Below are 57,671 nucleotides of genomic sequence, written 5' to 3' on the forward strand. Positions count from 1 at the left end.
TTGCAATTTGAAACCTAATTATAGTTTACTAGGTCGTGAATTAGGCTATGATAGACGCACCATAAAATCTCATTATGAAAATGGAACGCCTGATCCACATCGTCATAAACCATCTATGATTGATAAATTTCATGACGTAATACAGACTTTATTATCTGATGATACACCCCAACAATTTTATTATAAGCGTGTCTTGTGGCAATACTTGGTAGATAACCATGGACTCACAGCTGCTTACTCTACATTTCGCGGTTATATTTTAAAGATACCAGTATTTCAATCCTATTTTGATAGAAAACATACATCGCCTAGTATGCAGCATACGATTCGTTTTGAAACCGCACCAGCTGAACAGGCTCAAGTTGATTGGAAAGAGAATATTAAATTCCTATTGCATGATGGCACACACATAACTTTTAATATATTGTTGATGACATTAGGCTATTCTCGATACAAATTAGCAAAGGTCACTTTCGATAGAACTACTGAAACACTACAAGATACATTGGTAGAATTCTTTGAACAATTACAAGGTGTTCCGCATGTACTATTAACAGATAATATGAAAACCGTGATGGTACAACCGAGGCTAGCTGGAACTAAAGGACAGCTTCATACCAAAGCAGAACAATTTTCAAGTGACTTTGGCTTTACATTTAAGCCGTGTATGGCGCGCCGTCCACAAACGAAAGGCAAAGTAGAAAGCCAAATGAAAATTCTAGATGAAATTCATGCGTACCAAGGAAAATTAACAATACAAGAAGTGGAAGAACAGATTCAAAAAATTATTTTACGTAGTAATCTAGCGATTTCTCAAGCTACAAGACAAATACCGTCTGCACTGCTTGAAAAAGAAAAGGAATCTCTTACCCCACTTCCAACAAAAGTGATAAGAGATTCCTACCGCATAGATCACCCAAAAGCTAAGGTTTCAGCAAGTAATCTCATTAGCTTTCGTGGTAGCCACTATTCTGTACCGCCAGGATATGTGGCCAAATCTATGACCTTAAAGACCATAGATAAGATGCTATACATATATGATAGCACAGAATTGATTGCACAGCACCCATTAAGTGATAAGAAGATTAACTATTTGCCTTCTCATTATGAGGCACAATTGCAGAAAACAATTCCTTATCTAAGTTCTGAAGATGTGAAAGCTAAAGCAAAATCTAATTTGGAGATAGGGTTATAGGACAAAAAGTGTGTGTGACTAATCCCAATAAGTTGGAAAATCTGTAGACATATGTAGCTCATTCCAAACAGGAGCATCACCCCATTGAGGAATTGAACGATCTATTTGGCAATAATCAGATAACCGTTTGTAGATAGCAGCAATCGATTCATCTGTAGGCATACAATTTAATATAGCTGAAATAGAAAGCGGTCTTGGTGAGTGCATATAGCACCACCAATAGACCGCTTTTAGTCTTCTTTCAAGTGAAAGGCCTCTATGAGCCCGTAACATACTTCTTAGTTGAGCATTTACTCCACCTTCAATACGATTATTTGTTGTAGGTATTGTAATATCAATACATTCCAAAAAAGTAAATAAAGTTTGTTGCCTAATCAGACGCCATAATGATGATTCAGCCTTAAGCAAACGCTCATGTGTAGAGCGTTTGTTTCCGAATTCATCAATCGTCATTTCTCGTAAAAAATCAGAATATGTCATTCGCCACGCCGAAAGTTTATTAATCCATATAAAAGCTTGATCCATTGTTTTCACATTAAATAAATCTTTAGCAAGAGTATAAAGATTCTTTCCTGCTAACGTTTTAGGTCTACTTGTCGTATATCGTCTAACCTGACAAAAAATGTGAAACAGGCATCTTTGGTGACTGCTATGAGGCCAAACTTTACGTAATGCTTTAGGCAAACCATTAGCACCATCAGACACAACGACTTTAGGTTCGGCAATCCGTTCCATTAAACACTGCCAAGCTCTAGCATGCTCATAACGACAGACATACCATCCTAGAACATGAGTATCATTGCAACAAATCAACACACATAAATTCCTAGCTAAGTAAATTCCATCAAGATATACCACATCATGTACTTCTTCCACTTTTGGTGGCAATGGCCATATGGACCAAAATTTAGCGGTTTTACGCCTAAATGTACGACCTTTACCTGGCATATCAGCTTGAATATCGGTGCTGAATAACCAATTCAAAAATAGGTTTAACTCTTTACTTAAATTATTAATTTTAACGGTAAATGCCACCTTACAATGTTTGCAAAACCAACGCTGAGAACCAGATTTTAAAACACCATGTTTAATACATGTTTCATTACAATCAGGACATTTTATTTGTCGCATAAACTCTTCCTCCATATTTGTTTATATATAGGAAGATATAACCTCATTTTAATCAGTAATTACAAGGGTTAATTGATGTTTTTACCCACACTTTTTGTCCACCCTCAAACTTCTCCAGAAAAAGATTAAACCCTTATAACACTAGTAAATATCTAGTGTTATAAGGGTTTTCACACACACTTTTTGTCCTATAAGCCAAAAGATAGGAGCTATCTATGACACTACAGACTAATTACCAACGCTTACAAGATAATCTAGCATATCTAAAACTAAAACAATGCATGTTACACCTAGATGAAACAATTGAATTAGCTAATACACAGAGCTTATCTCATATTGAGTGGTTATTGAAGCTGAGTGATTACGAAGTTGATATTAAACGACAAAACGTAATTAACCATATGGTGAAAATTAGTAATTTTCCTCATTTGAAAACACTAGCTGATTTTGAATTTTCATTTCAACCACAAATTAACGAAATGCAAATTAAGGATTTAGCATCATTAGGATTCATGGAACAAGCTGAAAACATTGTATTTCTTGGCTCTAGCGGAGTTGGGAAAACACATTTAGCTACATCACTAGGTATTGAAAGCTCTCGTAACAGACGAAGCACCTATTTTATTAAATGCCATGATTTAATTCAAAACCTTAAGAGTGCAAAAGATGAAGGACGATTAGAAACTCGGCTCAAGCATTATGCACGCTACCAATTACTCATCATTGATGAAATTGGCTATTTACCGTTACAACCAGGTGATGCTAACTTACTATTTCAAATTATTGATAGACGATACGAAAAAAAAAGTACCATCGTAACGTCTAACATTAATTTTGATGAGTGGGCTACCATTTTGCATGATGAGCGAGTAGCTAATGCTATTGTTGATCGATTACTTCACCATGCACATGTGATTAGCATAACTGGAGATTCATACCGGTTACGAAACCATATGCAACAGAAGGAATAACTGTACATTGTACATCGTCAAAATTGTACATTCTTATATTGACATTTACATTTACCATCTTTTCATTTACCACATTATTGGGACTCATAGTTAAAGCTTTATTAAAGGCTGTCATCCCAGCTCTATTAGCAAGCTATATCTTTAACTTTTATTGTAATCGCACCTATCCTACAATCAGTGTAACATTCCAAGACACTTTCAAACAATTCATGTACGCTGTAGGAGTATTTGCGGTCCTTACACTAGTACAAAATATTATATTTGTACCATTTATGATGAGTTTGTATACTAATACACTCCCATCCGGTCTTGCTAGAGCAATTATATTCATCTTGAATATGTGCACTTATGGATGGACCGCATTTACATTATTAAAACTATGTATAGCAGAATATAATATGTCTGTACGAGATACTGCAACAACCTTAGTGGTTAGTATCGTTCCACTCATCGTAATCAACTATATCATAAAAAATATATTCTAGTTCTATGTTAACAAAATTATAATGAATAACTCGAATGGGCACCAATAATTAAATTGGTGCCCGTTTAGTTATTTTCACTAATCGCATATTTTATTTACTTAGATATTGACGGAGTGTTTGATTTTCTAATGGTCCCAACTGTAATGCCTTCCGATTCTTAATTGCATTAATAGCTAATGCTTCAAAGGTATCTTTATCAAAATCAGTTATCCATTTCAGATTAATACACCTCTATTCCAATAATTAAATAACTATCAATATAACTCAGCCAAGAGAATAATGGCAAATAACCATAATACAACACCATATGTCGTATTTGTTTTTACCTTATCAAGACTCACCTTTCCATTATGAAGTAATTTACCCGTTGTACTATAAGGAATCATAGGTCCTGGAACTAACACGGTAATATAAAACTCTAGACTGTGAGTCGTATATTCTGCACCATTTAATAGATACTTAACATCATATCCATAAATAACTGTAAAATTAGGAAGTTCTTTAATAATTCTAGGTGTAACTGATAAAATCTCTACCGGAATACCTTTTCGACGACACCAAAAACGAAATGCAATAAAATATGTACCAAAAATCATGAGAACGATTGCTACACAAAACTGCCATGGATTAACAAACATTATTTCTTATCCTTTCTAAAGTTGGTTTTGATATCCTAAAAATTTAACCACAGTTCGATTTACAGACATATGTGCACCAGTTTCAATACCAATAACATGTAAAGTATAACCACCTGGGGTCGGTGTTATATTATATGACCTCAAAAGATTACAATCTCCCGATACTGATGAGCCAGAAACCTCTTGAATAATTATATTAGGATCAACTACTCTATATCCATTAGAATCTGGTAATAAGAAAGCATTAGTTAATTGCTTCATCCATACAGAAAATGATGTAAAGAAGTTATTAAACTCAGATTATAGGACAAAACGTGTTGTTATTGATACTGTTAATGATATCACCCCAACATTTATTATAGAACCTCCATTTAGTACGAACTAATCTCTGATAGTCAAACATTATACGATTTCCATTAATAACTAAGTTATAGTTGACTGACTCCAATTTTATATTCCCATAAGGAAAAGGTCTATTAAAGATAAAATAGTAAAGATTTTATTTTCCCTCAGACTATATAAATTAACAGCTTAAAGATTTAATCAAATACGTTTAATCATTCAAGGTCTATATAGCTAAATTTAGACTGTATTAGATTCTCTTCGTCCTTCTTTGTGGAAATTATAAAATCAACAGCAATCAAATCAATACACATTACAGGCATAACTATTTTAGCTTTAACACCATTTAGTACTGGACTTACCCTTTTCTTATTATGAGTCATAGTTCCATCTGTTTTAACAACACATGGTTCGACACTAATATCTTGAATATCATATTCATGATTACGATATTCATGAAATTTCATTGATTCATTCTTAAATAAAATGTCACTTTTAATATTAACCTCTATACAGTTAATAAATCTAATTTCACAGGATTCTGACAATAATATGACTGTATTACCAAAATCTTTAATATCTAATGAATATGGCATTTCATCCCATAAATCTAATATATCAATTCTTTTTTGAAGTTCCATCATTTTTATCCTCCTCTCTGTATAAGTATTCTCTGTCTTAGTATCAATTTCTTTATCATCTACAGTTAGTATACCATCTGAAATTGCAGATTGAGTAGTCGAGCTTGCTTTACCTATAGATTCTACGCCTAAGTTTGAAGTAGACCAATATTATTATAAATCTTATCATAGCCTACTTCTCCAGCAAAAATACCTACTTGATGAGTTATGCGTTTCCATTGGCTATCAATGCGTCCTACGCTAGCACTAATACTACCTGTTGGATCCTTGAAATTAGATTTAGAGGAAACGGAGAACACTAAGTCCAATAAAATTAAGTAATAGTATGATAATGCAAAAAAGGCACCTCTTCGAGGTGCCTTCTTATCAAATATAAGTAAAAGGAAAATCTATTAAATTATTAATCTAAATCATAGAACCCAGATGGTTTATCACTCAAATTTACAATGATGTTTTTCATTTGTGTGTAGTGCTCAAGGATAACCTTGTGTGTTTCCCGGCCTATACCAGATTGTTTGTATCCACCGAATGGTGCGCCTGCTGGGATGGAGTTATATGTATTAACCCACATACGACCTGTTTCGATGGCTCGGGCTACGCGGATTGCACGGTTAAGATTTTGTGTAAATACGCCACCACCAAGACCGTATAAGCTATCATTAGCTTGTTCAATTACTTCGTCTTCGCTATGGAATTTAATCACTACTGCCACCGGACCAAAGATTTCTTCACGAGCTACGCGCATATCATTTGTAGCATCCACGATGAGTGTCGGTCTTACGAAGCAACCTTTGCCAAGTTCGCCATCTGTAATACGTTCACCACCAGCTACAACACGAGCGCCTTCTTCCTTAGCAAGTTCTATATAGCTAAGTACTTTCTTAACTTGTGCTTCGTAAATCAAGGAACCTAGTTGTGTAGATTCATCCCAAGGCAATCCAACTTTTACCTTATCAAATAATTTAGAAAGTTCAGCTACAAATTTATCATAAATTGTATCTTGTACGAAGATACGGGAACCGGCGCAACATACTTGACCTTGATTGAATAGGATACCGAGCATTGCCCCATCAAGAGCTTGTTTCCAGTTCGCATCTTCAAAGAAAATATTCGCCGATTTACCACCTAATTCCAATGTAGCAGGAATCAAGCGTTCAGATGCCGCTTTATATACATCAAGACCTACTTCTGTAGAGCCTGTGAAAGCAAGTTTGCTGAAGCCTGGATGATCAAGGATATATTGGCCAGATTTAGAACCTTTACCCGTTACAATATTTACAACACCTGGAGGTAAGATATCTTGCAAAATGCTACCTAGTTCTAACAAACTAAGGGATGTATGGCTAGAAGGTTTGATAATAACTGTACAACCTGCTGCAAGAGCTGGTGCCAGTTTCCAAGCAGCCATTAGGAAAGGGAAGTTCCAAGGTACTACTTGACCTACTACGCCAATCGGTTCACGAATAATAAGACTTAATGTATTTTCATCAAATACTTGTGCCGAACCTTCTTCTGCGCGAAGTACGCCGGCGAAGTAACGGAAATGGTCTGCACCAAGTGGAATATCCACGTTTAATGTTTCACGGATTGGTTTACCATTGTCATAGGTCTCAACTTGTGCCAAATGTTCTTTGTGAGCATCAATGGCATCTGCAATCTTTAATAAATAATCTGCCCGATCGACTTGAGAAACTGTTTTCCACGTTTTAAAAGCCTCTGTTGCAGCTGCTACAGCTTTATCAACATCCGCCTGCGTAGCTTCTGCACAAACAGCAAGTTGCTCGCCATTAGCAGGGTTATATACATTAAATTCAGCACCATCAGATGCAGGTACCCATTCATTATTGATTAAAAGGCCATATCTTTCTTTAATATGTAAACTCATAGTACTTCCTCCTTTAATGGATAACGACTATTAATTATCTTCTATGAGTTCATCATACACCCAATATCTAATTATTTCAATCTATTTTATAATTTTCGATATAACGATTTTATAATATTCTCAATAGTTTTATTCTATATCAAAATCGATATACTTATCACTATTTATGATAACAGAGTACACAAAAAAGGAGTCCTCTATTACCTAAAGGACTCCTTTTAATCATGTTCAATTTTGACATGTATAATTTTTTACGAATTACCCTAACAAAATTAGGCCTTTTTCTTGTCTTTATTTCTCAATGACTTGACGGATAATCCGATACGATTTCGTTTTACATCAACAGAGATGATCTCAGCTTCAATAATATCGCCTACAGCAAGTACATCAGAAGGATGTTGTTTCGCCGTGCATAGTTCGCTACGATGTAATAAACCATTCGTTTTTAAACCAAAATCAATAAAGGCACCAAAGTCTACTACATTATGCACCGTACCTTTAACAACTGTACCAACTTTAATATCCTCAAGGCTAACCACATGCTTACGCGTCAGAGGTGCTGGTAAATCCTCACGAGGGTCACGACCTGGTTTAGCAAGAGCTGCAATGATATCTCGCACAGTAGGAATACCCGCATCAAGCTTATGCGCCATCTTATCTACATCAACCAATGGTAATTTAACCTGTAATGCTTCAAGTTGGGATTTATCTTGTAAATCCTTTAATGTAAAACCTAATTCACCAATAATACGTTCTGCCAACTCATAAGACTCAGGGTGAACAGATGTATTATCCAATGGATTCTTAGCACCATTTAATCGCAAGAAACCAGCACACTGAGTAAATGCTGCAGGACCTAAGCGAGGAACCTTTAATAGTTGCTTACGACTAGTAAATCCACCATTTTCTTGACGGAATGCTACAATATTTTTTGCTACCGTACCAGAAATGCCTGCAATATGCTGCAAAATCGCCGGAGATGCCGTATTAAGCTCTACCCCAACATGGTTAACTACAGATTCAACTACTTGGTCTAATGTATGAGTTAATTGCTTTTGATTTACATCATGTTGGTATTGACCAACCCCAATAGATTTAGGATCGATTTTAACAGACTCTGCCAATGGATCTTGTACACGACGAGCGATGGATACGGCGCCGCGAATCGTTACGTCTAAATCTGGCAATTCATCAATAGCCAATTTTGATGCAGAATATACAGATGCACCCGCCTCATTAGTAATGATGTAGTGGCAATCTAATTTTTCCTCTTCAATCATCTTAGACGCAAATTGTTCTGTTTCATACGAGGCAGTACCGTTACCAATGGACAATAAGGTAACATTGAATTTGCGAATCTTTTCCGCTAATTTCTTTTGTGCTTCTTGTTTTAGCTTTTCGCTATTCGTTAAATAGTAAGCACCATAATCGAGTACATTCCCTTGCGCATCGATAATAGCCATCTTACAACCTGTACGATACCCTGGGTCGAGGCCCATAATAACATGGCCGGCCAATGGCGGTTGTAACAATAAATTTTTAAGATTTACACCAAATACCTTAATTGCTTGCTCATCTGCAGATTCGGTTAATTCATTGCGAATATCCCGTTCAAGAGCAGGAAACATCAAGCGTTTATACGCATCTGCTACGGCGCTAGCTTTCACATCACTAAAAATAGATTGTTCATTTTTAGTAATACCACGCACCATGTATTGAATATAAGATTCATCGGGTACGGTTAGGGCCAATTTAAGAGCCCCTAATTTTTCGCCTCGATTAACCGCTAAGATACGATGGGACGGCATCTGACGAACCGGTTCAGCATACTCATTATATTGAAGGAATTGGTCCTTGTGTTCATTATCTTCCACGAGTTCTGCTTGGATAAAACCTTCCTTCCACATACGCTTACGAAGAGTAGCGCGAAAATCTGCACTGTCGCTGACAATTTCTGCAACGATGTCCGACGCACCTTGAATGGCGTCCTCCGGTGTAGGCACCTCTTCAGAAATATACTCTCTTGCGATATCTAGAGGATTACCAGTTGTAACCGTATCATTCAAAATCATATCTGCTAAAGGCTCTAGTCCGCGTTCACGGGCAATCATGGCCCGTGTCCGTTTCTTAGGTCGATATGGTAAATACAAATCCTCTAATTCTTGTAATTTTACAGCTTTCATCAAAGATGCCATCAATTCATCGGTCATCTTTTCTTGTTCCGTAATAGCATTGATGATTTCTTGACGCCGTGCTTCTAAATTGCGCAAATATTTAATGCGTTCCTCGATAGTTCGCAGTTGTTCATCTTGTAATTCGCCTGTTACTTCTTTTCTGTAACGAGCGATGAATGGCACCGTGTTACCTTCATCTAAGAGAGTAACCGCTGATTCTACTTGACCAGGCTTAACACCCAATTCCTTTGCAATAATGGCAAACATTGATTCCATTAGTTATGTCCTTTTCTTTCATATGTTACAAATCGATGAGGATATTTATTTTTATCATCTGCCGTCCCCTCTACAACGGAGGTAATTGTGAAAGCTGACGCATCAAATGCAGGAAAATGAGCATCTCCTTCAAATTCATGGTCAACCTCCGTAATGTGCATTACATCTACATACGGTAAAAAAGCTTCGTAGATTTGTGCGCCCCCAATAACATAGGCCACATCCATCTCTTTAGCAGCCTCTACAACAGCTTCGGGTGAAGAAAATACACGTACCCCTTCCGGTGCATTAAAACCTTTATTTTTTGTAATCACCCAATGTTCCCGATCAGGCAATAAAAAGGGCAAGCTTTCAAAGGTCTTACGTCCCATAATAATAACGTGGCCCGTCGTTTTTTCCTTGAAAAATTTCAAATCATTGGGCAAATGCCAAATCAGAGAATTATCCTTGCCGATAACGCGATGATGTGCCACCGCTACGATAAGTGCTAACATAGTATCCCCCTATACGGCTACAGTCATAGCCAATTTGCCTAAATGTTCATACCCTTCTAACACGATATCATCCGGTGTGAAATCATAAAAGTCAGTAATCTCTGAATTTACACGAATTTTTGGAGCTGGCAACGCTTGATCTCGACGAGACAATTGCTCGCGCAATGCATCCACATGATTTTCGTAAATATGTGCATTATTAATAACATGGGTAAACTTACCAGGCTTCAAACCAGTCACTTGAGCAATCATACATAAGAGTGCTGCATATTGAGCCGTATTAAATGGAACACCAAGCCCCATATCACCACTGCGTTGGATGAGCATGCAGTTTAAATAGCCATTGCCTACATCCCACAATGTTTCATACGCACAAGGTTGCAAAGCCATATCAGGCAAATCCTCAATATTCCATAATGTAACAATCATGCGGCGACTATCTGGATCCTCTTTTATAGTTTTGATGAGATTATCCAATTGTTTGTATTTAGCAATTTGATAACCATAGGCCTTACCAATAGTCCCATCTTCGCGCATCCATTCATCCCATACATGGACATTCATATCTTGTAATTTACGCACATCATTAGACTGCATTTGCCAAATCCATAACAATTCTTTCACGGCTGTTTTGAAAGCCACAAATTTTGTAGTTAAAATTGGAAATTCCTCTTGTAAATCAAACTGCATAATTTGTTGTGGCAATTTATATGTGGCTATGCCTGTTCTATTTTGACCATATATGCCATGATCTAATATATTTTCAATAATATTGAGATATTGTGTATCTGCTAAGCTCATAGTTCCCCCTAATCATATTAGAAATCACTCAATATAGCGTTATAGAAACGCCAATTTGTTACCCCTTATATTGTGAAATGGCCTCTAAAAATGAAAGTCCATATTTCTTTAATTTTGCTTCCCCTACGCCCTTTATATTGCCAAATTCGCCTAATGTTTTAGGCCGTATATTGGCTAAATCGATAAGCACCGTGTCAGGGAATATAATATACGGCGGCACACTAAGTTGCGATGCCAATTGTTTGCGATGTTGACGTAAATGTTCAAATAGCCCACCAGAACCAGAACGGGGTACTTCGGAGCGAGAGATAGAGGCTGATTTTTTCGTTTTACGAGATGGCACGATAACCTCTTGCCTAATTTCTTCTACCTCTTTATGTCCTGCTAGAACCTCTTCTGCACCGGCGGTAACGGATAAGACCGGATATTTTCCCATAGAACTCCGCAAGTATCCAGAGGCCACAAATTGTTGTATGAGGCCCTTAATCTCCTTATCCCCTACATCCGATAAATACCCAAATACAGATAAGGCATCAAGACCTGCCCTCGTAATGCGATCAGTCCGTTCTCCGCGCACGATGGACGAAATCATAGAGGCACCATACCGCTCCTCGGTGGCGATAATGGCACGGAATATGGCCTTTGCCTCTTTCGTGACATTAACACGTTCCCCTTTTGTATTACAGGAACTACAGTTACTGCATTCGAGCCACGGAACGATTTCACCAAAATAGGCGAGCATATATTTTCTTAGGCAAGTACTACAAAAACAGTAATCAATCATGGACTGCAGTTTTCTAAGTTCTACCTGCTCACGCTGTGGTTCTAAATGACCTTGTTCAATCAAATACTTATGAACGCGCACATCTTGCCCACTATAGAGCAGAATACATTCTGCCGGTGCGCCGTCGCGTCCAGCACGGCCCGCCTCTTGATAATAGGACTCCATATTACGCGGCATTTGGTAATGCAACACATACCGCACATTACTCTTATCGATGCCCATGCCAAATGCGTTGGTAGCTACCATAACTTGTAATTGGTCGAAGGCGTATTTATTTTGCATATCTTTGCGCATCTCATCGGATAATCCGGCATGGTAATATCCAGTTTGGATTCCGGCACGCGTCAAATTATCGTAGACTCGTTCTACATCCTTGCGCGTAGAGCAATAGATGATACCATTTTCATGACTATGCCGCCGCACATAATCGACTACATAATCCATGCGCTTTGGTGTGCGCACGACGGAAAACGATAAATTCGGCCTATCAAATCCCGTAACATATACATTCGCATGATCGAGACCTAATAATGTTTTAATATCATTCTCTACGGCCTTCGTAGCCGTCGCTGTGAAAGCCCCCACCACGGGACGTTTAGGTAAACTGGCCAGCCAATCGCCTATCAAGCGATAGGAAGGTCTAAAATCATGACCCCACTGAGAGATACAATGCGCCTCATCGACAATAACTTGAGAAATTGGCATGGAGCGTAACACATTGCAGAAAAAATTAGAACCTAATCGCTCTGGTGCAATATATAATAATTTAATATTCCCACTACGTACATGGTACATGGTCTTATTAAATTCTGTTTGCGTTAATGTACTATTGATTAAGGCAGCCGGTATATTTTGATCCACCAAGCCATCAACTTGGTCTTTCATCAAAGATATTAAGGGCGAGAATACGACGGTAAGCCCCGATTTACAAAGAGCTGGAATTTGAAAGCATATCGATTTACCTGCCCCAGTAGGCATGATGGCCACTACATCCTCGTTCTTTAATAAAGACTCTACAGGAGCCTCCTGAGCGGGCCGAAAGGATGTATACCCAAAGTAGGTTTGCAGTAGTTGTAACGCTCTATCACGAGAATTAATAGCCTCCATCGGTATACCTCCTTTCCTATGTGTACAAAATTAACAATGTTATATGCCATATCAAAATGAAATATCGTGTCTATTTATTGTATCATTTTTTGAGGTGTTTTTTGAATTATTTTCATATAATACTGTTTAGTAATTTTAACAATATCATCAATATTTACCAATAAATTATATGATTTACATATCCTATAGAATGGCAATTTATGATACAATAATTAGTATATATTTTAACGTGGTGAACAACCCTAAGGAGGTTTTATATAGGCATGACACACAACAACATAATGATCATAATCGCCTTTGCCTTGTATTTAGGACTGATGATGTACATCGGGGTCTACTATTATCGCAAATCGAACAGTATTGGTGACTATATATTGGGCGGTAGACAGCTAGGACCGTGGATTACGGCACTCAGTGCCGAAGCCTCCGACATGAGTGGTTGGATGCTTATGGGGGTACCGGGCTTGGCCTATACTACGGGTATTTCCGGTGTATGGATTGCCGTAGGACTTACCTTGGGCACCTGGGCCAACTGGCGATTCGTATCCCGTAGATTGCGTAACCATACGGAGGTAGCTAGCGACAGCCTAACATTACCGGATTATTTAAAAAATCGGTTCCACGATCAATCCCATTCGGTAGCTGTTATTTCCGCATTATTTATATTAATCTTCTTCCTCATCTACACATCCTCTGGATTTGTGGCAGGAGGCAAATTATTCAATACCATCTTCGGTTTAGACTATACGGTCTCCCTCTTTATTACGGCGGGCATTGTAGTATTTTATACCTTCCTCGGAGGTTTCCTTGCCGTATCTTGGACGGACTGTATTCAAGGGGCGTTGATGTTCTTCGCCATCTTAGCTGTACCTATTACGGCGGCTATGTACTTAGGTGGTCCTATTGATACGATGCAACTCATCCAAAGTGAATTTCCTCAAGGATTAAACCTCTGGGGTGATACGAATGATATGTTTGCTCTTGTCATCGGCATCATCTCTTCCCTTGGTTGGGGGCTTGGCTACTTCGGTCAGCCACATATCTTAGTTCGCTTCATGGCGATTTCCGATGCGAAGGAACTAAAAAAATCTACAAATATTGCTATGGTTTGGGTTATTCTTTCCTTATTAGCAGCTATTTTCGTAGGCCTCATCGGTCATGTATATATGTTACCAGAAAAATTAGTTGGTACAGATGCAGAGACGATATTCCTCGTTATGACGGAACGTTTATTTTCGCCATTTATGGCTGGCCTTATCTGGTCTGCTGTACTTGCAGCTATCATGAGTACTGCATCCGCTCAACTATTAGTAACAGCCTCTGCTATTGCTAATGATTTTTACGCTAATATCATTCACAAAACGGCAACCGACAAAGAACTCGTGCTTGTAAGCCGTATTGTTGTATTGTTGGTTGCGGCCATATCCATTTTCTTAGCATTAAATCCAGATAGCCTCATCCTTACGATGGTTGCCTATGCTTGGGCTGGTTTTGGTGCCGCGTTTGGCCCTGCTATCATCTTCTCCCTATTCTGGAAACGCATGACGCGCCGCGGTTGTATTGCGGGCATCGTTGTGGGTGGTCTTACAGTCCTAATTTGGAAACAATTTGCATTCTTTGGACTTTACGAAATTGTACCAGGATTTTTATTCTCATCCATTGCAATTTACCTTGTCAGCATTTTAGACAAATTACCACCAAGACCAGTATTAAAAGATTATAAAGAAGCAGAAAAATTGCATATTCTCTAAGAATGCACAAAAGGAGCTATTGATTTCTCAATAGCTCCTTTTTCGTAATAAAGGGCTGTTATACTTACAGCCCTTCTTCTTATACATATTGTGATAATCCATCACGAATAGCTTCACGCACATCGAACACTAATGATGCTGGTGATAATACTTTCACGCTTTGCATATATTGTAGTGCCCAATATTTGAAAGCCTCCCGATTAACATGAACACGACACTCCACCTTTTGAGGGGTCTCGTTTAAAAATGTTACATTTCCATCAAACCAATCGAGAATTTGGTTAACGATACTTCGTTTTGCTTCAAACACTACCGTTACTGATTCACCACCAAACATATAGATATGTTCTTTCATGTATCTATCTACATCAAAGGTATTTTGATTGTGATAGCCTTGGATTTCACGCAATGGCTTACGGCGAATATCCAATAACTTAATGTTGCCAATTCGATCTACACGTAGTGTAGACATATCATCATGGTTATCATGGTTACCTACCAAGTAGTAGAGTCCTCGACTAGATACTAATTGGTAGGGGTTAAAAATATAATTTCGCTCATTACCTGCATAATCAAGATTAGGATATAATTTATTATCTGTACTAGGCTGATAATAGACTAACGAAATTTTTCTCCCTTCCGTCACCGCTTTTTCAATGAGATCAATATTTAGGAATAGGTCCTGACTTCTCACAAGAGAATCAGGAGTACTCTTAATTTGTTTTCCATGGGATTTAAAATAACAGCCTCCCAAGGCAGATACCTTATCAATCAAATCTTTACGCTGATTTACACTAATATGACGTGATGCTAATAGGCCATCGATTAACAAATGTAACTCAGCCTCTTCAAAGGGATGAATCATATAAAAATTGGTGCGACGAATCGAACCATCTGTACCTAGTGCAGATTCTTCACATTCAATATTAAAATTACCAGATTCATATAAATCATTTAGATGACGCCCTAAGGTTTTACGATCTACCGTCAATTCATATTTCTTCGCTAAGATGCTACGAATTTCCTCTTGAGATAATGTATGATTTGCATCTGTTTCATCTCGTAGGATTTCTAGTATATATACTAGTACTGCCTTTTTAGATGCCATGGAAAAACTCCTTTTACAATATACTTATACTAACTAACAACAAAATATGGCCTACTATGACCATATTATTATATGTACACAAAATCACTCATACAAAGTATATCATAAAAGTCATGTTTACTTCATGTATTTTTCATTCATTTCTTCATCTTTCCTATATCTTTTATGCAACTTAACATAACAAAATGTAATATTTATAAAATAAAAAGAAAATATTGAACATAAAAATAAAGGCTAATTCTATATATTGAGAATTAGCCTTTATCTATACCTTATCGCACATTATTATCGTGCTACACGGGAAAGAACCTTATTTAATTTTATTTTCTAAATAGCCTAATGTTTCCATACGTTTCGTCAACTCAGCATAGAATGCCTCAGCCATAGCCGTTTGATTCTTTGCCTGACCAGCTTGCGCACCACCAAAGATATTCTTCTTAATCGCGTTAACGATAGTAGATTTTGCCTTTGGTTTATTAAGGATTTCCATAAACATCAAATCTTCATCGGATAGATTTTCTACGGCTTCATTTTCAGAGGTAGCCCCATACATGATGTCTGTGCCAGATTCAACTAAAGCTTTCACAAACTTAGTAAATCTAGCAGGCACAAAGGATTGGCCCTCCATATAGTAAGCTTTAGGATGTGGATGTTTCAAGAAACGTAAGCCACCGCGTACAATATGTTCTGCCATCGCAACATATAACGCATTAACAGCGGCTTCTAGGCTTTCATCATCGCCCTTAGCAGCATCATTAGCAGCTTTCACAATAGCTAAAGCCTCGATCATATTAAACTGACCACCATCCTTAATAATGGACTGGAATGTATCGCGCACGATATCATTTTCAAACATGGACAATGCTTCTTCATTGAAGAGAATTGTATAGGTAAAGCTGTTAATAATGGTTCGCATAGGTACGGAATTTACAAGTTCAGGAGTTCCCATGTCGTAAGTTACAGATTCTGCGTGCTTAGCTTTACATATAATAGATTTTCTAAAGGTCGTATCTAGCATAAAATCTAAATACTGCTCTTGAGCTACATGGTCATTAGGTGCGAGTTTATCTAGTGTATCCGCAATATCAGCATCAAAGCTACGCACCATAGATAAAGTTAAATCAGCATCACATAGGTATGCCAAATTATGCGCTCCTAAATGGTCATTAAATTGATAGAAATATACAGGATCATTATTAGGCTCTAAATGATCGTGACCAACATAGTATTCATCTTTTTGCATAACAGAACGAAGAGCACCTAAGAATTTACTGTTTCGTTCCTTTAGATTGTCATATTTTAAAATTTGACTACCTACGATGCTGCCAATTGTTTTGCCATGCAGAACCTTTTCCTTGTGATTAAACTGAGTTTTATCACGGTTGCTGAACATCATCAATTGACGTACTTCTTCCATCGTATGCCAACCAGGATATGTGTTATACGACACATAGGCAATGCCATCCTCTGCTAAATGTTCATTGATAAGGCGCAACAACGCCTCTTTGACACCGTCATCAACCCAAGAATATACACCATGAGCAATAATATAATCAAATGTACCTATTTCACTACCAATAGATGCGATGTCTGATTGAATAAGAGATACATTGGTTAAACCTGCATTAGCGATGACTTCATTGCCCTTTTCTACTTGTTCTTGTGAAAGCTCAATACCTACGAAGGTAGCATCTGGATTAAATAATGCTTGAGAAATAATATTGCCACCATAGGTTGCGCCTAGCTCTAACACTCTAGCAGTTTTTGGGTTAGGTGCTGAAATGCCCACTAGAGCCGCATAAGCTTCGAGAGTGGCTGGTGTAGTATATGGGAATGGCATTGATTTATAGCCTAATTCACTATAAATGGTTTGTTGTACGTCATTTGTATTCGCAGTCATAATATCCTCTATCATTAAAAACATATATTGTATAAACAATACATGAATAATACACATATATACTATCTATTATACCAAAATCATGCGTACTATACACCTATTCATAAGGATGATAGATGCAAAAGAGGCATCCTCATTGAGGATGCCTCTTGTATATGCAGTTTAGAGAAATTAATTATTTAACTTCGTCAAAACCTTTTTGTAAGCGAACATAGCTTAAGCGACGTTCTTTAGCGTCTTCTTCACATTTAGCGAATAATTCTTCTGCAGCGTCAGGAGCAGCTTTCGCCAAGGAAGCGTAACGAACTTCACCTTTAAGGAAGTTTTGGAATTCGTCGTAGTTGCCTTCTTTGGAATCCAAGGAGAATGGGTTTTTACCTTCAGCTTTAAGTTGAGGGTTGTATCTGTAAAGATCCCAGTAACCACAAGCAACTGCTTTGCGTTGTTCTTCTTGAGCTTTACCCATACCAGCTTTGATACCATGGTTGATACATGGGCTGTAAGCGATGATCAAGGAAGGACCTGGATAAGCTTCAGCTTCTGTAACAGCTTTCATCAATTGGTTTTTGTCTGCACCCATAGCAACTTGTGCTACGTATACATAACCATAAGACATAGCCATCATGCCAAGGTCTTTCTTCTTAGTACGTTTACCAGATGCAGCGAATTGAGCTACAGCAGCTTCATGAGTAGATTTGGAGGATTGACCACCAGTGTTGGAGTATACTTCAGTATCGAATACCCAGATGTTGATGTCTTCGCCAGAAGCTAATACATGGTCAACACCGCCGAAACCGATATCGTAAGCCCAACCGTCACCACCGAAGATCCAGTGAGAACGTTTGATTAAGAATTGTTTCTTTTCAAGGATTTCTTTCAATTCTGGAGTTGTAGCACCTTCAGCTTCGATTGCTGCTACCAAACGTGCGGAACGTTGACGAGTAGCTGCGCCAAGGTTAGCGAATTCAATCCATTGTTCCAATGCTTCTTTCAATTCGCCAGATGCTGTTTCAACAGCTTTCTTAGCTACTTCAAGCAATTGTTCACGGATTTTCTTAACGCCGATGTACATACCATAGCCGTATTCAGCATTATCTTCGAACAAGGAGTTTGCCCAGGAAGGACCTTGACCTTGTTGGTTAGTTGTGTATGGAGAAGCTGGCATGGAAGCACCCCAAATGGAGGAACAACCAGTAGCATTCGCAATCATCATACGATCGCCGAACAATTGAGTTAACAATTTAGCGTATGGAGTTTCACCACAACCTGCACAAGCACCAGAGAATTCGAACAATGGTTGTTCAAATTGGGAACCTTTAACAGTTTCCTTCTTCATAGGGTTTTCTTTTACAGGAAGGTTAACAGCGTAGTTCCAAGCTTCAGCTTGTTCGATTTCGGAATCGATAGAAGTCATTACGATAGCTTTGCCTTTAGGAGCTGGACAGATATCAACACAGTTACCGCAACCCAAGCAATCTAATGGGGATACTGCGATACGGAATTGAAGGTCTTTAGCGCCCAATGCAGGGATTGTATCGAAATGTTCTGGAGCTGCAGCCACTTCTTCTTCAGTTGCCAAGATTGGACGAATTGTAGCATGTGGACATACGAAGGAACATTGGTTACATTGAATACAGTTTTCTGGCATCCATTTTGGAACGAACAATGCAGGACCGCGTTTTTCGAATTTAGCAGTACCAGCAGGTAATGTACCATCTTCGTAACCAGCGAATGTGGATACAGGAAGATCATAACCAGCTTGTGCATTGATTGGTTGTGCAATGTTTTGAACGAAAGATGGGCAGGATTCACAGCCTGGTTTAGCTTTGTGACCACCTTCATCAACAGCGTTTTTCCAGTCAGCTGGAACGTCTACTTTTACAAGAGCACCAACGCCTTGGTCGATAGCAGCGTTGTTCATGTCAACGATGTTTTGACCTTTTTTACCATAGGAAGTAACTACGGATTCTTTCAAGTATTTGATAGCGTCATCTACAGGGATGATTTCAGTCAATTTGAAGAATGCAGCTTGAGTTACCATGTTGATACGACCGCCTAAGCCGATTTCAGCAGCGATTTTCGCAGCATTGATGATGTAGAAGTTCAATTCTTTTTCTGCGATTTGACGACGTAATTTAGCAGGTAAATGTTCGTTCAATTCTTCTGGGGACCAAGTACAGTTCAATAAGAATGTACCGCCTTTTTTGATACCGCGAAGTAAGTCGTATTCATGTACGTAGGATTGACGGTGACATGCTACGAATTGAGGTTCAGTAATCAAGTAAGGTAAGTTGATTGGGTTAGTACCAAAACGAAGGTGAGACATTGTTACGCCACCAGATTTTTTGGAGTCGTAATCGAAGTATGCTTGTGCATACAAGTCAGTGTGGTCACCGATGATTTTGATAGCGGATTTGTTCGCACCTACAGTACCGTCAGAACCGAAGCCCCAGAATTTACATTCAGTCAAACCAGGAGTTTCAACTTCTACGCCTTCAGCACGATCTAAGGACAAGAATGTAACATCATCATTGATACCCAATGTGAAGAATTTCTTGCCATTGTCAGCAGCTAAGTTATCGAATACAGCAACGATGTCTGCAGGGATAACGTCTTTGGAGCTCAAACCATAACGGCCAGCGATAACTTTGATGTTACGGCCACCATCAACTACAGCAGCTTGAACGTCTAAGAACAATGGTTCAGCTAAAGCGCCTGGTTCTTTTGTACGGTCAAGAACAGCGATGCGTTCTACAGTTTGAGGAAGAGCTTTCAACAAACGATCTGTTGCGAATGGACGGAACAAGTGAACGTTGATGAAACCAACTTTGCGACCCAATTTATTTAAGTAATTTACAGTGGATTCTACTACTTGTGCGGAGGAACCCATAGTAACGATTACGTCAGTTGCATCAGGAGCACCTACGTAGTTGAACAATTGGTAGTTAGTACCAGCCAATTTGTTGATTTCGTTCATGTAGTATTCTACAACGTCAGGAACGTTCAAGTAGAATTTATTGGATGCTTCACGATGTTGGAAGTAAACGTCAGGGTTTTCTGCAGTACCACGAGTTACAGGAGCATCTGGGTTCAAAGCGTTTTTACGGAATGCTTGAACTGCTTCCATATCTACTAATGGTTTTAATTCTTCATAGTCCCAGATTTGAATTTTTTGAATTTCATGGGATGTACGGAAACCGTCAAAGAAGTTGATGAACGGTACACGAGTTTTAATAGCTGTTAAGTGAGCTACTGCAGACAAGTCCATTACTTCTTGTACGGAGGATTCTGCAAGCATAGCGCAGCCAGCTGCACGAGCAGCCATTACGTCTTGGTGGTCACCGAAGATAGCCAATGCATGTGCAGCTAATGCACGAGCAGCTACTTGGAATACGCCTGGAAGTAATTCGCCTGCTACTTTGTATAAGTTAGGAAGCATCAATAACAAACCTTGGGAAGATGTGAAAGTTGTTGTTAATGCACCAGCTTGCAAGGAACCGTGAACAGCAGCAGCAGCGCCTGCTTCAGATTGCATTTCTACAACTTGAACAGTGTTACCGAAGATGTTTTTACGACCAGATGCAGCCCATTCGTCAATGTGTTCTGGCATTGGAGAAGATGGAGTGATTGGGTAAATCGCAGCAACTTCTGTAAAACCATAAGAAACGTGAGCAGCCGCTTGGTTGCCGTCCATAGTTTTAAATTTACGACTCATGTGATTATTGCCTCCTTAAGCATTTAGCAAAAATAGAACACTTGCTTAATCTATCATTATGTTTAGGAATAACAACCATTACAAACTTGCGTACATGAAAAAATAATGCAATAATATATATGTTATATATATTTATGGCATTATGTAGTACAAACTATTTTGTAGTGGGCACAACCATAATTCCTAATATCATAACTTGATATAGCCCTATAAACTCATTATAACGTGGTGGGCTATATCAACGCAATACATACAGCGCTTGGCGCCTTGCCAATATCGCTATTCATGCTTTACTTAAAGTAATAGCTAATTGCGTTTCAGTAATAATTATTCTCATTTATCAAAATCAATTTTTAAATTAGGTTTGTAATATCTTTTATATATTAGGGGGTTAGTTATGGATTTCCACCATTTAAAATACTTCGTAGAAGTGGCTGATCAAAAGAGTTTTAGTAAAGCAGCAAGAAACTTACACATCTCACAATCCGCGATTAGCCGTACAATTAAAGCCTTAGAAGACGAACTTGGTGTTGTTCTCTTCATGCGTAATGCTAAATCCGTAGAACTCACTGATGGAGGTACCATCTTTTTAACACATGCTAAACGTGTTGTATTTATGTTTGAACATTTAAAAACAGATTTTGAAAACGAGTTTCGTTTGGAGCAAGGTTCCATCCGAATTGGTATCCCACCTATTACCGATGCACCAATCTTTGCACAGCTTTTAGGTGAATTTAAAAAGGTATATCCACAAATCGATTTAGAATTATATGAACAAGGTTCTAAGAAGGTCGAAATCAGTGTACAAGAAGGTTTGATTGATATCGGTATCATCTGTACGAAACCAAATCCTAAGGAATTTGAATCCTTCTATCTCACATCTGACCCATTATCCGTTATCGTTCCTAAAACTAGCCCACTTGCGAAGGAACCAGAAATTCGATTGGATATGCTTTCAGATGAATCCTTCGTACTTCACAAAGATGATTTCAATTTACATGATGAAATTATTAAAGCTTGTAAACATACAGGGTTCCAACCTCATATCGTATTTGAAACAAGCCAACGTGACCTCATGTTACAAACAGTAAGTGCAGATCTTGCTATCGCCTTATTACCATCTCGCCTCTGCCCTGAGGTTGGCGAGAATACAGAGGTTGGGTCCAAGGTTGTGGTACGACCTCTCGTTCCAGAAATCATCCATACCTTATATGTAATCTGGAAGAAAGGTCATTACCTCTCCCACGCTTCTCGCTTGTGGTTAGACTTTGTAAACTCCAAATTGCCATTACCTGGTCTACAATTGGAGGCTCATAAATAATGAACAAACCATCTGGGCTCGCAACTAAATTGCGGGCCCTTTTGAAAGCTAAGGAAACGCCCATGTGGGCAGTTATCATAGTTCTCATCATCGTCATCATCATTCAGCAAGTTCAAATATCGGAACTACAATGGCGCGTCGATGAAGATCACGACGGTTCAACTGTAGATAGTGTAGCGGGACGCCTATATATTTTAGAAGGCATGGCTAATAAACACAGCGATCAAATCGAGGAACTACAGAAATATATCCGCCAATTACAAAATGATGGTGCTAGATATGATTGGGAACTAAAACAACTGGAATGGTTACATCCAGAACTCAAGGTTATCTCTCCTGATGGAGATCCTAATCCGTTAAAATCCACAGACCTTAACCTAGATATGAATCCTGGCAAAGTACCAGATGTAAAAAAATAAAACAAAGAGCTATATCAAACATATCCCCTTACAATGAGTGAGTATATGAATGATATAGCTCTTTTTATATTAATATAATATGGTGTGTTATCTAGTCATCCTTATGTTCCATAGATTTTGGCAATGTTAATACCAAAAGGCCTGCTAAGAACATGCATGCACCCATCACATAATAACCCATGGTAAAGCTACCTGTGTGGCCATTGATGAAACCGAGCATATATGGGCCAACCCAGCCACCCATATTACCAGATGAGTTGATGAGCCCCATCGCACCTGCTGCAGCAGCGCCAGATAGGAATGTAGTCGGCATTGTCCACCATACGCCCATGCCGCCATATACGCCTACAGCCGTTAAACAGATGAATAACAAGCTAATTTCAGGTGATGGACTATGTGGGGTAGCAATAAAACCTATGGTACCAACAAATAATGTGGTCGCCACATGCCAACGTTTTTCATTTCGTTTCTCTGAGGAATAGCCACAGAAAACTTGTACCAATAAGGCGGCACTCATTGGAATAGCAATCGACCACGCTACAACACTTGGTGGCCAGCCGGATAAGCTTTTAAGCACTTGTGGCATCCAGAAACTGAATCCCCAGAACCCAATAACCCACAAGAAATAAATCAATGCTAATCGCAATACCTTTGGATCTTTCAAGGCTTGCCAAATTGTGTATTTCTTTACGGATTGTTTTTCAGCTTCTTCCTTAGCAAGCTCTTCTTTGATATATGCTTTCTCCGCAGCAGTTACCCAAGCAGCCTCTTCTGGTTTTTCTTTCATCCAGAATGCAAAAATGAAAGCAAACACAACGGCTGGTATTGCTTCTACAATAAACAATGTGCGCCATCCGTGTAAACCAAAGAAGGTCGTATCGAGCAATACACCTGCTAATGGACCACCGATAATATTAGAGAACAATAGAGATGTAAGCATTAAGGAAATTGCTTTTGCCCGCTCTCTCGGTAAAAACCAATTAGGTATTAATAAGGAATAAATAACTGGATATAATGACGCTTCACATAAACCTAACAGGAATCGATATAAGAAGAACTCCCACTCTGTCGTCATTGTTGTCATTAGGACACACACAATGCCCCAACTAAACATAATACGCGCCACCCAATGCATGGCATTGAATCTTGACGCTAACAGTGAAGCCGGCACTTCAAATAAAACATAGCCAATAAAGAAAATACCTGCGCCCATACCGAATACTTCTGGCGTTAACCATGGTAAATTTTCCTTCATGGTCAAACCTGCATAAGCGATATTCACGCGGTCTAAAAAGGCAATAATAGAAACAATAAATAATGGTAGGATTACATGCAACATGCGCCGCCGTGTAAAATCCTTAAAATCAATAGCCCCACTTCGAGACTCTGGTAGAGATGATGAGTTCATATGAATCCTTTCTACTTACTATATGATACTTACCATAATATATTAAAAAAAACAAATGTCCTCTGTCAATGATATTGTATAGAATATAGAGATAATAAATTTGAATATGTAGCATACAAAAAGCACCTTATAGCTGCTATATAGAATCTCCTCTGAGATTTATAGTAGTATATAAGGTGCTTTCACATACAGTATTCGTAAATTAACGTCTGTTACCAAAGATGCGTAACAAGGATAAGAACAAGTTAATGAAATCGAGATACAAGCTAAGTGCACCAGCAATTTCAATACGATCTAAAATCGTTTCATCTTCAGATAGTGCCAATTGAGTCACGCTGTTTTTAATCATGTTCATATCAACAGCCGTAAAGATGGAAAATACCACGACCCCAACGTAGCCAAGAATCAAACTAATTGTGCTATAGCTAATGGAGCTAAGATATGGAATCGAAAAATATGATGCTGCCATAAACACGAGACTTACGATAATCATGCCAAAGATAGCAGCTACTAAGTACGGCGTTAATCCAGCTAAATTCTTCTTAGTCGTAAGACCTACAATAGAAAAGGCAACGAAGAATGCCAACGCCCCTATCAATGCAGGTACAGTAGCTTCCATGATGCCATACGCTAACGAAACAAGTGATAAGGTTACGCCATTCAATGCACTATAGATGAAGAACATCGCATATAAAGACATAACATTGGCCTTATACGTGCGCATGCTAAACAAGAATACAACAGCTACTTCTACAATCAATAAAATATTGAAATTGCTAGCTGCAAAGCGCGCCCAAGATGGGTTCATTAGCGTCGCAATACCAATACCCAATGTGGTCAATAAACCAACAACCATCCATAAAATAGAGCCCTTTAACCGTTGAGATACAATACTTTCTACCAATGCTACATCATTAGCATTTGGCGTTTGTGTCATATATGGATTCATAAGAACCTCCTTGCTATTTGTAGTTTATATAGTTTGTTATCTATCTATATATTATACTAAAAATTCTTATTCAACGCCATAAAAACACATTGTATAAAACCAAATCATAAAGAATTTGAGTCCTTCTACCTCACTAGTGACCCACTTTCTGTTATCGCTCCTAAAAAAACACTTTATAGTATGAATATATCTCTATCACAAGATAAGAAAATACTATAAAGTACTTTCATATTAATTAGTAGTAACAGGATCATAATCAGACGGCACCGGAGCAACGATACTCACAAAGACAATATCTTCCGTTCCAGTATTTTTTGCACCATGACATTCACCCTTTTTAGATACTATAACTTGTCCCTTTGTAAAAGGCACCTCGGTATCCGGCGTTGGATAAAACACCCCTGTCCCTTGCAATATAACCCATATATCATCAGAATTATGATGATAATGCTTTGGTAAGGTTTGACCAGGTTTAATAACCCAAACTGAACCACCTGTGGAATCAGTTTGATAAAATGGCGTCCTAACAGCTTTCTCCAAACTCTCAACTTTCACAAGTTCCATATCAAAAATACGTTGATTACTCATAATGTTCACACCTTTCATCGATTAACAACTAACGAGTGCCCGATGCATATTCGCCCATATTTACATCAAGCACTGCTCTCACCGGTTGAACTAGGGAATCCTCATACGGCAATGTCCATTGCACTTTTGAATCCAATTCCCCATTCTCTAGGCCGCTAATAGTATCACCATCACCAACAGGATTATCATTTTCTAAAATAAAATACAACATATTATATGCATGAATAACTACATCATCAGGATTCATGCCATGAAAGTGATACTGCACATCAGGCAAGATAAAGCTAAATATAACATACCATTCATTTATAGTATATCAAATGATTACTAGTACCACAAGTATTATATAATCCATATTTCATAACAACTTAAAAGATATAACTGTTATAAATATAGCCCGATGATGGTATTCGAACCATGTTCAGCCGTAAGCTGGACGCGCAAGAATATCATCATCGGGCCCCCACAAACGTAATCCGTAGAATACCGCACCCGCTACAATCATGTAGGCGTACAACTACCGATATACTAGAGCTCGTGGTGCGGAACCGCGATAAACACTTGCTCTGTACCGCTGAAGGCGTCACCATCCCCTAGGTAAAAAAATAAAACTAACGACAAAAGACCCTCTCCGTGGTCCGTAGAGGAACTTCAGGCATGTGTGAGTCCTAGGACCATGGAGAGGGTCTTTATTTCAATTATAGCGGTTTACGAACCACGTCGATAATAGAACCATCGCGGTATTCTACGATTGCGATGATGTCTTCGTCTTTGTCAGATACAGGGATATCTTGTGGTTTACCAACTAAGTCGAATGCCAATTGTTGTAATTCTTCGATTGTGTAGATAGGCAAGTTGCTATCTTTGAAGCGTTCAATCAAATCAGTACGAGCTGGGTTGATTGCGATACCGTATTCAGTAACGAGTACGTCAACGGAGGAGCCTGGTGTAATTACAGTTGCTACTTTGTCACGGATCATTGGCAAACGGCCGCGGATCAATGGGCAAGTAATAACTGTACATTTAGCACCGGCTGCTGTATCGGAGTGACCGCCGGAAGCGCCCATCAATACACCGTTGGAATCTGTCATTACGTTTACGTTGAAATCAAGGTCGATTTCAGTAGCACCAAGGAATACTACATCTAGGTAGTTTGTAGTGCAGTCTGTCCATGGGTTAGCGTACATGGAAGCGGACATTTCGATATGTGCAGGGTTTTTATCCAAAGATGCAGCTGCAGTAGTATCGAATGTTTGAGTATCATAAATGGCACGAATCAAACCTTCTTCAAGCATGCCAGTCAAGATACCAGTAGCACCACCGATAGCAAAGCCACCTACTTCACCGCGTTTGCGAAGTTTTTCAGCGATGAATTTCGCCACAGTCAATGGAGCACCACCAGCACCCAATTGGAATACGAAACCATCTTTAATAATGCCAGCTTGGTCAAGGAATTCACCAGCTAATTCAGCAATTTTGATTTGGATAGGGTTTTTAGTGAAACCTACCGCACCAGAAGCGATACCTTCTGGATCACCAATGCTTTCAACAGGAACAACATAATCTACGTCAGTTTGAGGGATTGCATAGTTGTGTACATAGTCAACTAAGTTATCTGTGATGATAACAGTTGTATCTGCATAATGGGAGTCAACTTTAGCATAGCCAAGTGCACCACATGCGGATTTGCCCATACGACCAGTAGCATTACCACGTGGGTCAGCTGTAGGAGCACCCATGAAAGCTACGTCGATATGAACTTCGCCAGATTCGATAGCACGAGCACGACCACCATGAGAGCGAATCACTACAGGGCGTTTCAATACGCCAGGGTTTTGTGTTAAGAATTTACCAAGACGATCGCGCAAGCCAGATGTTTCAATAGCTGTTACAGTACCGTCTTGAATCATTTCTACCAAGAAATCATGGCATGGGGACAAGGAAGAAGATGCGATTGTAATATCTTTAATGCCTTTTGCTTGAACTCGTTCCATAACCATTTTCATTACATAGTCGCCATTGCGCAAGTGATGATGGAAGGACAATGTCATACCATCTTTTACGCCAGCTTTTTCGATTGCTTCATCAATAGAAGCAAGTACTTTATTTGTACCAACACGGCTCATGTGTACAGGTTTACCTGCGCGATGAGCTTTAGGTTCAATGGCGAATTCACCTTGATATACTTCGCGACCTTCTAGTGCTGGGATATTTGTTGGGATATCGCGACCTACTTTATTTAACATCGTATTCTGCTCCTTCCTCTAATTCAACTTTAATGCCTGCTGCACGTGCTTTATCAACTACGCGTTGCGCACGAACTACGATTGGACCATCGATCATTTTACCATCTACGGAGATTACGCCTTTATTGTTGCGCAATGCATCAGCATAGCTGTTCAATACCTTAACGGAATGAGCGATTTCTTTTTCATCAGGAGTGAATACTTCGTGGATAATTTTGATTTGGCTTGGGTGGATGCAAGATTTGCCGTCATAACCCAATGCTTTAATGAATTCAACTTCTTCACGGAAGCCTTGAGGGTCTTTCACGTCGGAGAACACAGTATCGATTACGCGGATACCTGCTTCGCGTGCGGCGTGAAGGATTGTTTGACGAGCGAACAACAATTCAACAGCTGGTTTATGTTTGCCTGTGCGAAGGTCAGCGCGGTAATCTTCTGCGCCAAGAGCGATAGCAACTACGCGAGGACCATGGCAAATTTCACGAACGTTATACAAGCCTCGAACGGATTCGATAGCTACGATAATGTTAATAGTACCTTCTGGCCAACCATTAGCTTTTTCTACTTCTTCAATTTTCTTCGCTACGATTTCAACTTCAGATACATCTTCAGTTTTAGGTAAACGAATCATATCAGGTTTAGCGGGAACAATTACATCAAGATCGTCATAACCGTAAGGCGTTTGTGTAGGATGGTTGATACGAACAACTGTTTCTGCACGGAATTTGCGAGATTTCAATGCTTCTGCAGTCAAAAGACGAGCTGTGTCCTTTTCTGTAATAGGCACGGAATCTTCGATATCAATCATGATGGAATCAGAGCCGTGGATATCAGCACTGTTAATCATTTTTGGTGTATTACCAGGAACGAACATCATGGAACGGGATAAGCGTTTTTTTGCCGCTTCTGTAAGCGGATTAGTTTTTACTTCTGGAAATGTTTTATCGTTAGCCATTATGCTTTGCTCCCCCTTTCTAATGCGCCCAACACGCGAGCTTTAATTGTATAATCCCAAGCATTTTTATCTTGTACAGTTACTTTTACACCGTCAAAACCGGCTTCTTTAACTGTATTTAAGATAACAGATTTAATTTGGTCTCCATATTGACGCATAACTTTGGAAGTCAATTCGATTTCGATGCCGCTAGCAATCGGTTCTACCGTAACTAATGCATCATTTTTTTCGTCGAAGCCTGCTTGCGCAGCTTTCACTAATTGTGCCATGTTACATCCTTTCACTAAAAAATATATCAAATGGCAAAGACCAGACCGTCGCGAAGTCTGGCCCAAGCCGTAAAAACAATGATGAGTATAAAATTAGATGGTGATTAAATCATACCGATGAAAGTCCACCAAGGGATCCCTATTACAAAGAGTAAAATCCAGCTCAAGATTGCTAGGATACCACCAGCAGTCCACCATTCTTTCAAGTTATTATAACCTGCAGAGTAGATAATAGGGCCAGGGGATGCACCGTAGTGAGTTACGAGACCACCAAATGCATTTGTAGCAAGCAATACTAGACCAAACATAACAGGGTTAACACCGGCTGCCATACCTACCGTTAAGAATACAGGAAGCATGGATGCGATATATGCGGTACTAGAAGCGAATAAGTAACGAATTACAACGCTGATAGCGGAAAGAATCAATACTACTACAAGTGGAGATACATCGAGTGCCAAGTTGGTTTGCATGAATGTAGCAAGCCAAGCAAAGAATTTAGCTTTTGTTAAAGCTGTGGATAAACCAAGGATAGCACCGAACCAGATGAATGTGTTCCAAACAGCTTTTGTTTGAACCATATCTTCCCATGTGATGATGCCGGATAAGAAAACAACAGTCATAGCAACTAATGCTACTGCTGTAGGACTCAAATCAAAAGCGATAGCTGGGAAAAAATATCCAATAGAAGGCCATGCCCAACCAAGAAGAGCAAGGATGAATACAACAGCCAAGATTTTTTCAGACATTTTCATAGGTCCTAATTTTGCAAGACCTTCGTCTGCCAATTTCTTATTGTCGATTTTTACAGCTTCAGGACGGTCAATCCAGTAGCCTACAAGAGGAACAAAAATCAACATTACAAGGCCAGGAATGGCCAAAGCCACTGCCCATTCGACCCAGTTCATAGTAAGGCCTGTAATCTTAGTAACGAAATCCAGTGCCAACACATTAGGAGCCATAGCTGTTAAGAACATAAAGGACGTAATCTTTGTTACGAAGTAACCATTCATCAAGATAAAGGAACCGCCGCGTTTTGCAGTATCACCAGGGTAAGAACCAATAGATTCTGCAATGGATAAGTTAATAGGATATACGATACCAGCTGCACGTGCTGTATTAGAAGGTGTTGCTGGAGACAAGATTAAGTCAAGAAGCGCTGTTACATAGCCTAAACGCAATACTGTGGAACCGAATGCACGGATTAAGTGGTACGCTACACGGTGACCAAGACCAGTTTTACCAAATGCAACGCTCAAGGAGAAGGCTGCAATGATCATCCACAATGCTGTGGAGCCGTAACCTACCAAAATATCTTTTGCATTGTCCATGAATAATGCAGAAGCAGATAATACGGATAATAAAATAATTTGAATTGGATATGGTTTTAAAATCAAACCTAAGATACCTGCGATGTAGAAACCAAAGAGGCGCCACGCTTCCGCAGAAAGCCCTTCTGGTGGAGTTGTAAACCAGAGGATAATTGGAATTAGCACGATAACGGCTAATTTTACAAGTCTTTCCATGTTTTTTCCTTTCTTATAAACATAGGCATATACTGTTCATCCTAACACTACCCAAGTAATTCGTAATACGCGACTATTACTTATGAACTCTTGTTTTAGTATGCTTTCATTATACGTTGATAATCATTTTCTGAAAAATAGATTACCTTTATAGGGGCCATAAAAAATTTTATAACTGTCATTCATACTTTTTATGCATTTTTCTCATAGAATTTTAAGCATAAATGAAAAAAATGCATGCATACACCTCTAATAAGATGTATACATGCACTTACATGTTATGATTGATACTCTCTAAAAATACTATCATCTACAACAGTATGTTTTTTATAGTAATCTCGTACGTACTCGATAAATGTTTTGACAGCAATTAAATTGGCCGACTCTTTTGTGTATACCATATTGGTATCACGCGTAATATACGTGCCATCCTTGCTACGCAATGGACTAACATAAATATCTTTGTCCTTACAAGATCCAAGCCCCATATAGGTTAGAATAGACCATCCTAGACCGGCCCGCACAAAATGTCGACATGTACTCATGGAATTGACGTCCATCGCCACAATGGGGGGTTCTTCAAAATGCTCGGCACACCATTTTTCAATGATATTGGCAACTGACGCATCGGTTTGGTATCGAATAAAGGGCACCTTCTCTAACGATTCTGGTGGCACTAGTTCTTTGTACACCAAACAATACGGTTCTTCCAACAACAGTTCTGAACTGCCGGACACTTCATAGCCACCACGTGCAAACGCCACCATACAATCACCGGTATTAAACATCTTCACAACTTGATGGCTGAAAGCTGTCTTAACTTGAATATGCACATCTGGATACTGTTCGCGGAACGATTTCAACAAAGCTGGTAATTCATAATCTGCAAAATTGATGGATGATGCAATCTTCAAGGTACCTTGAATCTTACCAGTAGACGATGTCAACGCATGTTCCAAGGCTTCACGATCATGAAGCATGCGTTTGCAATAGTCATAATAGATTTCACCTTGTGGCGTCAATGCAATGCCTTCTGTGGTGCGAAGCAACAAGGAGTATCCTACACTATCCTCTAAATGACGCAGTCGATAGCTCAAAGCAGGTTGCGAAACAAATAACTTTTCAGCTGCTTTTGTTATATTACCTTCATCTACAACGGTTACAAAGGTACGCCATTCTTTATCATCCATAGTCGTACTCCTTTTTATGACCAACCTAATTACATTATATATTGCTTATCTAGCATTCGCAATGCCTGCAAAGACTTTGCCACGTTCACCATCGATGGTAACCTCTGCACCTTCAAGCAATGCGTCATAAGCGTCTTTGGCGCCTAAGATGACAGGAATACCATACGTAATGCCGGCAATAGCACTATCCGATGTGTACCCATCTTCAACGGCTACAATACCTCCCGCTCGTTTAGCAATGTTCATCAATTCTGGTTCCATAGTCCCTACTACAAGAATATCGCCAGATTGAAAGCTTTCATAATCATTCTTATGATTAGCCGCAATAAATACGCGACCCGTAGCAGATTTACGCAAGATACCATTACCAGATAACAACACCTTGCCTGCAATATGAACGCGAATCATATTGGTAGTACCTGTAGAACCAGATGGCACGCCAGCAGTCACGACAACTAAATCACCAGAGTTGATGGCATTCGCCCCGAGAGCACCGGTAATCGCCTGTTTTACCATCTCATCAGAGTTGATATTTTCACGGCCCTTGATGGCTTCAACACCCCAGCATAATTGCATGCGGCGAATTGTTTCATCATGCGGTGTGATAGCAATAATTTTGCAATCTGGACGATGACGAGCCACACTAATCGCAGTATGACCAGATTCGGTACATGTCAAAATAGCTGCTGCCCCAAGATCACTGGCAACGCGCACACTGGCAAAACATACAGCCTCAGTAGTTGTCACATCATTACTTTCCTGCGTTCTGCTCTTATGATTATAAATAGCAGATTGCTCCGTTACCTCTGCAATACGTGTCATTGTCGTAACAGCTTCCACTGGATAAGCACCATTAGCAGTTTCACCAGATAACATAATCGCATCGGTGCCATCTAAGATTGCATTGGCCACATCACTCGCTTCGGCACGCGTAGGACGAGGGTTTTGAATCATAGATTCCAACATTTGCGTAGCCGTAATAACAGGTTTGCCAAGGCGATTACATTTTTCAATCATCATCTTTTGCAATACTGGTACTTCTTCGGCTGGAATTTCTACGCCCAAATCACCGCGAGCAATCATAAGACCATCTGCTACATCGAGGATTTCGTCAATATTATTGACCCCTTCAGCATTTTCAATTTTGGCGATAATCTTAATATCCTTTTGTTCAGATTCCAAGATGCGACGAATAGCCACTACATCCTTAGCGCGTTGCATAAAGGATGCGGCCACAAAGTCTACACCTTGTTGGCAACCAAAGCGCAAATCTAATTCATCTTGCTCGGATACAGGTGGCAAGCTAAGCGCTACGCCTGGCACGGCCACCCGTTTACGATTGCCAATTTCACCGCTGTTTTGAACGGTGGTGATGATGTTATTACCTTCAATAGCATCGATGGTCAATCTAACAAGGCCATCAGCTAAAAGAACTGTATCGCCAACGTGCACATCGCCTACTAAACCTTTATGGTTTACAGTACTAATCTCTGACGTGCCTTCTACATCATCCGTAGTCAATGTAAATTGTTGCCCCGCTTCGAGGAATACCTTGCCTTCTTTAAATAGTCCTAGACGAACCTCAGGGCCCTTTGTATCGAGCAATAATGCGATTGGTTTATTGACAATCATCGCCGCATCACGCACCATTTGCATGCGCTCCGCTTGCTCTTCATGTGAACCATGAGAGAAGTTAAAACGAGCTACATTCATGCCGGCGCGCATCATATCTTCTAAAATACCGAACTTATCCGTGCCCGGACCTACGGTACATACGATTTTTGTACGTTTCATATATCCTCCTAAATGGGATGGTATTTAATATACTCTATTGCACCTCTACGGCACCTTCACCTAACACCGCTTCAATGCGTGCGATGATTTCATCTGTAGGTGCAAAGCATAATTGAGGTGATAAATTAATTCGTTTTCGTTGTTTGTGTAAATATAATGCTGTCGGTACTTGCCCTTCTGCTTGTGAAAGTATTTCCTTCAACGCATTGCTATTCTCTGGCGTATCATAGGCACCTCGAATATGGATAGCGATTTGTCGTGCATTGTTATAATTCACCTTTAGCGGTGCAATGCGGTCTGCAATAATCTGCACACCCTTTTCATCCGCATCAACACGGCCTCGCACCTTAACAACCATATCGACAGCCAAAAATTGTTGGCTCTGAGCAAATACCTTCGGGAATGCTACCACTTGAGCGGAACCAGAGTAATCTTCGATGCGAAGAATACTCATGACATCGCCCCGTTTTGTAGGTCTATCCCCTCTTTCAGCAATGAGACCGCCAAAGGTAATCGTTTGACCATCAAAACGCTCTGGGTTTTCAAGGAGTTGCCCCAGTTCAAAAAGGCCTTTCAATTCCTTGTTATAGCCTTGCAATGGATGGCCCGTAATATAGAATCCTGTGTAGTCCTTTTCATCCTTCAATTTATCATCTTCCGACAAATCAGGTAAATTCGGTACCGGAATCATATCGACGTCATCCGTGCTTTCACCAAAGAGACTCATAGTCCCCATGGCAGCATCCTTTTGCTGCTTAGCCCCTACAGCCTGTGCACTTTCATACATATGCAATAACTGATTGCGGTTTTCCTCAAATCCGTCCATAGCACCGCAGCGAATTAAACTTTCAAGCAACCGTTTATTAACGACCTTGCTATCTACGCGACGACAAAAATCGGTAATGCTCGTATAGAGACCATTGGCCTCACGTTCAGCGATGAGTCGATCGATAGCATTGTCCCCTACGTTCTTGATGCCCCCAAGGCCAAAGCGAATGGCATCACCTTGTACAGCAAAGCTACGCAAGGAATGGTTTACATCGGGACCGAGGACCTGCACATTATGTTTTTTACAAGCATTGATATAGTATGTGAGCTTATCCATATTTTGCATAAAGCTTGTCATGGTAGCGGCCATAAATTCTGGAAAATAGTGTGCCTTGAGGTACGCCGTTTGGTACGCAATATACGCATAGGCCGCACTATGAGATTTATTAAAGCCATAGCCGGCGAAGTAAACGAGCAAGTCAAATACTTCGTTTGCAATGGACTCTTCGATGCCATTATTGATAGAACCTTGTATAAAGGATTCACGTTGCGCCTTGAGGACGGATTCCTTTTTCTTACCCATCGCACGGCGCATCAAATCCGCTTGGCCAAGGGAGAACCCACCCATGGCAGATGCAATTTGCATAACCTGTTCTTGGTAGAGAATAACGCCGAACGTATCTTTCAAAATAGGTTCCAAAATCGGATGTAAATAAGTCACCTCTTTTTTACCATGACGGCGGTCAATAAAATCCGCCACCATGCCAGATCCCAAAGGCCCTGGACGATAGAGTGCAACGAGAGGGATTAAATCCTCAAAATGCTCCGGTTTCAAATCCATAACGAGCTTGGTAATCCCATCGGATTCGAGCTGGAATACGCCGGATGTATCGCCCTTGGTAAGGAGCTCACAAGCCGCTTTATCATCTAATGGGATAGCATCTAAATCGAGGTCAATACCTCGGTTTGCCTTGATGAGCTTAAGGGCATCCCCCATAACGGTCAATGTACGGAGGCCCAAAAAGTCCATCTTTAACAGGCCTAATTCCTCGATATTATCCTTATCATATTGAGTGACAAAGCCTTCTTCATTAGAGTTTTGTACAGGCACATGGTCATCTAGAGGGTCCGCAGAAATTACGACGCCTGCTGCATGGGTGGACGAGTTACGTGCAATCCCTTCTAGTTTTTGACCAAAATCAAATAACTCTTTTACATTAGGATCGGTATCATATAAGGCTTTTAAATCTTTACCCTTTAAGGCCTTTTCTAAGGTAATGCCCAATTCATTAGGAATCATCTTCGCAATACGATTGACCTCGGCTAATGGTAAATCGAGTACACGACCTACGTCACGAATAACGGCGCGAGCCGCTTCTGTACCAAAGGTGATGATTTGAGACACGCGAGCCGGTCCATATTTTCGCGTTACATAGTCGATGGCTTCGCCCCGCTTTTCATAGCAGAAGTCGATATCGATATCAGGCATGCTTACCCGTTCTGGATTAAGGAATCGTTCAAAGAGCAAATCGTATTGTAATGGGTCAAGGCCTGTGATACCTAATAAATAAGCTACTACAGAACCAGCTGCAGAGCCACGACCTGGGCCTACAAGGATATCGTGTTCACGCGCATAGCGCACATAATCCCATACGATAAGGAAATAGTCTTCAAAGCCCATCGTTCCGATAACATCGAGTTCGTAGTCGAGGCGTTTTTTAAGCTCATCAGATGTATCGTCATATAAACGAGGTATTTCTCGTTCACAGACCTTGCGTAAATAAGTCTTAGACGTTTCGCCCTCAGGCACATCAAAGTGCGGCAAATGGTGTTCATCAAAATTAAATTCTACATTGCATCGGTCTGCAATCTTTACTGTGTTTTCTAAGGCCCCAGGGATGTGTCCAAAGAGCTCCGCCATCTCGTCCCCAGATTTGAGATAGAACTCATCATTAGGGAATTTCAAACGGTCTACTTCGGCGCGACGTCGGCCCGTTTGAATACAAACGCGAATGTCTTGAGCATCGGCGTCGTCTTTCATAACATAGTGGAAATCATTGGACGCCACGATGCCTAGGCCATATTCGTCAGCTAATTGGCATAGCACTTGCTGAGCCCGTAACTCTTCAGGTAAACCGTGATTTTGAATTTCTAAAAAGAAATTGTCTTTACCGAAGGTTTCAATATACCACTCAACAGCACGGCGGGCTCCCTCCATATTATCTTGCAAGATATATTGAGGTACTTCCCCTTGAATACACGCACTAAGAGCAATAATGCCATTGCTATATTGACGCAACAAATCATGGTCAGCACGGGGCTTATAATTAAAACCTTCCGTAGAGGCTTTAGATACGATTTTAACAAGATTTCGATAGCCTTCCATCGTTTCGGCTAGCAAAATAAGATGTTTTAATCGCTCACGGCTACGCCCTTCTGGTTTATCAAGGCGGCTACCTTCTGTGACATACACTTCACATCCAATAATTGGTTTGATGCCTTGTGCCACACATTCCTTATAAAAATAGATGGCTGCATACATATTGCCATGATCCGTAATGGCTAGGGCTGGTTGTTCCAATTCCTTCGCGCGGCGCACCATATCCGGCAAACGGCTGATGCCGTCCAATAAACTAAATTCCGTATGACTATGTAAATGTACAAATGGCTTCATGGTACACCTCCTTACGGTCTATGTGCAAAATAGATATTTAATGATTTCTTTCGAGCCTTCCAATCTGGTAAAAATTGGGCCACTAAATTGTGAAAGTTCTTGGAATGATCCAAGTATTTAAAATGGGCAAACTCATGGACCATAACGTATTCAATATAGGCCTGAGGCCCTTCTAATAAACGCATATTCATCTTAATGAGCTGCTTTGATGGCGTACAAGACCCCCAACGACTCTTCATGCGCTGTTGCTTTACCGTTGGCATGGGCACATCAATATGTTGCTGGTGAAAGCGTTGATACACGACCTTCGCCCAATGGGTAAACACCTTTTCCCCTAGCTGGCGCCAAAAGGTTTGCATTAATTTATGCTTGTCTTCATAGGTGTAATCAGATTTAACGAACAGCACCATGCGATTAGACCCATCAAACTTAATATGCGGTTTGCCAGATGTTTCTAGCACCTCTAGCGAAACAGGCATGCCCAAAATAGATACGGTTTCACCCGTTACATATTGCAATGCCTCTATCCGTTGTGCCGTTAATGCTTCTAATTTAAAACGAGCCCGCTCAATAAAGGGTATATTTTCGATAACAAACGCATCGATTCGATGATCTGGTACATAAGCATTCGCCGAAACATGGACACTACCATCCTTGTGAACACGCATGTTTATATTCTTTACACGCTTGATTGTTAACTCATATTCAATTGTGTCACCATTGTAGGTAATAGACCGAGTTGTTGAAGTATTCATACCTTTTATTTTATCATAAAACACTCATAAAATCGTAAAATTCTAGTGATATTAATAGGAATTATTCGATATAGGTAAAATAATAAAAAAATAACAGATAGCTGATTAAAGATAATCAACTATCTGCTGTAAATACTAAAATATTACATTTTTAACTTTAGCGCTTATTAAATTTTACCAACTACAGATTCCAAGAAAGATTAAAAGAATACTCTGTGCTACAGACACAGCAATTCGACCTATACCTATAATACTAATTCCATATCTTTTCCCCTCTTTGCACATAAAATATTCATTGAGATTTTGCTTTAGTGCAAACATTTCTCCCCAAAGAAGAGCCGCAAGAATCAACGAAAAAATAGAAAAACTATGTGAAATCCTCCCTCCAAAAATAGCCATTAATTCAATCATCAATAATTGACCTAATTGTATCATCGTAAGAAGAAGACTTTTCTTAGTATTTGCTCCTGCAATAGTTATTGCATTATTCCGTATAATATATATTGCATACATACCAAGTAAAATACTACATAAGATACGCCCAGCATTCATAACGACTCCTAACTCCACTAATACATTTCTGAATAACTTTACCTATATAACTATTCATTAATTATTACGATAACCGCATAGCTAATAGTATAGATTCCATTTGTAAAAGTTAGTAATAATATACAATCATAAATTCATTCATGTTAATAGGTTTTACAGATAATTTTAATACTTCTATTTACAATGCTTCTCTAATGTACGAAACGCTATCATCATATATAACACCCTTATGTTTCAATCAATAAATAGTAATGTCTTATCATTTAGTTATGAAAATAGACAAAATAAACATGGAAACTAGTCTTATGATTAATAATAAAACTTAACAATAGTCATATTATTCTCTGTCGTAATTACTATTTTTACCTTGTTCACTTCATCGAATAGTCTGGCTTCCAAATCGTTAATAGAAACTAGATTCACATTATCAACTTTTAAAGTACGAATTATCTCATCTGTTGAAAGATTTTCATACTCAACAGTTTTTACGACAATTTGACTGTTCTTTCCTTCGTATGAAACCTCTGTGCTTACTATTTTATCATTATATTTATCTAGCAATGCACTTGAATTATTCACATAATTTAAAAATATCGGATGCATTAATACTATAAAGATTGAATATAGTAAAAACAGAGTAATAATTAAAATCCACCCTATTAATATAAAACGAGCTCTAAAAGACAATTGATTAAACTTAGACTTTAGATTCTTATATATTTCCATGATTACTCCGTATGACGTAATATTTTTAGAGTCTAACAAAAGCAAAATCTTTACTTGTTCATATAATCTTGTTCAAAGTCGTTAAGTAGGTATAAAGCCTCATTATAATAAGCAACGCAACCTGATTAAACTAAAAAATATTTAAATAGGTTCTATTGCTATATGCACTTAATCATAAACTGTTACAAAGCCATCTACCCATTGACGTTCGTTTAATACAACCTTCCCAATACCAAAATTATCTACCCCATGAACAATAAATATATCCCAAGTACTATATTTTTCTTTTGCTAATACAGCATATTCATAGTCACTAAATACACCTAAAGTTCCACCCACTGTATATATTGCATCAACATCATACCCATACCACAATATAAAAACTTCATTATTTTTGATAAGATCATCTACACTATAATTTCTTGGTACTCCATCATTTAAAACAAATTCCTCAATATAAAAGTTTTCATCGCAAAATTCTCTAAATCCCGGAAGTTGTTTAGCTAACATTATTGCATTTTCTGCTAAATCTTTAGTCAAAAAATGACCTAAACCAAAATACTCTGTATATGGTAATGTATCATCTTTTTTATATTTAGCTACGGCTTCATATATAGTTGTATTCATATTCTCTAACCTTTCTATATATTCAATTCGCAAAAGCCTATCTCAAAATACCCCATTAATAAAATTGTGCGGGTATATCATTACTGATTTCACCTAATGATTAATTATCGTTAATAAGATAATCTCCGGTACTAAAGCTAAAGCAACTACCTCCGAATCAATAGTAACAGATGTTATATCCGTATTTCATATAGTATTAAAAATAATTATTAGTGCAAATATAACTAATATAGGTATTACGGAATAAAAATCTTTTTTTGCTTTTTTTATAAGCATAGGCTTATTCTCTAAAGCAAGTGAATAATCACCTTTAACAGCTAAAATTCTTAGATATAATTCTAAGCCCCAATTTAATATTCCTATAACGGCCAAAAGATGAATTAAATTATCACCATCATACGGAACATTAATAAGAATAAAAACTAAACAGCCTATTCCTATTTCAGTATATAACATAAATTTAGAGCGCTTAATTTGTTCCTTACCTAATATAAAATAAGGATTTCTAATAAAAAATAGAGAATATAAACATAGTAAAAAAAATGAAAGACCTAGCCTCATAAGTTTCTCCATTAATGTAATTAGAACTTATTTTTATCGAATAGTAATATTTTATTATTTAGTTACGAAAATAAACAAAAATAATCATGCATAGCATCATAAAGAGAACTGGCAAAACAGAATAAAAATCTTGTTTTGCTTTTTTTATCAATATTGCTTTAATTTCAGACGATAAGTTAGAATCTTCTTTAATAGCCGGAATTCTTAACCACATTTCTAGAAAACACATAGTTACCATTCCCAACTGCAATAAAAATTTGAATGTTTTAAAATATCCCGAAAAAAGTGTATAGAAGAAAATTATTCCACCCATTAAAAGCTCTGATATTAATAAATATCTCGACCGTTTAATTTTTATTTTATTCAATGAAAAATAAGGATTTTTAATAAAATACATACAATATAAGAATACTAAAAACCCCACAAAAACGATTATTATCATGCAATTCTCCACTAGTTATATTACTCTTAATAAAATTATAAATTGTATGTTTTACAAAAACAATATACGTAACATAAATAAAAAGGATCTATAATAAATGTTGGGGTGTTCACCCTACGAGTCTTGTTTGGCACCAATCATATGTATGGTTGGTGCCATTCTTTTTGCTCAAAAGTAGAATACGTACTCTAAATCTACCAAAGTGGCGAAGTCCATAGCTTATTCGTTTTAATACCTTAATCTTGTTGTTAGTTCCTTCTGTGTATCCATTAGAATATGGAAGTAAGAATGCATTAGTTAATTGAGTCATCCATACAGGAAATGATGTAAAGAAGTTATTAAATTCTTTCAAACCAGATGCTTTCACTAATTCTAACCAATGGGTTAAATGTGCAGCTATTCCTTGTTTGCCATAGGTTGAAAAGATTTTTCTAAAAGAGTGATCATGGAACAATAGCGTAATACTGTAGTAATAGATATATCACACTCTTTAGCAATAGCAGTATAGGTTAAACTTTCAGCAAGTTTATCAAATAGCAATTTAATATTGGTTATACTTAGTTGCATATGTTTTCGTATAAATGGATTGTTCTCGGCAAAAGAGTGCTTACAATGAGGGCAAATATATCGACGTTGTCTGTATTTTCCAATTAATGGTCCTCGTTGCACTTTTCCAAATTTTACCGTACGTATGCGGTAATCTTTAATACGCTCTGTAGTTTCTCCGCATTTTGGGCAAATATGTGGTGTTACCGGTAATTCTATGTCAAAAATAAATGTTCCGTCCAATTCGTAGCTGTTTGTAATAAACTCTTGTTTTACATTATGTAAAAATTCAGTATAATCAGTAGTAGGCATATAAGCTCACATCCTTTCTTTAGGACTTTGACACTTTTATTGTAAAGTATGTGAGCCTTGTATGCTTATTTTTTTTGCAAAAAAATAATGTTGGAAGTGACACCGTAGTGGTGTCACCCCAACATTTATTATAGAACCACAAATAATCGTATTGAAAATGGAGTAAATGCTCAACTAAGAAGTATGTTACGAGTTCATAGGGAACCTTCACTTGAAAGAAGACTAAAAGCGGTCTATTGGTGGTTCTATATGCACTCACCAAGACCGCTTTCTATTTCAGATATATTAAATTGTATACCTACAGATGAATCGATTGCTGCTATCTATAAACGGTTATCTGATTATTGCCAAATAGATCGTTCAATCTCTCAATGGGGTGATGCTCCTGTTTGGAATGAGCTACATATGTCTACAGATTTTCTAACTTATTGGGATTAGTCACACACACTTTTTGTCCTATAACCCTAGAATACTGTACAACCGCCTTCTATTAGAACCCAATAATTCTAACTACGCACAAATTATTTTTTACTAATGTATTGATCTCTTAATTGTAATAAAATAATTTTCTCATCTTCTCCAATTTGATCTATACTATTTAGAATTATTAGATGTTCTCCATAAACATGTTTTAAGATTGAAACAGCTGAATCTCTAGCTTTTTTACCCGCAATACTTTCATCAAAATAAACTTGTATATCATTAGTTTCTTTATCAATAATAATAAAGCCACTTACATTAAATATTAAAATTTTTGTAGGTGTATTTTTTACACCTCTCACATCATTCGTAATAATAAGATGATTATCTAAATCCAAAAAAGTAGCTTCATAGCCGGAACGGTACCACCTTTTATTAAAGTATTGTGCATTATGCTCAGAGTCCATTAACATTTTTTCAAAATTATCTAAATCTTCTTTTGAAAAATCATATAGTGTATTCTTCTTATTAACAACCATCTTAGATTTTGGATGATAGGTTTTAAAAGGTCCACTTTCATCTCCATAAATCTCGAACTCTAAAACATCTAAAATATGATTTTTGATATCATATCGACCAATTCCATCATAGCCTAAATAATAATAGTAAGATTTAGTGGGATATACTGCTAAAATTCGGTTAGAAATTGATTCATCAATTGAGGTGTCTACTAATTCTTGAGACTGTGTGGAAACAACTATATTATTATGGGCCACTTGATGATAATGATGATATATAGCTATACTAAGACTTACAATAGCTATCAGTATAAAAATATAAGCTTTTTTCATATAAACTCTCTACCAAGCTAACTAATAAAATTTAACAATAGTCCTATTATGCTTTGTCGAAATATCTCAATCACAACCAGATTAAACTAAAAAATACCTTAAACTAAAGTACTCTGTATATGGTAATGTATCATCTTTTTACAAATCCCTATAACGGCCAAAAAATAAATTAAATTAATCCCCATATACGGAAGAAATTTTACCAACCACAAATCGCTAATAAGATTAGTAAAATGCTCTGCCCAACAGACACAGTAATTCGACCTTTTCCTATAATACTAATGCCATAGCTTTTCCCTTTCTTGCACATAAAATATTCATTGAGATTTTGCTTTAATGCAAATATTTCTCCCCAAAGAAGGACTGCAAGTATTAACGAAAAAATAGAAAAACTATGTAAAATCGTCCCCCAAAAAATAACCATTAATTCAAGCATTAATAATTGACCTAATTGTATCATCGTAAGAAGAAGACTTCTCTTAGTATTTGCGCCTGCAATAGTTATTGTATTATTCCGTATAATATATATTGCATACATACCAAGTAAAATACTACATAAGATACGTCCAGCGTTCATAATCTCTCCTAACTCCACTAATACATTTCTGAACAACTTTACCTATATAACCATTCATTAATTATTACGATTAGCGCATAACTAATAGCATGGATTCCATTTGTAAAAGTTAGTAATAATATACAATCATAAATTCATTCATGTTAATAGGTTTTACAGATAATTTTAATACTTCTCCACTAGTTTCTTTTTGAAATGTATTAGCCTCTATTTGCTGCCATCCATTTAAAGCTAAAGATTTTTCTATTGTATCCATATTACTATTACTTAGTGCATCAACAATAAAGTATGGTCTAACACTACCAAGTTCATATTTAAAAGGATAGATGGCATTGATAGTAAAATGCTCACGATGATCAAAACGCTTATATTCATTCCAAATAAGAGCTTGTCTACCAGAATAAATGGATTCCAATGTATTATCTATTTTCTCTAATACAAGAGCACCACAAAATGAACCTATGATTATTCCTACTACAAATATAATTATTTTTAATTTATTAATAACGACCTTATCGCAAACCATCTTTATCAATCCACCATTTTATATTTAATTCGTATAAAGTCTTCTTTCAACTGGACTCTAATGCTATTGGTATTAAGACCTTCACTAATTTTGTCCTTATTATCATTTATATCATCTAAGAATCTACTTTGATTATACTTTGCCTTAAAGTCAGTATAGTCAGAATTCTTCACCATAAACTTATCACCAACGCGAGTCCAATTTATCTCATCAATCAAATCCTCTTTGTAAAGAGAATATCCATATTTAATTAATGCAAAATAGTTGTCATTATAATGACAATATCGAGTAGTGATGCCGACAATTATGATTAGTATAAAGGCTGCAGCAATGCCAATAAGCAGATATTTTAATAATTTGGGCCCAATTTCTTTTAATAAACCTATATGCATATATTTTATTAGACTCCATCTTCTCATTATAAACACTCGTAATATTTACAATGCTTCTCTAATATACGATTAGTATCAAACGAACTCTAAAAGACAATTGATTAAACTTAGATTTTAGATTCTTATATATTTCCATAATTACTCCATATGACGTAATACTTTTAGAGTCTAGCAAAAGCAAAATCTTTACTTGTTTATGTAATCTTACTCAAATTCGTTAATCAAATATAAATCTTGCTTTAATAGTACGAAAACATCAATTCTTCAATCTACTAATTATGACTACTTTCACACAACAATTTTAATTGTTGTAACGCCTCTCTATTAAATTCTTCTGACTGATAAGTTATTGACTGATCTAAAGCACGAGTATATATACCTTCTGGAAGCTTTATAATCACATCATTTTTTACATCATAAAAGAAAGGTTCATAATCTGTAATATGATTGCTATATCGACTAGGATTAACTAACAAATTAGGAGCAAAAAAGTCAGGTTCTCCATTATCTGACTCTATTTCCAACAACACAACATCACCAACACTCCCAAAGTTATATAGTGGACCTTTAGTCAGTTTTCGATATTCACCAGTATTTAAATCATATATTTCTCCAAATCTTTTCTTCTCAGGCATTCTAGTTAATACAAGATATGAACTGTTAATAATGCCATTATATGTCGAATATGAATCTAAAGAGATAAGATTAACAGTATTTTGAAGATTTCTTACAACATTAGAACTATCCATATAAACATATCCATATAAAGATGGTGAGAATATAAACTGATTTTTATATGAAAACTCTTGACTAACTAATTGAAATGCAAACTTTTCTCTTTCTGATTGATATATTTTTTGGTTCATAATAACTAATATGTTATCTTTATCCAACACAATCTGATATCGCTTCGCATCATTTTCAATTATAGGTAACGCATATAAATCCATAGCATTATTAGCAATACGTAAAATGCTCCAAGTATGATTCTTCTCTTCTAACAACAAGTATAGAGCCTCATTATTATAAGCAACATACCTTATAGCTGAATCAAATTTTTTAGCAATGGAATGAAGATCAATAGTCTCATAATCATTAAAATTTCTCACATTATAAACAGTTAAAACATGAGAATCTAATCGTACTAAACTCCCTTGTAAATCCATATCAATTCTTTTGGACTGATTATTATGCAAATAATAACCAATCATCACTAAAAGAGCTACAATAAGAATAATCATTGCATAGAATTTTGAACTTTTTTTCATATAAACTCTCTATCAAGCTAAATAATAAAACTTAACAATAGCCCTAATATGCTTTGTCGAAATATCTCAATCACAACCAGATTAAACTAAAAAATACATTAATTTAATCTTAATTAAATTGTAAACTGTATATTTTACAAAAACAATGGGTTATAGGACAAAACAATATACGTAACATAAATAAAAAAGCTATTATATCCAAACCAATATCATATGTTTGGATATAATAGCTTTAATGCTATCAACCTTTATTTAATTAGCGACTTCCTAAAGGAAATTCAGGATCAGGTTCGTTTGTCATACAATCAAAACTTATCATTTTTTCCCGCGACTCACTGCAAGGTTTGCCCCCAACAGTCCTCCCCTATTGATATGAGGATGGCGATGTGAGGTACCTTCTTTGATAGATGTTATACGAGATCGTTGAAATTTTTCAAACACTGTATCCAGTTCTCGCAAGAGAACCTTCTTTTGCGATGCTTTTAATTCATACAAGTCCCCTTTGAACTTAATATGTGTATCCTTCACAGCGGTGCTAATGTCATAAATGCGTTCTTGCTGTTCATTATTAACATTCACGAGTTCATCTAAGGTCAGCTCATAGTAACGAGCCAACGCGCACAGTGTATCGAGGTCTGGTTCTCTATAGCCAGTCTCGTAATTGGATAATGCCGCATTACTAATACCTACAGCCTTGGCGACTTCGATTTGGCTCTTTCCCATGCGTACACGAGCCCGTTTTAAGTTCTTGTAAAATTGCATGTTCATCACCTACATCGATTACGTCAAAAGAATATTACAGTGTTTCACTGATAATTTTGAAAGCTTCTTCTGCGACAGCCAATGTTTTATCGATTTCTGCGCCCTTATGGCACATGGATACGAAGTTGCTTTCAAATGGACTTGGCGCATAGTAAATACCATGGCTCAAGTTATGATGGAAGAATGTCTTGAAATGGTCCGCATTGCATGCACTAGCGTCATCAAAATTGTGAACCGGTTTATCTGTAAAGAACAAGGTAAACATAGAACCCACACGTTGCACCACCGCTGGCACATTGTATTTCTTAGCCAATTCTTCAAGACCATTACACAATGCCTTAGTGCTATCTTCCACTTGTTTAAAGATGGTTGGGTCTCGTTGCAACATAGATAATGTAGCAAGGCCTGCCGTTACAGCCACAGGATTACCACTCAAAGTACCGGCTTGGTAAATAGGGCCGGATGGTGCTACTTCGCTCATGATTTTGCTAGAACCGCCAAATACAGCAAGAGGCATACCACCGCCAACGATTTTACCAAGGCAAGTCAAGTCGGGTTTAATATTGTATAGTTTTTGTGCACCACCGCTGCTAGCCCGGAATCCACACATAACTTCGTCAAAGATTAATAGGGCACCATGCGCCTTTGTTACATCGCGCAAGGTTTCAAGGAATCCTTCTACTGGAGGCACACAGCCCATATTGCCTGCTACCGGTTCTACGATAATACAAGCAATGGTATCACCCATTTCATCGAATAATTGTTTAACTGCATCAATATCATTGTATGGCAATGTGATGGTATTTTCTGCGACGCCCTTTGGTACGCCTGGGCTATCTGGCACGCCGAATGTAGCGAGGCCAGAGCCGGCTTTCACCAATAGAGAATCACTATGACCATGGTAACAGCCAACAAATTTAACGATACGGTCGCGGCCCGTATACCCACGAGCTACGCGTAATGCGCTCATGGTCGCCTCTGTACCAGAGTTAACGAGACGGACCATTTCCATAGATGGCATGAAGGCTTGGATTTTCTTAGCCAATTCCGTTTCTAACAGTGTAGGCGCACCATAGCTTGTACCACGAGGAATAGCCTCTTGTAGACTAGCTACGACCTCTGGGTTCGCATGGCCCAAAATCATAGGGCCCCAGCTCAACACATAGTCTATGTATTCGTTGTTATCGATATCATAGATGCGGCTGCCACTAGCGGAGCTAATAAATGGAGGGTTTGAGCCTACACTACGATAGGAGCGAACAGGACTATTAACGCCACCTGGCATATATCGTTTCGCTTCATCAAACGCTTTTTCTGATTTACCTAGTTGTAACATAGTCACTCCTTATTGTTTAAGCCAACGTGCCACATCAAGGGCATGGTATGTAATGATAATCTTAGCACCAGCCCGTTTCATAGAGAGCATCGTTTCCATTACGAGGCGTTGTTCATCAATGAGACCAGCGGCTGCAGCCGTTTTAACCATTGCATATTCGCCGGATACATTGTAGACAGCCAATGGTAATTCATAACGATCACGGGCTTCGCGAACGATATCCAAATAGCATAATGCCGGTTTAATCATGATAATATCCGTACCTTCGGCGATATCGAGTTCAATTTCACGCATTGCTTCTAAGCGATTAGCTGGATCCATTTGATAGGATTTACGGTCCCCAAATTGAGGAGCTGAATTAACGGCGCCACGGAATGGACCATAGTAGGCAGATGCATATTTTGCAGCATAGCTCATAATGGATACATTGGTGAAACCAGCTTCATCAAGAGCTTCACGAATAGCACCTACACGGCCATCCATCATATCTGATGGCGCCACCATATGAGCACCTGCTTGTGCTTGGCTAACCGCAACCTTGCACAATAGAGGCAATGTTTCATCATTTAAAATTTCGTGATGATCAATCATGCCGCAGTGACCAGTAGATGTATATTGACATAAGCATACGTCCGCAATGACCAATAGATTTGGCACCGCTTCACGAATGGCTTTAATCGCTTGTTGTACCGGTTGTTCCATATCCCATGCGGAGGAACCTTGTTCATCCTTATAGGTAGGGATGCCAAAGATTTCTACACCACGAATACCGAGGTCATAAGCCTCTTGCGCCACCTTTACCGCTTCGTCTACGGATAAATGGTATTGTCCTGGTAATGTATCGATTTCTTTTTTAATTCCTTCACCAGGAACGATGAATAATGGATAAATCAAATCAGTTGTATCTAATGTTGTTTCTCGTACTAAATCACGCATTTCTGGAGAAGTGCGCAAACGGCGAGGACGATAGGTTAAATCGTACATAGTAAATTTCCTTCTTCCGTTTAATAATGACAGTATATTAGTTAGCGCAGTCTTTCACGATTGTGTCTACAAGACCTTCTGTCGTATATACAGGACTAATGATATCTACCTTTAAACCTGCACTCATAGCCGTAGCGGCCGTAATAGGTCCGATACATGCAATCTTTGTATGTTCTAATAGTGAAAGTGCATCCTCACCCAATAAATCTAACGTATTGGTAACTGTAGAGGAGCTAGTAAATGTAATATAGTCGACATGACCATGTTGCAATGCATCTATTAATGCCTCTTGTTGAGATGTATCTTGTTGCGTTTCATACAAGCGCAAAATATCTACGTCGATATCTAAGTGACGCAATTCACGAGGAATCACTTCACGAGCCTTCTTAGGTTGAATTAATAGCACTGTATGTCTAGGTTTAACATGCTGTTTCAATGCATCAACAACAGATTCAGCCTTATAATCTACAGGGATAATATCCGGCGTAATGCCATAATTCGTCAACGCCTTAGCTGTGGCACTGCCGATAGCACATACCTTAGCATAACCTAAGGAACGCGCATCCTTGCCTTCTCCGTACAATGCATCAAAGAAGTAGCGTACCCCTTCAGCGGATGTGAATACGACACAAGAATAGCGATCTACGCCATGTAATAAACGTTTATCTTCATCAAATAATTCTACAGGCTCTGTTTTAATAGCTGCTGCTTGGATAACATTGGCTCCTTGATTCATGAGCATATCGCGGAATTTGCTAGCTTGAGAGCGAGCACGAGTAACTACAATCGTTTTGCCGAATAATGGCTTGTTATCGAACCATTGCAATTGTTCACGCAAGTTTACAACATCGCCTACGACGATGATGGCTGGTGCTTTTAGTTGTGCCTTTTCCACGTCTTCTACAACATGTTCTAGTGTGGAAACAAGCACCTCTTGAACAGGTTTAGTACCCCAGCGAATGAGGGCCACTGGCGTATTAGCAGGACGGCCATGAGCCATCAATTTTTCTGCAATCGTAGATAAATTGCCTACGCCCATGACAAAGCAAAGGGTATCCACTGCTGTAGCAAGACCTTCCCAATGGATGCCAGACACCGCTTTTGTTGGGTCTTCATGACCGGTAACAACAGCAAAGGATGTCGCCATAGCGCGTTGTGTTACAGGAATACCAGCATAGGCAGGCGCTGCGATAGGCGATGTAACACCAGGTACAAATTCAAAAGGAACACCGGCCTCACGAAGGGCCATTGCCTCTTCACCGCCACGGCCAAATACGAGTGGGTCTCCACCTTTTAAGCGGGCTACGATTTTGCCTTCTTTGCCCTTTTTCACCAATAGTTCGTTGATTTCCCATTGGTGCATGGTGTGGTCTTTGCATTGTTTCCCTGCATAAATCAACTCTGCATCAGGACGAGCCCATTCTAATAGATGAGCATCTGCTAAATAGTCATACACGATAACATCTGCACGTTCGATGCATTCCTTACCTTTTACGGTGATTAATTTAGAATCTCCAGGGCCTGCGCCGATCAAATATACTAAACCTGTCATTTTATGATTCCCTCCTTAACAAGGGCTTCCACAATGTGTTTGCCCCCTTCTTCATATAAGGCTTTCGCAAGGTTTTTGCCTAACATAACCCCTTTCTTAGCAGGTCCAGACAATTCTCCTTCATATACAGTTTTACCATCCAAGGACGCAATAAGCGCTTTCAAATTAAGCTGTCCTTTTTCAACAATTCCATATACGCCCATCGGCACTTGGCAACCCCCATTGAGTTGGTTCAAGAAACTACGTTCCCCCTCTACGGCAAGGCGTGTTGGTTCGTCGTCTATTTTTGAAAGTATGTCTAACATCTCAGTATCGTCACTGCGACATTCAATAGCCAAAGCACCTTGCCCCACAGCAGGAATCATTTCATCCGCCGTAAAGACTTGTGTGATTCTATCATCTAAACCTAGCCGTTTAAGGCCTGCTTGTGCCAATACGACACCATCGAGACCTTCCGTTTCAATCTTGCCAAGACGGGTTTGCACATTGCCGCGAATCACTTCGATGCGTAAATCTGGACGGCGATGCAATAGTTGGGCTTGTCGGCGTAAACTACTGGTACCAATGCGAGCACCTTCTGGTAATTGGTCCAATGTTTTATATTTAGGACTGACCAAAGCATCAAAAGGGACTTCTCGTTTTGAAATAGCACCTAATGTAAGGCCGTCTGATAATTCCGTAGGCATATCCTTTAAACTATGAACGGCGATATCGATATCACCAGCATGCATAGCCGCCTCTAATTCAGCAGTGAATAAACCTTTGCCACCTACTTCGGCAAGGGGCTTATTCAAAATGCGGTCCCCTTTCGTATTAAAATGGACTAGTTCCACTGTAACACCAGGGTATAAGCGTTGCAATTCACTTTTTACATATTCTGACTGCCATAAGGCAAGAGCACTCTTTCGAGTCCCAATTCTAATGTGGTTCCTCATACTACGAGCCTTCTTTCTCGAGATTAAACATATCTTTGAATAAATCCCAATATAAACCTTCTTCTTGTGTACCGGCAATTTCATTGAAATGAATCATCGGTTCTCTTAGCATTTTTCTAACGATCATACGACTCATAGAATCAATGATGCGACGCTCTTTATCGGAAATATCCGGCAATTTAGCCAGTGCTCGATGTAATTCACGGCGACGAATGCGGTCAGCCTTATCCGTCAATAATGCCATCATAGGACGTACGGATAAATAACTAAACTTTTCTAACACTTCATCGATAGCTTCGTGAATAATCGGTTCAGCCCGTTTCGCCTCTTCCTCGCGTTGTTGTTTATTTTCTTCTACAACGCTTTCTAGAGCATCAATATTGAATAGATACACACCTTCGATATCCGCAACGACAGGATCAATATCACGTGGCACTGCAATATCAATCATCACGATGGGACGTCCATGACGCAATGCGGCAATCCGTTTGGCCTCTTTTTCACCAATAATATAATGCGGTGCCCCCGTTGATGTAATGATGATATCTGCATGTTCTGCTTGTTCTACATAGTGATCTAATTTAATGGCTTGACCATTAAATTTCTTCGCCAATGCTTCCGCTTTGGTAAAAGTTCGATTTGATACGAATATGGTTTTTACGCCCTTTGATTGTAAGTGTGTAGCTGTTAACTCACTCATGGTACCAGCCCCTAAGATGAGGACTGTTGCTTCTGAAAGTGGTTTATCTAGGCTATCTTCCGCCAAGTTAACCGCCGTGTAGCTAACAGACACAGGTGTATTCGCAATGCCTGTATTGGTCCGAACCTTTTTACCAACGCTAATAGCGCGTTGGAACAAGATATTAAATACGGTTCCCGTAAAGCCTGCACTATAGGCCGCGATATAGGCACCTTTCAATTGACTAAGGATTTGACCTTCCCCCAATACTAGGGAGTCAAGGCTAGCAGATACGCGGAATAGATGTTCTATACACGCTTTCTCTTCATAGAAGAAAAATGCGGATTCATCAATTGTATCGGCATGTTTTAAATGCTTTAATACATCGAGCATATACGCTTTAGGAGATTGTACATCTTCTAATACGGCATAAATTTCCGTACGATTGCAAGTCGATAGAATGACGCATTCTGAAATTTTTTCGTATTCATAGAGTCGATTTAAGGCGCTTTCTACCTCGTTTTTTTCAAACGAGAAACGTTCACGCACCTCAACGGCAGCACTTCTATGATTTAGTCCTAATACCACTAATTGCATGGTGTAGTTTCTCCTCTATCAAAGGCCATTGTCCCTTAAGAATAGCCTGAAATTCAGATTCGCCTAGATGAGTGCGCCAAAAACGGCTACGCTCCTCTACGCTAGGGATAAGTAACTTTACCTCTTCCCTCATAATTTTAAGTCTCGGTATGGCAATTTGCAATATATTATAACGATTCATCATATCTTGTTTCACAAGACGATTAATACGGGGTCCCCCATTATTAGCACTAATCGCAACATGCAAATCACCCATATCGATTGTTGATGGTACTGTGAAATCACAAGCTGTAGCATTATCGGCACGATTGACTAGTATGCCATTATTGCGTGCTATAGCTTCGATATAATCATTAACAGCTTTATTATCTGTACAGATAAACAATAATTTACATTGTTTTACAATGTCTATATGGTCATCGCTAAACACTGTATTGTGCCAAATAAATCTGTTATCCTCATGCCAAGCTTTCATCTGATCTGTTATAACGGGGCTAATGACAATGCATTGACAGGGCTCGTCTAAGCATAATGCTAGACGTCGTTCAGCCACGGCGCCACCACCTACAAATAAAATGGTATCACTTGCTGTAGTTTGTAATGTTAGAGATATCATAATGAACCTCGCATAATTGATGATACCGCTTATGTATACCTACATATGGAACTATAGATATACATAAGCGGTATAAAAAATCGGCTTGATGAATCAAGCCGATTGCTTATTTGCTTACATAAATCGTTTAAGGTAAACGCCGATACGTCCCTTACGGGATGTGCCCGTAATAGCCTCTACCTTCATTCGGCCACGACCACGCATAGATATGATGTCCCCTTCTTTGACCTCTTGGGATGGCCCCTTTGCAGGTTGCCAATTTACTTGCAATAAACCGGCATTTACAGCACTCACCAATTTGGTACGGGATACGCTAAAGCCAGAGCTTGCTACCGCATCCAATCGAAGTGATGCAACGGTAGTACGCACTTCTTTAATCTTTTCTTCTTTTGGTGCTATCTCATCTAACTCCATCGGAGTTACAGATACAGCAACCATAGCGATTTTTGTAAAATTTTGCACTACAAAATCTGCTACAGTGCTATCTACGAGAATTTGTGCGCCCCCTTGGCCCATGATAATATCGCCAAATTTAGAGCGATCAATGCCAAGTCCCATTAAAGAACCAAGCACATCACGATGATTTAACAGTCTAAATCGTGGATCCCAAGATACCTTCAAGGGAATGATCCCCATATCTACTGTACCTTGAAAATGACTATCTACAAAGGCGATACGAATACGTTCCGCCCCTTCATAGCCGCCATAGGATTGAACGAGTAATTCAGGATAAGCCGCCTTAATTGCATCGGCAATAACAAGTCCTGCAGGACTTGTAAAGTCACATACGCGATACGGTTTTCCCTTTACTACTTGTTCTGCTAAATCAAGCATACGGCGCGCTTCTTCACCGCTACCGCTTGCTTCAAAATATCTAATTAATTTACTAGTATCAGCCATTATTTCCCCAATTCATTGGAACGAGCTAAACAAGCAACAACCCCATCTTGTAGGGCACTGCGCAAGCCACCTTTTTCCATAGCTCCAATGCCAGCAATCGTAGTGCCGCCAGGACTAGTCACTTGATCGCGCAATATAGCAGGATGTGTACCGGATTCCAATGCCATTTTACCGGCCCCATACATCGTTTGGGCAGCCGCCTTAATCGCCAATTGACGAGGTAATCCAATGCGGACTCCCGCATCAGCCAAGGCATCTAAAATGACAAACATATATCCTGGGCCGGCACCAGACAAAGCGCCTAATCGATCTAGGTCGGCTTCACTGACAACGGCTACTTCGCCAACGGCGTTAAATAAAGCCTCAACAAAAGTAGTATCAGCATCGTTATCCGCTGTTAACGCTGTCATGCCACAACCAATAGATGCTGGAGTATTCGGCATGGCACGGTACAATACCGCGGTTGGTAATGCTTTGCGCAAGGTGTCTAATGTTACGCCAGCTGCCACAGATATAACCGTAGCACCCGCTTTCACAGACGTTAATTGGCTCAATACAGATGGTAATACCTGTGGTTTAACAGCGAGGATAATCGTGTCAAACTGCGCCATATCAGGTAATTCTACAAAACCTGTAACACCCAATTCGTCAACTAATTCGTCGCGATGTTCAGGGCGACGCACTACGATTGATACATCATCTCTACGTAATATACCTTGTGAAAGTGCGCCTCGTAAAAGGGCACCACCCATGGCGCCTACGCCTATACATACTGTTTTTCCCAACATAGTATCACCACTTTTTCTATACTGGATTATTTATTTTGCCAGTTAAATTCTTGTTGCTCAGTTGTTCCACTTTCAGATTCATTATTATAATCAATGGATACATTAACAGGTACGCACATAAAAATGTCTTTGCCTACCTTTTCCAATTTGCCATCTAATGCAAATGTTGCACCAGATACAAAATCAACGATGCGAGCTGCTTCGTGAGGATCTGTATTTTCAAAGTTAATCAATACAGGGCGCATGTCACGCAATTGATGAGTGATACTTTCAGAATCTTCAAAAACCTTAGGTTCGATAACAACTACTTTCATGGCTGTTGGACGTTGTGTCATAGTGGATGTGCCTCCTACCTTACGTGGATGGAACTCAGATGCAGCTGCTGTTGGTGCTACTGGTGGCACGTCCTCTGCATAGTCCTCATCATCTTCATATTCATACTCATCATCATAATCATAACGGTCATCATTATTAATGCCGATAAAATTTTTGATTTTTTGCCATTGTTCTCCCATAGACATGGTGATCCTCCTAATATACTCACACTGTTATATTCCCAATTAGTTATATACACGTTCCCCAAAGATGGCAGTGCCTACACGCACGATGTTAGCCCCTTCTTGTAAGGCTATTTCAAAGTCATGTGTCATCCCCATCGACAAATATTGTATATCCCCATCAGGGAAATACCCTTTCATATCTTCATACAAAGCATGTGCTACTCTAAAGATAGGTCTTGCATCCTCCGGATTTTCGAAAAACGGAGCCATGCACATCAACCCTTTAACGCGTACATGCGGTAAGGTCTTCGCATAGTCTCGTATGTCAGGAAAATCCTCTACGGACATACCAGACTTACTCGCTTCGCGAGCTACATTGACTTGTAACAATATGTCTTGTACTTTATCATGCTTAGCAGCAACCTTTTCGATTTCATCTAATAGTTTCTTACTATCTACAGAATGGATCAAATCAAACATCGGTACCGCTTGACGAACCTTATTAACTTGTAAATGGCCAATTAAATGCCATACCAATTTAGGTCCTGCATAAAGCATTTGTTTTTCTTTTGCCTCTTGCACGCGATTTTCGCCTACATGAGTGCATCCAAGGCGAGCCACTTCCTCTACAGCCGTTACAGGATGGTTCTTTGTAACCGCAACAAGTAACGCCGTATCCGTGCGCCCTACGCTAGCCATTGCATCAGCCATGCGTTGTTGGATTTTATGAAGGGATTCTTCAATCATATGATCCTCCCATATAGTAACGTATAAATAAATATCCTATAGACTTATATTATATAATATTTAACCAATAATGTATATCTTTACCGTTTTTCGAGCATACCAAATAATGCCATACGCCCTGTTTTGCCATGTTCACGACGATAGGAAAAACAATTCTCATCGGTCATACTATCGGTACCACCAATACAGATTTGGTCCTTTGGAACACCTCGTCGGAACAAATCTTCTTCGATAAATCGCCATAAATCAACATGTGGTGTCGCTTTCGACGCACCATCTCTAACGATATATCGGACCAATTCATTACTATTGGCATCAGTTATTTTCTTCCACTCGTCTGTGAAAGTGTCTGCCAGTTCTTGATTAACCTCAAAGGATTCAGGTCCAATGCTAGGACCTAAATATACATAGCAGTCTTTAAAGCGCGTACCAAAATCTCGTTGCATCGCCTCTATGGTGATAACCGGTAGATGGCCTATAGCACCGCGCCAACCTGCATGAACAGTAGCCACCACATGATGCACAGGATCGTAAATCCCTACCGGTACGCAATCTGCAGTAAATAAGAATAATGGAACATTTGGTATATCCGTATAGATGGCATCACAATCTGGAATAGCGGTATCAGAACTCATAGCACCAGCACCAATTAAATCTTCTGTAATGCGTACCGCATTAAGGCCATGCACTTGATTACCACAGGTAATGCGGTCTGGCGATACACCTAAATGATCAGCCACAATGCTGCGGTTATCTAATACATCTTGTAATGAATCTCCTATGTGAGTCGCTAAATTTAGAGATTCACATGTTTTTTTAGATACACCGCCATGACGATATGTATCCCCCATAACCAGAGGAAATTGATTGGCCCAGTTAGGCATTTCAAAAGACCATTTACGATCATCATTTGTATTTACATTTACAACAGTAATATCCATACGACTGTTCCTCTACTATTTATTTCTCGAATCACTTACACACACCGCACCGCTTACACCCTTCCATACAAGGCGGTGTATACGCTTCATCAACGGCCCGTTGCCATTCTTGTTCTAAATAACCATTTCTTAGACCCATATCCAAATGAGACCACGGCAAATAATCCTCGAACTTGCGTTCCCGATAATTGCAGTCATCCATGTCGAGGCCGGCTTTTTTCATTTCAGATTTAAAGGATTTGCTACCTCGATCTTGGGCACATGCAGCGAGGAC

The 57,671-nt window shown here is 38.8% G+C and carries 56 protein-coding genes and 1 pseudogene (1 of these 57 running past the window's edge); 7 read left to right on the forward strand and 50 right to left on the reverse strand.

The window, feature by feature from the left end; genetic code table 11:
* A partial coding sequence (gene istA / locus VIHSUH07_RS03670) for an IS21 family transposase (protein WP_233187812.1) occupies positions 1–1,195 on the forward strand: 1,195 nt, incomplete at its 5' end.
* A gap of 18 nt (positions 1,196–1,213) precedes the next feature.
* On the opposite strand, the gene VIHSUH07_RS03675 is transcribed toward istA, so the two are convergent.
* Positions 1,214–2,326: an IS1249 family transposase gene (locus tag VIHSUH07_RS03675; protein ID WP_105083946.1), complete on the reverse strand. Its 1,113-nt coding sequence runs from the start codon at positions 2,324–2,326 to the stop codon at positions 1,214–1,216.
* A 215-nt stretch (positions 2,327–2,541) separates the two neighbouring features.
* Here VIHSUH07_RS03675 and istB point away from each other — a divergent pair, with 215 nt between their 5' ends.
* Both istB and VIHSUH07_RS03685 read left to right on the forward strand, forming a co-directional pair.
* A complete protein-coding gene (istB, locus tag VIHSUH07_RS03680) occupies positions 2,542–3,297 on the forward strand; it encodes an IS21-like element helper ATPase IstB (RefSeq protein WP_005382493.1) in 756 nt (251 codons plus the stop codon).
* Positions 3,298–3,374: 77 nt separating this feature from the next.
* Positions 3,375–3,782: a hypothetical protein gene (locus VIHSUH07_RS03685; RefSeq protein WP_233187813.1), complete on the forward strand. Its 408-nt coding sequence runs from the start codon at positions 3,375–3,377 to the stop codon at positions 3,780–3,782.
* Positions 3,783–4,036: 254 nt separating this feature from the next.
* Here VIHSUH07_RS03685 and VIHSUH07_RS03690 read toward each other — a convergent pair whose 3' ends face one another.
* The 9 genes from VIHSUH07_RS03690 to recQ form a co-directional block, all read right to left on the reverse strand.
* Positions 4,037–4,420: a hypothetical protein gene (locus VIHSUH07_RS03690; RefSeq protein WP_105083947.1), complete on the reverse strand. Its 384-nt coding sequence runs from the start codon at positions 4,418–4,420 to the stop codon at positions 4,037–4,039.
* Between the two features lie 15 nt (positions 4,421–4,435).
* Positions 4,436–4,681 carry a hypothetical protein gene (locus VIHSUH07_RS03695; protein WP_105083948.1) on the reverse strand — a complete coding sequence of 82 codons (246 nt, stop codon included), beginning with the start codon at positions 4,679–4,681 and terminating at the stop codon, positions 4,436–4,438.
* 296 nt (positions 4,682–4,977) lie between these two features.
* Positions 4,978–5,406 carry a hypothetical protein gene (locus tag VIHSUH07_RS03700; protein WP_105083949.1) on the reverse strand — a complete coding sequence of 143 codons (429 nt, stop codon included), beginning with the start codon at positions 5,404–5,406 and terminating at the stop codon, positions 4,978–4,980.
* 125 nt (positions 5,407–5,531) lie between these two features.
* Positions 5,532–5,711, reverse strand: a complete 180-nt coding sequence (locus VIHSUH07_RS03705) for a hypothetical protein (protein WP_105083950.1) — start codon at positions 5,709–5,711, stop codon at positions 5,532–5,534.
* Between the two features lie 92 nt (positions 5,712–5,803).
* Positions 5,804–7,288 carry an aldehyde dehydrogenase family protein gene (locus VIHSUH07_RS03710; protein WP_105083951.1) on the reverse strand — a complete coding sequence of 495 codons (1,485 nt, stop codon included), beginning with the start codon at positions 7,286–7,288 and terminating at the stop codon, positions 5,804–5,806.
* A gap of 272 nt (positions 7,289–7,560) precedes the next feature.
* A complete protein-coding gene (locus VIHSUH07_RS03715; RefSeq protein WP_105083952.1) occupies positions 7,561–9,738 on the reverse strand; it encodes a Tex family protein in 2,178 nt (725 codons plus the stop codon).
* Positions 9,738–10,232, reverse strand: coding sequence for a dihydrofolate reductase (locus tag VIHSUH07_RS03720; protein WP_105083953.1), 495 nt, complete (start codon positions 10,230–10,232; stop codon positions 9,738–9,740). The genes VIHSUH07_RS03715 and VIHSUH07_RS03720 overlap by 1 nt, the downstream gene beginning before the upstream one ends.
* 9 nt (positions 10,233–10,241) lie before the next feature.
* Positions 10,242–11,033: a thymidylate synthase gene (locus tag VIHSUH07_RS03725; protein WP_105083954.1), complete on the reverse strand. Its 792-nt coding sequence runs from the start codon at positions 11,031–11,033 to the stop codon at positions 10,242–10,244.
* A gap of 58 nt (positions 11,034–11,091) precedes the next feature.
* On the reverse strand, positions 11,092–12,924 hold the full coding sequence (gene recQ / locus VIHSUH07_RS03730; RefSeq protein WP_105083955.1) for a DNA helicase RecQ: 1,833 nt from the start codon (positions 12,922–12,924) through the stop codon (positions 11,092–11,094).
* Positions 12,925–13,187: 263 nt separating this feature from the next.
* On the opposite strand from recQ, the gene putP reads away from it, so the two are divergent.
* Positions 13,188–14,675 carry a sodium/proline symporter PutP gene (gene putP, locus VIHSUH07_RS03735; RefSeq protein WP_105083956.1) on the forward strand — a complete coding sequence of 496 codons (1,488 nt, stop codon included), beginning with the start codon at positions 13,188–13,190 and terminating at the stop codon, positions 14,673–14,675.
* Positions 14,676–14,754: 79 nt separating this feature from the next.
* On the opposite strand, the gene VIHSUH07_RS03740 is transcribed toward putP, so the two are convergent.
* The 3 genes from VIHSUH07_RS03740 to nifJ form a co-directional block, all read right to left on the reverse strand.
* Positions 14,755–15,783, reverse strand: a complete 1,029-nt coding sequence (locus tag VIHSUH07_RS03740) for a helix-turn-helix transcriptional regulator (RefSeq protein ID WP_105083957.1) — start codon at positions 15,781–15,783, stop codon at positions 14,755–14,757.
* Positions 15,784–16,093: 310 nt separating this feature from the next.
* Positions 16,094–17,683 carry a class I SAM-dependent methyltransferase gene (locus tag VIHSUH07_RS03745; protein ID WP_105083958.1) on the reverse strand — a complete coding sequence of 530 codons (1,590 nt, stop codon included), beginning with the start codon at positions 17,681–17,683 and terminating at the stop codon, positions 16,094–16,096.
* A gap of 175 nt (positions 17,684–17,858) precedes the next feature.
* Positions 17,859–21,398: a pyruvate:ferredoxin (flavodoxin) oxidoreductase gene (gene nifJ, locus VIHSUH07_RS03750; protein WP_105083959.1), complete on the reverse strand. Its 3,540-nt coding sequence runs from the start codon at positions 21,396–21,398 to the stop codon at positions 17,859–17,861.
* A 397-nt stretch (positions 21,399–21,795) separates the two neighbouring features.
* Here nifJ and VIHSUH07_RS03755 point away from each other — a divergent pair, with 397 nt between their 5' ends.
* Together VIHSUH07_RS03755 and VIHSUH07_RS03760 are read left to right on the forward strand one after the other, a co-directional pair.
* Entirely contained in the window at positions 21,796–22,719 is a 924-nt protein-coding gene (locus tag VIHSUH07_RS03755) for a LysR family transcriptional regulator (RefSeq protein WP_005379284.1), read from the forward strand.
* A complete protein-coding gene (locus tag VIHSUH07_RS03760) occupies positions 22,719–23,138 on the forward strand; it encodes a hypothetical protein (RefSeq protein ID WP_105083960.1) in 420 nt (139 codons plus the stop codon). The genes VIHSUH07_RS03755 and VIHSUH07_RS03760 overlap by 1 nt, the downstream gene beginning before the upstream one ends.
* Before the next feature lie 91 nt (positions 23,139–23,229).
* Here VIHSUH07_RS03760 and VIHSUH07_RS03765 read toward each other — a convergent pair whose 3' ends face one another.
* From VIHSUH07_RS03765 to VIHSUH07_RS09730, 19 genes are all read right to left on the reverse strand, one after another.
* The gene (locus tag VIHSUH07_RS03765; RefSeq protein ID WP_105083961.1) at positions 23,230–24,546 is read right to left on the reverse strand and encodes an MFS transporter; all 1,317 of its coding nucleotides are present in this window, start codon (positions 24,544–24,546) and stop codon (positions 23,230–23,232) included.
* Positions 24,547–24,748: 202 nt separating this feature from the next.
* The gene (locus VIHSUH07_RS03770) at positions 24,749–25,495 is read right to left on the reverse strand and encodes a Bax inhibitor-1/YccA family protein (protein ID WP_105083962.1); all 747 of its coding nucleotides are present in this window, start codon (positions 25,493–25,495) and stop codon (positions 24,749–24,751) included.
* 231 nt (positions 25,496–25,726) lie between these two features.
* Complete coding sequence (locus VIHSUH07_RS03775) at positions 25,727–26,083, reverse strand: cupin domain-containing protein (RefSeq protein WP_038122478.1); 357 nt, start codon at positions 26,081–26,083, stop codon at positions 25,727–25,729.
* A gap of 28 nt (positions 26,084–26,111) precedes the next feature.
* Complete coding sequence (locus VIHSUH07_RS03780; protein ID WP_016476542.1) at positions 26,112–26,360, reverse strand: DUF4261 domain-containing protein; 249 nt, start codon at positions 26,358–26,360, stop codon at positions 26,112–26,114.
* Between the two features lie 421 nt (positions 26,361–26,781).
* Positions 26,782–28,329 carry a citrate lyase subunit alpha gene (gene citF / locus VIHSUH07_RS03785; RefSeq protein WP_105083963.1) on the reverse strand — a complete coding sequence of 516 codons (1,548 nt, stop codon included), beginning with the start codon at positions 28,327–28,329 and terminating at the stop codon, positions 26,782–26,784.
* Positions 28,319–29,284, reverse strand: coding sequence for an HpcH/HpaI aldolase/citrate lyase family protein (locus tag VIHSUH07_RS03790; RefSeq protein ID WP_005382238.1), 966 nt, complete (start codon positions 29,282–29,284; stop codon positions 28,319–28,321). Before VIHSUH07_RS03790 ends, citF begins: the two co-directional genes overlap by 11 nt.
* Positions 29,284–29,553 carry a citrate lyase acyl carrier protein gene (gene citD / locus VIHSUH07_RS03795; protein WP_005379312.1) on the reverse strand — a complete coding sequence of 90 codons (270 nt, stop codon included), beginning with the start codon at positions 29,551–29,553 and terminating at the stop codon, positions 29,284–29,286. The genes VIHSUH07_RS03790 and citD overlap by 1 nt, the downstream gene beginning before the upstream one ends.
* Positions 29,554–29,657: 104 nt before the next feature.
* Positions 29,658–31,079 (reverse strand): DASS family sodium-coupled anion symporter, encoded by a 1,422-nt coding sequence (locus VIHSUH07_RS03800; RefSeq protein WP_105083964.1) that lies wholly within the window; start codon positions 31,077–31,079, stop codon positions 29,658–29,660.
* 278 nt (positions 31,080–31,357) lie between these two features.
* Positions 31,358–32,269 (reverse strand): LysR family transcriptional regulator, encoded by a 912-nt coding sequence (locus VIHSUH07_RS03805; RefSeq protein ID WP_105083965.1) that lies wholly within the window; start codon positions 32,267–32,269, stop codon positions 31,358–31,360.
* A 45-nt stretch (positions 32,270–32,314) separates the two neighbouring features.
* On the reverse strand, positions 32,315–34,063 hold the full coding sequence (pyk, locus tag VIHSUH07_RS03810; RefSeq protein ID WP_105083966.1) for a pyruvate kinase: 1,749 nt from the start codon (positions 34,061–34,063) through the stop codon (positions 32,315–32,317).
* A 34-nt stretch (positions 34,064–34,097) separates the two neighbouring features.
* Positions 34,098–37,505: a DNA polymerase III subunit alpha gene (locus VIHSUH07_RS03815; protein WP_105083967.1), complete on the reverse strand. Its 3,408-nt coding sequence runs from the start codon at positions 37,503–37,505 to the stop codon at positions 34,098–34,100.
* Positions 37,506–37,516: 11 nt separating this feature from the next.
* Positions 37,517–38,284 carry a M48 family metallopeptidase gene (locus tag VIHSUH07_RS03820; protein ID WP_105083968.1) on the reverse strand — a complete coding sequence of 256 codons (768 nt, stop codon included), beginning with the start codon at positions 38,282–38,284 and terminating at the stop codon, positions 37,517–37,519.
* 150 nt (positions 38,285–38,434) lie between these two features.
* On the reverse strand, positions 38,435–38,812 hold the full coding sequence (locus VIHSUH07_RS03825; RefSeq protein ID WP_105083969.1) for a hypothetical protein: 378 nt from the start codon (positions 38,810–38,812) through the stop codon (positions 38,435–38,437).
* A gap of 309 nt (positions 38,813–39,121) precedes the next feature.
* Complete coding sequence (locus tag VIHSUH07_RS09640) at positions 39,122–39,538, reverse strand: hypothetical protein (protein WP_105083970.1); 417 nt, start codon at positions 39,536–39,538, stop codon at positions 39,122–39,124.
* Between the two features lie 168 nt (positions 39,539–39,706).
* Positions 39,707–40,165 (reverse strand): hypothetical protein, encoded by a 459-nt coding sequence (locus tag VIHSUH07_RS03835; protein ID WP_105083971.1) that lies wholly within the window; start codon positions 40,163–40,165, stop codon positions 39,707–39,709.
* Between the two features lie 186 nt (positions 40,166–40,351).
* A complete protein-coding gene (locus VIHSUH07_RS03840; RefSeq protein WP_233187815.1) occupies positions 40,352–40,738 on the reverse strand; it encodes a hypothetical protein in 387 nt (128 codons plus the stop codon).
* A gap of 46 nt (positions 40,739–40,784) precedes the next feature.
* Positions 40,785–41,168, reverse strand: a complete 384-nt coding sequence (locus VIHSUH07_RS03845) for a hypothetical protein (RefSeq protein WP_105083973.1) — start codon at positions 41,166–41,168, stop codon at positions 40,785–40,787.
* A 109-nt stretch (positions 41,169–41,277) separates the two neighbouring features.
* Positions 41,278–41,622, reverse strand: coding sequence for a transposase (locus tag VIHSUH07_RS09725; RefSeq protein WP_233187816.1), 345 nt, complete (start codon positions 41,620–41,622; stop codon positions 41,278–41,280).
* Positions 41,565–42,026, reverse strand: a complete 462-nt coding sequence (locus tag VIHSUH07_RS09730; protein ID WP_233187817.1) for a transposase family protein — start codon at positions 42,024–42,026, stop codon at positions 41,565–41,567. Before VIHSUH07_RS09730 ends, VIHSUH07_RS09725 begins: the two co-directional genes overlap by 58 nt.
* 135 nt (positions 42,027–42,161) lie before the next feature.
* Here VIHSUH07_RS09730 and VIHSUH07_RS03855 point away from each other — a divergent pair.
* A pseudogene (locus VIHSUH07_RS03855) lies at positions 42,162–42,464 on the forward strand (IS256 family transposase); the annotation flags it as partial.
* 83 nt (positions 42,465–42,547) lie between these two features.
* On the opposite strand, the gene VIHSUH07_RS03860 reads toward VIHSUH07_RS03855, so the two are convergent.
* From VIHSUH07_RS03860 to VIHSUH07_RS03945, 18 genes are all read right to left on the reverse strand, one after another.
* On the reverse strand, positions 42,548–43,297 hold the full coding sequence (locus tag VIHSUH07_RS03860) for a hypothetical protein (protein WP_105083974.1): 750 nt from the start codon (positions 43,295–43,297) through the stop codon (positions 42,548–42,550).
* 199 nt (positions 43,298–43,496) lie between these two features.
* Positions 43,497–43,874, reverse strand: a complete 378-nt coding sequence (locus VIHSUH07_RS03865) for a hypothetical protein (RefSeq protein ID WP_105083975.1) — start codon at positions 43,872–43,874, stop codon at positions 43,497–43,499.
* A 109-nt stretch (positions 43,875–43,983) separates the two neighbouring features.
* Positions 43,984–44,400, reverse strand: a complete 417-nt coding sequence (locus VIHSUH07_RS03870) for a hypothetical protein (protein WP_105083976.1) — start codon at positions 44,398–44,400, stop codon at positions 43,984–43,986.
* 5 nt (positions 44,401–44,405) lie between these two features.
* On the reverse strand, positions 44,406–44,819 hold the full coding sequence (locus VIHSUH07_RS03875; RefSeq protein ID WP_199176830.1) for a hypothetical protein: 414 nt from the start codon (positions 44,817–44,819) through the stop codon (positions 44,406–44,408).
* 245 nt (positions 44,820–45,064) lie between these two features.
* Entirely contained in the window at positions 45,065–46,060 is a 996-nt protein-coding gene (locus VIHSUH07_RS03880; protein ID WP_105083977.1) for a hypothetical protein, read from the reverse strand.
* Positions 46,061–46,375: 315 nt separating this feature from the next.
* Positions 46,376–46,822: a helix-turn-helix domain-containing protein gene (locus VIHSUH07_RS03885; RefSeq protein ID WP_016476528.1), complete on the reverse strand. Its 447-nt coding sequence runs from the start codon at positions 46,820–46,822 to the stop codon at positions 46,376–46,378.
* 34 nt (positions 46,823–46,856) lie between these two features.
* Positions 46,857–48,158 carry a glutamate-1-semialdehyde 2,1-aminomutase gene (gene hemL / locus VIHSUH07_RS03890; protein WP_105083978.1) on the reverse strand — a complete coding sequence of 434 codons (1,302 nt, stop codon included), beginning with the start codon at positions 48,156–48,158 and terminating at the stop codon, positions 46,857–46,859.
* Between the two features lie 9 nt (positions 48,159–48,167).
* Entirely contained in the window at positions 48,168–49,142 is a 975-nt protein-coding gene (hemB, locus tag VIHSUH07_RS03895) for a porphobilinogen synthase (protein WP_005380358.1), read from the reverse strand.
* A gap of 37 nt (positions 49,143–49,179) precedes the next feature.
* A complete protein-coding gene (gene cobA, locus VIHSUH07_RS03900) occupies positions 49,180–50,694 on the reverse strand; it encodes a uroporphyrinogen-III C-methyltransferase (protein WP_105083979.1) in 1,515 nt (504 codons plus the stop codon).
* A complete protein-coding gene (gene hemC / locus VIHSUH07_RS03905; RefSeq protein ID WP_105083980.1) occupies positions 50,691–51,629 on the reverse strand; it encodes a hydroxymethylbilane synthase in 939 nt (312 codons plus the stop codon). The genes cobA and hemC overlap by 4 nt, the downstream gene beginning before the upstream one ends.
* Before the next feature lies 1 nt (position 51,630).
* Positions 51,631–52,905 carry a glutamyl-tRNA reductase gene (gene hemA / locus VIHSUH07_RS03910; RefSeq protein WP_105083981.1) on the reverse strand — a complete coding sequence of 425 codons (1,275 nt, stop codon included), beginning with the start codon at positions 52,903–52,905 and terminating at the stop codon, positions 51,631–51,633.
* Complete coding sequence (locus VIHSUH07_RS03915) at positions 52,874–53,521, reverse strand: precorrin-2 dehydrogenase/sirohydrochlorin ferrochelatase family protein (protein ID WP_105083982.1); 648 nt, start codon at positions 53,519–53,521, stop codon at positions 52,874–52,876. The genes hemA and VIHSUH07_RS03915 overlap by 32 nt, the downstream gene beginning before the upstream one ends.
* A 114-nt stretch (positions 53,522–53,635) precedes the next feature.
* Positions 53,636–54,421: a YlmH family RNA-binding protein gene (locus VIHSUH07_RS03920; RefSeq protein ID WP_105083983.1), complete on the reverse strand. Its 786-nt coding sequence runs from the start codon at positions 54,419–54,421 to the stop codon at positions 53,636–53,638.
* On the reverse strand, positions 54,421–55,209 hold the full coding sequence (proC, locus tag VIHSUH07_RS03925) for a pyrroline-5-carboxylate reductase (RefSeq protein WP_105083984.1): 789 nt from the start codon (positions 55,207–55,209) through the stop codon (positions 54,421–54,423). Before proC ends, VIHSUH07_RS03920 begins: the two co-directional genes overlap by 1 nt.
* Before the next feature lie 26 nt (positions 55,210–55,235).
* Positions 55,236–55,730 carry a cell division protein SepF gene (locus tag VIHSUH07_RS03930; RefSeq protein ID WP_005375690.1) on the reverse strand — a complete coding sequence of 165 codons (495 nt, stop codon included), beginning with the start codon at positions 55,728–55,730 and terminating at the stop codon, positions 55,236–55,238.
* A 39-nt stretch (positions 55,731–55,769) separates the two neighbouring features.
* Positions 55,770–56,456 (reverse strand): YggS family pyridoxal phosphate-dependent enzyme, encoded by a 687-nt coding sequence (locus VIHSUH07_RS03935; protein ID WP_105083985.1) that lies wholly within the window; start codon positions 56,454–56,456, stop codon positions 55,770–55,772.
* Positions 56,457–56,536: 80 nt separating this feature from the next.
* Complete coding sequence (gene pgeF, locus VIHSUH07_RS03940) at positions 56,537–57,397, reverse strand: peptidoglycan editing factor PgeF (RefSeq protein WP_105083986.1); 861 nt, start codon at positions 57,395–57,397, stop codon at positions 56,537–56,539.
* A gap of 31 nt (positions 57,398–57,428) precedes the next feature.
* Positions 57,429–57,671: the 3' portion of a radical SAM protein gene (locus tag VIHSUH07_RS03945; protein WP_105083987.1), read on the reverse strand. Its footprint extends 1,485 nt past the window's final position; only the last 243 of its 1,728 coding nucleotides appear in the window; its start codon lies off the right edge, out of view; the stop codon is at positions 57,429–57,431.

Origin of the sequence: Veillonella sp. T34266-5, from assembly GCF_002959815.1 — a bacterium.
Classification (GTDB): Bacteria; Bacillota; Negativicutes; order Veillonellales; family Veillonellaceae; genus Veillonella; species Veillonella atypica.

What these genes read in the sequence shown, in the direction of transcription:
- VIHSUH07_RS03675 (WP_105083946.1), bottom strand. Translation starts at nt 2,326, where the DNA reads ATGCGACAAATAAAATGTCCTGATTGTAATGAAACATGTATTAAACAT.
- istB (WP_005382493.1), top strand. Translation starts at nt 2,542, where the DNA reads ATGACACTACAGACTAATTACCAACGCTTACAAGATAATCTAGCATAT.
- VIHSUH07_RS03690 (WP_105083947.1), bottom strand. Translation starts at nt 4,420, where the DNA reads ATGTTTGTTAATCCATGGCAGTTTTGTGTAGCAATCGTTCTCATGATT.
- VIHSUH07_RS03695 (WP_105083948.1), bottom strand. Translation starts at nt 4,681, where the DNA reads ATGAAGCAATTAACTAATGCTTTCTTATTACCAGATTCTAATGGATAT.
- VIHSUH07_RS03700 (WP_105083949.1), bottom strand. Translation starts at nt 5,406, where the DNA reads ATGATGGAACTTCAAAAAAGAATTGATATATTAGATTTATGGGATGAA.
- VIHSUH07_RS03710 (WP_105083951.1), bottom strand. Translation starts at nt 7,288, where the DNA reads ATGAGTTTACATATTAAAGAAAGATATGGCCTTTTAATCAATAATGAA.
- VIHSUH07_RS03715 (WP_105083952.1), bottom strand. Translation starts at nt 9,738, where the DNA reads ATGGAATCAATGTTTGCCATTATTGCAAAGGAATTGGGTGTTAAGCCT.
- VIHSUH07_RS03720 (WP_105083953.1), bottom strand. Translation starts at nt 10,232, where the DNA reads ATGTTAGCACTTATCGTAGCGGTGGCACATCATCGCGTTATCGGCAAG.
- VIHSUH07_RS03725 (WP_105083954.1), bottom strand. Translation starts at nt 11,033, where the DNA reads ATGAGCTTAGCAGATACACAATATCTCAATATTATTGAAAATATATTA.
- recQ (WP_105083955.1), bottom strand. Translation starts at nt 12,924, where the DNA reads ATGGAGGCTATTAATTCTCGTGATAGAGCGTTACAACTACTGCAAACC.
- putP (WP_105083956.1), top strand. Translation starts at nt 13,188, where the DNA reads ATGACACACAACAACATAATGATCATAATCGCCTTTGCCTTGTATTTA.
- VIHSUH07_RS03740 (WP_105083957.1), bottom strand. Translation starts at nt 15,783, where the DNA reads ATGGCATCTAAAAAGGCAGTACTAGTATATATACTAGAAATCCTACGA.
- VIHSUH07_RS03745 (WP_105083958.1), bottom strand. Translation starts at nt 17,683, where the DNA reads ATGACTGCGAATACAAATGACGTACAACAAACCATTTATAGTGAATTA.
- nifJ (WP_105083959.1), bottom strand. Translation starts at nt 21,398, where the DNA reads ATGAGTCGTAAATTTAAAACTATGGACGGCAACCAAGCGGCTGCTCAC.
- VIHSUH07_RS03755 (WP_005379284.1), top strand. Translation starts at nt 21,796, where the DNA reads ATGGATTTCCACCATTTAAAATACTTCGTAGAAGTGGCTGATCAAAAG.
- VIHSUH07_RS03760 (WP_105083960.1), top strand. Translation starts at nt 22,719, where the DNA reads ATGAACAAACCATCTGGGCTCGCAACTAAATTGCGGGCCCTTTTGAAA.
- VIHSUH07_RS03765 (WP_105083961.1), bottom strand. Translation starts at nt 24,546, where the DNA reads ATGAACTCATCATCTCTACCAGAGTCTCGAAGTGGGGCTATTGATTTT.
- VIHSUH07_RS03770 (WP_105083962.1), bottom strand. Translation starts at nt 25,495, where the DNA reads ATGAATCCATATATGACACAAACGCCAAATGCTAATGATGTAGCATTG.
- VIHSUH07_RS03775 (WP_038122478.1), bottom strand. Translation starts at nt 26,083, where the DNA reads ATGAGTAATCAACGTATTTTTGATATGGAACTTGTGAAAGTTGAGAGT.
- citF (WP_105083963.1), bottom strand. Translation starts at nt 28,329, where the DNA reads ATGTTAAATAAAGTAGGTCGCGATATCCCAACAAATATCCCAGCACTA.
- VIHSUH07_RS03790 (WP_005382238.1), bottom strand. Translation starts at nt 29,284, where the DNA reads ATGGCTAACGATAAAACATTTCCAGAAGTAAAAACTAATCCGCTTACA.
- citD (WP_005379312.1), bottom strand. Translation starts at nt 29,553, where the DNA reads ATGGCACAATTAGTGAAAGCTGCGCAAGCAGGCTTCGACGAAAAAAAT.
- VIHSUH07_RS03800 (WP_105083964.1), bottom strand. Translation starts at nt 31,079, where the DNA reads ATGGAAAGACTTGTAAAATTAGCCGTTATCGTGCTAATTCCAATTATC.
- VIHSUH07_RS03805 (WP_105083965.1), bottom strand. Translation starts at nt 32,269, where the DNA reads ATGGATGATAAAGAATGGCGTACCTTTGTAACCGTTGTAGATGAAGGT.
- pyk (WP_105083966.1), bottom strand. Translation starts at nt 34,063, where the DNA reads ATGAAACGTACAAAAATCGTATGTACCGTAGGTCCGGGCACGGATAAG.
- VIHSUH07_RS03815 (WP_105083967.1), bottom strand. Translation starts at nt 37,505, where the DNA reads ATGAAGCCATTTGTACATTTACATAGTCATACGGAATTTAGTTTATTG.
- VIHSUH07_RS03825 (WP_105083969.1), bottom strand. Translation starts at nt 38,812, where the DNA reads ATGAATGCTGGGCGTATCTTATGTAGTATTTTACTTGGTATGTATGCA.
- VIHSUH07_RS09640 (WP_105083970.1), bottom strand. Translation starts at nt 39,538, where the DNA reads ATGGAAATATATAAGAATCTAAAGTCTAAGTTTAATCAATTGTCTTTT.
- VIHSUH07_RS03835 (WP_105083971.1), bottom strand. Translation starts at nt 40,165, where the DNA reads ATGAATACAACTATATATGAAGCCGTAGCTAAATATAAAAAAGATGAT.
- VIHSUH07_RS03840 (WP_233187815.1), bottom strand. Translation starts at nt 40,738, where the DNA reads ATGGAGAAACTTATGAGGCTAGGTCTTTCATTTTTTTTACTATGTTTA.
- VIHSUH07_RS03845 (WP_105083973.1), bottom strand. Translation starts at nt 41,168, where the DNA reads ATGATAATAATCGTTTTTGTGGGGTTTTTAGTATTCTTATATTGTATG.
- VIHSUH07_RS09730 (WP_233187817.1), bottom strand. Translation starts at nt 42,026, where the DNA reads ATGCCTACTACTGATTATACTGAATTTTTACATAATGTAAAACAAGAG.
- VIHSUH07_RS03860 (WP_105083974.1), bottom strand. Translation starts at nt 43,297, where the DNA reads ATGAAAAAAGCTTATATTTTTATACTGATAGCTATTGTAAGTCTTAGT.
- VIHSUH07_RS03865 (WP_105083975.1), bottom strand. Translation starts at nt 43,874, where the DNA reads ATGAACGCTGGACGTATCTTATGTAGTATTTTACTTGGTATGTATGCA.
- VIHSUH07_RS03870 (WP_105083976.1), bottom strand. Translation starts at nt 44,400, where the DNA reads ATGGTTTGCGATAAGGTCGTTATTAATAAATTAAAAATAATTATATTT.
- VIHSUH07_RS03875 (WP_199176830.1), bottom strand. Translation starts at nt 44,819, where the DNA reads ATGAGAAGATGGAGTCTAATAAAATATATGCATATAGGTTTATTAAAA.
- VIHSUH07_RS03880 (WP_105083977.1), bottom strand. Translation starts at nt 46,060, where the DNA reads ATGAAAAAAAGTTCAAAATTCTATGCAATGATTATTCTTATTGTAGCT.
- VIHSUH07_RS03885 (WP_016476528.1), bottom strand. Translation starts at nt 46,822, where the DNA reads ATGCAATTTTACAAGAACTTAAAACGGGCTCGTGTACGCATGGGAAAG.
- hemL (WP_105083978.1), bottom strand. Translation starts at nt 48,158, where the DNA reads ATGTTACAACTAGGTAAATCAGAAAAAGCGTTTGATGAAGCGAAACGA.
- hemB (WP_005380358.1), bottom strand. Translation starts at nt 49,142, where the DNA reads ATGTACGATTTAACCTATCGTCCTCGCCGTTTGCGCACTTCTCCAGAA.
- cobA (WP_105083979.1), bottom strand. Translation starts at nt 50,694, where the DNA reads ATGACAGGTTTAGTATATTTGATCGGCGCAGGCCCTGGAGATTCTAAA.
- hemC (WP_105083980.1), bottom strand. Translation starts at nt 51,629, where the DNA reads ATGAGGAACCACATTAGAATTGGGACTCGAAAGAGTGCTCTTGCCTTA.
- hemA (WP_105083981.1), bottom strand. Translation starts at nt 52,905, where the DNA reads ATGCAATTAGTGGTATTAGGACTAAATCATAGAAGTGCTGCCGTTGAG.
- VIHSUH07_RS03915 (WP_105083982.1), bottom strand. Translation starts at nt 53,521, where the DNA reads ATGATATCTCTAACATTACAAACTACAGCAAGTGATACCATTTTATTT.
- VIHSUH07_RS03920 (WP_105083983.1), bottom strand. Translation starts at nt 54,421, where the DNA reads ATGGCTGATACTAGTAAATTAATTAGATATTTTGAAGCAAGCGGTAGC.
- proC (WP_105083984.1), bottom strand. Translation starts at nt 55,209, where the DNA reads ATGTTGGGAAAAACAGTATGTATAGGCGTAGGCGCCATGGGTGGTGCC.
- VIHSUH07_RS03930 (WP_005375690.1), bottom strand. Translation starts at nt 55,730, where the DNA reads ATGTCTATGGGAGAACAATGGCAAAAAATCAAAAATTTTATCGGCATT.
- VIHSUH07_RS03935 (WP_105083985.1), bottom strand. Translation starts at nt 56,456, where the DNA reads ATGATTGAAGAATCCCTTCATAAAATCCAACAACGCATGGCTGATGCA.
- pgeF (WP_105083986.1), bottom strand. Translation starts at nt 57,397, where the DNA reads ATGGATATTACTGTTGTAAATGTAAATACAAATGATGATCGTAAATGG.